The following is a 56,245-nucleotide window of genomic DNA, read 5'->3' on the forward strand; positions in this document are numbered from 1 at the left end:
GGCGGTGTTGATCGTGATACCGCGGGCCTTTTCTTCGGGCGCTGCGTCGATCTGGTCGTATGCCTTGGCTTCACCGCCGAACTTGGCGGACAGCACGGTAGCGATGGCTGCCGTCAGCGTCGTCTTGCCATGGTCCACGTGGCCGATTGTGCCCACGTTGACGTGAGGCTTGGTCCGTTCGAATTTACCTTTTGCCATTTTGAATCTCCAAAGAGCAATGCCTGTGTTGGGGTTTAACGTCTGCACCCGATTGCTGGTTCGTCCCGCACAGGGCAACAGGACGGCACCGGGTCGCAGATTGCAAGAATTTTGCTACTGTTTTAATAGCTGCTAGCGCTTTATAGAGAAGCGCTAACAGCCAATCTGACTTAAAAACAAAGAGGAAAGACCTGCCCAGGGCAGACCTTTCACTCGACGCGCTTACTTGGCGCGTGCAGCCATGATGGCTTCAGACACGTTGCGCGGTGCTTCGCTGTAGTGCTTGAATTCCATCGAGTACGTAGCGCGGCCTTGCGTCGCGGAGCGCAGCGAGGTCGAGTAGCCGAACATTTCGGACAGCGGCACTTCAGCGCGGATGGCCTTGCCACCGCCCGGGATGTCGTCCATGCCCTGGACCATGCCACGGCGAGAGGACAGGTCACCCATCACGGTACCAGCGTAGTCTTCCGGCGTTTCCACTTCCACAGCCATCATGGGTTCCAGAATGACCGGGCCGGCCTTGCGGCAGCCTTCCTTGAAGCCGAAGATGGCAGCCATCTTGAACGCCAGTTCGTTCGAGTCCACATCGTGGTACGAACCGAAGTGCAGCGTGACCTTGACGTCCACCACGGGGTAGCCAGCCAGCACGCCTTGCGTCACGGCTTCGTTGATACCCTTTTCCACGGCCGGGATGAATTCGCGAGGAACCACACCACCCTTGATCGCGTCGACGAACTCGATGCCCTTGCCGGCTTCGTTGGGTTCGATCTTGAGCACGACGTGGCCGTACTGGCCCTTACCGCCGGACTGGCGCACGAACTTGCCTTCGGCTTCTTCTACCGTCTTGCGGATGGTTTCACGGTAGGCCACCTGGGGCTTGCCCACGTTGGCTTCCACACCGAACTCACGCTTCATGCGGTCCACGATGATTTCCAGATGCAGCTCGCCCATACCGGCGATCAGCGTCTGACCCGATTCTTCGTCGGTCTTCACGCGGAAGGATGGATCTTCTGCAGCCAAGCGCTGCAGTGCGATGCCCATCTTTTCCTGGTCGGCCTTGGTCTTGGGTTCCACGGCCTGGGTGATCACAGGCTCAGGGAACACCATGCGCTCCAGAATGATCTGGGAGTCGATGTCGCTCAGCGTTTCACCGGTCGTCACGTCCTTCAGGCCCACGCAGGCAGCGATGTCGCCGGCACGGATTTCTTCGACTTCCTGGCGCTCGTTGGCGTGCATCTGCACGATACGGCCGATACGTTCCTTCTTGCCCTTGATGGGGTTGTAGACGGTATCGCCCTTGCTCAGAACGCCGGAGTACACACGCACGAAGGTCAGCTGGCCCACGAACGGGTCGGTCATCAGCTTGAATGCCAGGGCCGAGAACTTCTCGCTGTCGTCCGCCTTGCGGGTGACGGGGTTTTCGTCTTCATCGGTACCCGTCACGTCAGGGATGTCCGTCGGTGCTGGCAGGTAGTCGATCACGGCGTCCAGCATGCGCTGCACACCCTTGTTCTTGAACGCGGTGCCGCACAGCATCGGGTGGATTTCCGTGGCGATGGTGCGCGTACGCAGGCCGAACTTGATTTCAGCTTCGGAGAGGTCGCCCTCTTCCAGGTACTTGTTCATCAGCTCTTCGGAGGCTTCGGCAGCGGCTTCCACCATCTTCTCGCGCCATTCCTTGGCGGATGCGACCAGATCGGCTGGAATTTCTTCGTAGGTGAACTTCATGCCCTGCGAAGCTTCATCCCACAGAATGGCCTTCATCTTCAGCAGATCGACCACGCCGGTGAACTTGTCTTCGGCGCCGATTGGGATCACCACGGGCACAGGGTTGGCCTTCAGGCGCAGCTTCATCTGCTCGTAGACCTTGAAGAAGTTGGCACCGGTACGGTCCATCTTGTTCACGAAGGCCAGGCGAGGCACCTTGTACTTGTTGGCTTGGCGCCAGACGGTTTCCGACTGGGGCTGCACGCCACCCACGGCGCAGTACACCATGCAGGCGCCGTCAAGCACGCGCATCGAACGTTCCACTTCGATCGTGAAGTCCACGTGACCGGGGGTGTCGATGATGTTGAAGCGGTGCTCCTCGTAGGAGTTGTCCATGCCCTTCCAGAAGCAGGTCGTGGCAGCCGAGGTGATCGTGATGCCGCGCTCTTGTTCCTGCTCCATCCAGTCCATGGTGGCAGCGCCGTCGTGCACTTCGCCAATCTTGTGGCTCACGCCCGTGTAGAACAGGATACGTTCGGTGGTCGTGGTCTTGCCAGCGTCAATGTGGGCCGAGATACCGATATTGCGGTAGCGCTCGATGGGAGTCTTGCGAGCCATGGTGGATCCTTGGATGGGTCGTGTTATTCAGGGGAAGGGCCCAGCATTGTGGCGCTGCGACCCGTCAATTTTGTGACCACCTCAATCGCCACAAGGCTGCAGGCAAAATTGCCGGCAGCCTTGCGCTTGGCGACGAGGGCAGTTCGTCGATTTAGAAGCGGAAGTGGCTGAATGCCTTGTTGGCTTCGGCCATGCGGTGCACTTCGTCACGCTTCTTCATGGCGCCGCCACGGCCTTCGGTGGCTTCCAGCAGTTCGTTGGCCAGGCGTTGGGCCATCGACTTCTCACCGCGCTTGCGGGCGGCTTCCTTGATCCAGCGCATGGACAGAGCCAGACGACGGACAGGGCGCACTTCCACAGGCACCTGGTAGTTGGCACCGCCCACGCGGCGGGACTTCACTTCGACCATGGGCTTCACGTTGTTGATGGCAACAGTGAAGGCTTCCAGCGGGTCCTTGTCAGGGTGCTTCTTCTCGATCAGCTCCAGGGCGCCATAAATGATGCGCTCTGCAACCGCCTTTTTGCCGCCTTCCATGATCACGTTCATGAATTTGGACAGCTCTACATTGCCGAACTTGGGATCCGGCAGGATTTCACGTTTGGGGACTTCGCGACGACGTGGCATTTTTTACCTCTATCTTTGCTTCAGTTGGCATCTTTTCAGACACCGCGAGAGCCAATCAAGGACCCCCACTTACTCGACCCGCGCAGAACACCTGCGTTTGGGGCCACTACGCTGCTTCACCGCGCCACGCGGGAGACAGCACCGAAAATTCTTTTGTGCAAAAGCGCAGGGCTTACTTGGCCTTGGGCTTCTTGGCACCGTACTTGGAGCGCGACTGCTTGCGGTCTTTCACGCCTTGCAAGTCGAGCGAACCACGCACGATGTGGTAACGCACACCGGGCAAGTCCTTGACACGACCGCCACGAACCAGCACCACGCTGTGTTCTTGCAGGTTGTGGCCTTCACCGCCGATGTAGGAAATGACCTCAAAACCGTTGGTCAGGCGCACCTTGGCAACCTTACGCAGAGCGGAGTTAGGCTTCTTAGGCGTCGTGGTGTACACACGGGTGCACACGCCGCGGCGCTGGGGAGAGTTTTCCATCGCAGGGCTCTTGGACTTGATCTTTTCGACCTCGCGCCCCTGACGGACTAGTTGATTGATGGTTGGCATGAATACGTCCCTAAACGTAAAAAACGAAAACGTGAAACCCTTCGGAATTTCCGAAAAGCCTTCTAATGTAGCAGCAAGGCCTTGAACGGGCAAGCGCTACGCGGTTTTCCTCGGAAACCCAGGCTCAAGATGGAGACCAAAAGCCGCCGAAAGCGCGCGGCAAGCCAGAACCGCCGCGCTGGCGGCACCCCCTTCCCGAATGGCTGCGCTGTTCGGGAAGGGGTGAAGACGCGGCAGCGCCTGAGGGGGATGTTCCTGCTACTTTATCCAGAGCCGGATGGCATCCCACGCACGGCCCAGGATGCCCGCCTGTTCCACGCCTTCCAGCGCGACCAGCGGCACTTCCGCCACAGCCTGTTCGCCCAGGAGTACCTTCAGGGCGCCCACAGACTGCCCCTTGGTGAACGGAGCAACCAGCGGGTCGGGGCGCGCAATCTGGGTGGTGATCTTGCCTGCACTGCCTGCGGGCACAGTCACCACGATGGCCTCATCGCGGCCGATCTTGAGGGTGTTTTCCGTGCCCTTCCAGACAGCGGGCGTGGCGACGGGCTTGCCGGCGTCAAACAGCTTGACGGCTTCAAACGCGGTATAGCCCCAGTTCAGCAACTTCTGGCTTTCGTTGGCGCGCGCATTTTCGCTGGCGGCACCGAGCACGATAGACAGCAGGCGGCGCTGGCCCACGCCGGGGAATTCACGCTTGGACGTTGCCACGAGGCAGTAGCCTGCGGCTGCGGTGTGGCCGGTCTTGAGGCCGTCCACGGTCGGATCGCGGAACAGCAGGGAATTGCGATTGCTGCCGTTCGATGCAGGCGTGCCGGGGTAGCTGTACTGCTTGGTGGAGTAGTAGTGCATGTACTCCGGGAAATCCTTCATCAGGCGCGTGGCGAGAACGGACAGGTCGCGCGCCGTGGTGAGGTGGCCGGGCTCGGTCAGGCCTTCGGGGTTCTTGTAGCTGGTGCCGCTCATGCCCAGGGCCTTGGCCTGGTCGTTCATGAGCTTGACGAAGTTTTCGTACGTGCCGCCAACGCCCTCCGCCAGCGCTACCGTGGCATCGTTGCCGGACTGGACGATCATGCCCTTGATGAGGTCTTCCACCGGCACCTGCATCTTGGGGTCGATGAACATGCGCGAGCCAGGCATCTTCCAGGCACGCACGCTCACGGGCAACTTCTGGTCCAGCGTTATCTTCTTGGCGCGCAGCGCGTCAAACACCAGATAGCCCGTCATGAGTTTGGTGAGCGAAGCCTGCTCCACCGGCGCGTCAATGTCCTTGGCGGCCAGCACCTGGCTGGCCGTGACGTCCACCAGCATATAAGTGCGCGCGGCAATTTCAGGAGGCTGGGGCGCCTGGGCATAGGCGCCGAAAGCGGCAGGGGCCACGGCAGCAAAGACGGCCAGGGATCGCAGCGCGGACAGGATTCGTTTCATGGGCGATAAGGGGCTGGAAAGGCTCGGAAAAGAGGTAAAAGAAACAGCAGAAACTGCTGGGAGGCGACCAGGAGGGGCGGGTTGAAGCCAACCCAAAGTCAGACGCAGGCTTGAGTGGCTCAGCCTCGCGATTGCAGGTGGCGCACCACCAGATTTTTCAGAAGCGGCAATTGTCCGTGAAAGAAATGCCCCCCTGCGGGAATGACTGTGACAGGCAGTATCTGGGGCCGCGCCCAGTCCATCACAGCGGCCAGCGGCACAGTGTCGTCGTGCTCGCCGTGCACGACCAGGGTGCGCAGATGGGCATCGGGCGGCACCGGGGCAACGGCAAAACGGCTGGCTGCCGTGCCCACCAGCACCGCCTGGTCCACGCGACCCTGCGGCCAGAGGGCGGCCAGCGCATGGCTGGTGACAAATGCGCCAAACGAGAATCCCGCGAGCGCAATCCGCTGGCCAGCGGCAGCGGGCGCCACCTGCTCCACCACGGCCAGCAGGTCCTGCAGCTCGCCCTGGCCTTCGTCGTACACGCCTTCGGTGGCGCCCACGCCGCGAAAATTGAAACGCACGGCCGTCCAGCCACACTGCACAAAGGCGCGCGCCAGCGTCTGCACCACCTTGTTGTCCATGGTGCCGCCAAACAGCGGATGGGGGTGGGCAATGATGGCCACGCCACGGGGCACAGCAGCACCGTCGCCCAACGCGGCAGCGTCACGCACGGCCTCGATGGCGCCTGCGGGGCCGGACAGGGTCAGGCGTTCGGTCTGGGCATTCACGGGTTTACTACCAATTTAATAGCTATTTACGCTTGATGGATAAGCGCTAGCAGCCAAAATCATTCAAAAAAAACAACGAGACGGATGGAGGCGTATTCAGCGGCCAAGTTCCGCCGGTGTGACCAGACGCTCCACCACCTGGCCGTTCTTGAGGTGCGATTCGACGATCTCGTCGATATCGGCCGCGTCCACATAGGTGTACCAGGTGCCCTCGGGGTAGACCACCGCGACAGGGCCGCCCGCGCAGCGGTCCAGGCAGCCGGCCTTGTTCACGCGCACCTTGCCGGCCCCCGCCAGGCCTGCCGCCTTCACCTGGGCCTTGCAGCGGTCAAAACCCGCCTGGGCGTTGTGGTGGGCGCAGCTGTCCTCGCCGTTGGTGCGTTCGTTGAGGCAGAAGAAGATGTGGCGCTGGTAGTAGCCGGGCGCTGCGGCCGGTGCGGGGGTGGTGTCGCTCATGGCTGCATTTTACGAACCCACGCGTCCACGATGTCGGCGCGGCGCTGAATGCGACTCAGGAGGAGCCTTCCTTGCGCGACACCCGAAACACCACGTAGATCAGCGTGGCGTAGGGCCACAGCCACCCCAGCCACTGGCCCAGGCCGTAAAAGCGGATGAACCGGCCCTGCTCCCAGATCTGCAGCGTCTGCGCAAAGTAGGCGCTGGTGGGCGCCTGGTTGAGCAGCGCCAGGTGCCAGACCAGGGCCACCAGCAGCACGGCAGCGCAGGCACGCCGGGGCAGGGCCAGCAGGAGCAGCGCCAGCGCCAGCGCCCCCCACACGCCGACGCGCGTCGGCAAGCCCATCCATTCCCAGGCATGCACGGGGCCCCAGCTCAGGGCGGCTGACAGCGCGGTGAGCGTGACACCCACGGCCACCACCCCCAGGGCAAACAGCGCCCGCCGCCCCACATGACGGATCACGCAGTAGCCCAGCAGGCACGGGGCCAGCAGGCCCAGCGTCACACACAGCAGCTCCCCACTGGGCGACAGCGGGTCGAGCGCAGCCTCGCGCAGCGGCAGCCAGTCCAGAAACGGGGTGTCGGCCAGCACCTCGATGAGCGCCGCTTCCAGCCGCTCCAGCACCTGCCCCAGCCCGAACGGCACCGCCGCCGGGAACAGCAGCGCCAGCGGCCACAACGCCAGCAGGACGATGGCGCCGCTGGCGTCCTGCACAAACCAGCGGCCCTTGAAATCGCTCCAGCGGTCGATGGCGCCCAGGCGCTCCAGCAGCGCGGCGCTCAGCGCCCCCGCCAGGGTGCCCGCCGCGTTGAGCAGCAAGTCCAGATTGGAGGGCACACGCCGGGGCAGGTAGATCTGCAGGAACTCCATGACCAGTGACAGCAGCATGCCCACCAGCGTGGCCAGCAGCACCGCGCCCCGCCCCCAGCCCGAGCGCAGCATGGCCAGCACCAGCAGAAAACCCAGCGGGGCATACCCCACCACATTGGTGGCAATGTCAAAACCCGTCCAGTACGGCGGGGGCAGCGGCGCCAGCAGGAAGACCAGGGGGTCAATGCCCTGGGCGCGCCAGCCGTCAAACGGGAACAGGCTGGCAAAGACGATGAGCGCTGTATAGATCAGCGCAAGAGGCCAGGCGGAGGTCTTGGACACCTGCGTGCGGGCCTAGAACGGCTTGACCACTACCAGCACGACGGCGGCCACCAGCATCAGCACGGGAGCCTCGTTGAACCAGCGGAACCACACATGGCTCCTGCGGCTGGTGCCGTCGGCCAGCTTGCGCAGCACCACGCTGCAGGCGTGGTGGTAGCCGATCACCAGCAGCACCACCGCAAGCTTGGCGTGCATCCAGCCATTGCCGGGGCCCCAGCCGATGCCGTAACCCATCCACAGCCACAGGCCCAGCGCCAGCGCAGGCACGGCCAGCAGCGTGGTAAAGCGCAAAAGCTTGCGTGCCATGAGCAGCAGGCGGTCGCGCTCGGCGGCCGAGCCCGGCGCCACCATCGCCAGATTGACGAAGATGCGCGGCAGATAGAAAAGGCCAGCAAACCAGCTGGCCACGAAGACGATGTGAAAGGCTTTGACCCAGAGCATGGAGGCAGTTTAAGGGCCCGTGCGGGCCACACGAGGCCGCACCAAAAAAAAGCCCGGCAAATCCGCCGGGCCGGGAAAGCCTGTTTTGCATCGCTGCAACCCGAGGCCCCGCTCAGGGAGGGAAAGCGGGGGGCGGCAAGCCGCCCGGCGCCAATTTAGCACCGGGCATCGGGTGTTACAAGCGGCATTTCCAAGGTGAGAAGGCGTCGCAATGGTGTTTGAAACCGGCGCGCCCCATGCCAGTGCACCCGTGGATCCAGCTTCGCCGGTCCAGGGGGTGCGTCCCCCGAGGGAGCCGCGCAGCGGCTCAGGGAGATAATCTCGCGATGCACCTCCAAAGCCCCGCTCCCTTCCCCCAGAACCGCCCGCGCCGCCTGCGCCGCGATGCTTTTACCCGCAACCTGGTGCGCGAAAACGCTGTGACGCCGCACGACCTCATCTACCCAGTGTTTGTGCATGAAGGCAGCCAGCGCCGCGAGGCCGTGACCTCCATGCCCGGCGTGGACCGCCTGAGCCTGGACCTGCTGCTGCCCGTGGCCGAAGACTGCGTGAAGCTGGGCATTCCGGTGCTGGCGCTGTTCCCGGCGATCGACCCGTCGCTCAAGACGCCCGATGGCAAAGAGGCCCTGAACCCCGACGGCCTGATCCCGCGCGTGGTGCGGGCGCTGAAGAAAGAATTCCCCGGCCTGGGCGTGATGACCGACGTGGCACTGGACCCGTACACCAGCCACGGCCAGGACGGCGTGCTGGACGAGACCGGCTACATCATCAATGACGAGACGGTGGAGATCCTCACCGGCCAGGCGCTCACGCACGCCGAGGCGGGTGTGGACATCGTCGCGCCCAGCGACATGATGGACGGGCGCATCGGCGCCATCCGCGAGGCGCTGGAGGTGCAGGGCCATATCCACACCCGCATCATGGCCTACAGCGCCAAGTACGCCAGCGCCTTCTACGGCCCCTTTCGCGACGCCGTGGGCACGCGTGGCGCCCTGGGCAAGGCCGACAAGAATGTGTACCAGATGGACCCCGGCAACAGCGACGAAGCCCTGCGCGAGGTGGCCATCGACATCGCCGAAGGCGCGGACATGGTGATGGTCAAGCCCGGCATGCCGTACCTGGACATCGTGCGCCGCGTGAAGGACGAGTTCAAGGTGCCCACCTTCGCCTACCAGGTCAGCGGCGAGTACGCCATGATCAAGGCCGCTGCCGCCAATGGCTGGCTGGACCACGACGCCGTGATGATGGAAAGCCTGCTGGCCTTCAAGCGCGCCGGTGCCGATGGCGTGCTGACCTACTTTGCGCGCGACGCGGCTCGCTTGCTAACAAAATAATAGCTACTAGCGCTTTATGGACAAGCGCTAGAGGCACTTTTCATTCAAAACCGGGTTCATGCGCATCTTCCACATCCACAACGGCGGCGTGCAGGAGCTGACCGCGTTGCCCGCTCAGATGCCCGCCCAGGGTTTTGTCTGGATCGCCTGCGGGCGCCCCGCCTTCCAGGCGCGGCTGGCCGAGATCCAGGCACGCCTGCAAACCCTGGTGGGGCTGCAGCTGGTGGACCTGCACGTGTCCGACCTGCTCAACGCGCAGCTGCCCTCGCACTACGACTACACCTCGCAATATGACCTGTTGGTGTTTCGCCGCCTGGCCACCGCGCAGGGCGACACCGTCGACTCGCCCGTGGAAGGTGATAGCCCCGCCAGCCCACTCAAACGCAGCGGCCCACCGGTGCTGCGCCGCATCGACACCAGCCCGGTGGGGTTTGCGGTGTTCGACCAGCTGCTGCTGACCGTACACCCCGCAGACTGCGCAGTGCGCGACGCCTATGCGGCCCGTCTGCTGGCATCGCTACCCACCAGCAACGGCACCGAAGGCCGCAGCAGCCCCGCGCCCGGCGCCCGCGTGCCCGCCAGCCCGGCCGACCTGATGCTGCGCGTGGTGAACATGATGGTGGACCGCTATCTGGACCTGCGCCGCGAACTCACGCGCCAGCTCGACCACTGGCAAAACGAGCTGCTCAAGCCCCGGGCGCGGTATGTGAACTGGAGTTCGCTGCTGGAAGCACGGCTGGCCCTGCACAAGCTCGACGAGATCTGCGAAGACCAGCGCACCGCCGTGCAGGACTGGATCGATGCGCTGGAAACCTGGGCCTTGCCCGACACCCCGGCTGGCCTGCGCGAGCTGGACCTGCTCAAGGTGCGCAGCCGCGACGTGCTGGAGCACATCGAGCGCGTGGTGCACCACGTGCGGCGGCTGGAGCAGAGCACCGAAACCGCCGTGCAGATGCATTTCAGCGTGCAGAGCAACCGCACCAACGACATCATGCGCACGCTCACGGCGCTCACCGCCGTGTTCCTGCCGCTCAATCTGATAGCGGGCATCTTCGGCATGAACTTCGAGTTCTTGCCGCTCATCCACAAGGCCGATGGGTTCTGGTGGGCGTTGGGCTCGATGGTCTTCATCGCCCTGTCGCTGGTGATGCTGTTCTGGCGCAAGCGGTATCTGGCGAGGACGAGGTGACCATGCTCGCGAAGGCACTCAGCTGACGAAGCTCTCACAGCCAGACGTTCTTCGCACCAGAGTCCACGCAGCCGTCAACCCGCCAACGCCAGGGCCAGTGGTTGTCGTGCGCGAAAAGCCCATTTCGGCCCCAGACGGAAGGCCTCCAGCCTGCGCGAGGAAGCGGTAGCAAAAAAGAGGTCTTCGGACAAATGGAGGCGTTCAAATACCCGCCGCTGGCGCACCGAGCGGCGGCGCAGATCCCCCTCAAAGGCATTGCCGTCACCGCGCGATTGTTCGAACAATGCTGCCGCGCGCGCCAGGTTCTGCAGCGCCAGGGGTGTCAATGCCGGCACGGCACGCGGTGCGGACAAACGGGCCTGCGCGATAAACGGGTTTTGCCCCACCAGCAACCCCCATGGCCGACGGCCCTCGACAGGGTCGACACTCAAGGCTTCCAGCTTGGTCAAACCGAAGTCGCGCGCCAGCGTCAGCCGCACGGCCAGCCAGGGATCGGCTTGACGCACTTGCTCAATCGCCTCGCGCGCCACGGATTCACTCCCCTGCAGCGGAAGCACCAGTGAGCCCAACAGGCGCTGCGCGTGCGCATCGCCCTGGTTGGCAGCGACATGCAGCCACGCAATGGCCTGCTCCGACTCCACCACCGAGTTCGACGCGCGCAGTATCAAAGCCCCCAGCTTGCGCTGCGCCTCGGACTGCCCGGCCATTGCCGCTTTCTCCAGGAAGAAGCGGGCCATCTGCGGGTTGGATACCGACGAGCGGTGGTCTGCATGCGTCGCGTACAAGGCAAGCCATGCATCGTCCCGGCCCGCGTCCGCAGCGCGCAACAACAAGGCCACGCCTTTGCGCAGGTTCAGCGACGTGGCCAGCCGCGCTGGCGCCAGCGTGCCGCTGTCAATTCCGCAACGCGCACGGCCCAGCAGGCACGCAGCGTCCCGATCCCCGCGTACGACAGCCAGCTCCAGGCTGGCCTCAATCTGGTCAGGTGCCAGCCCGCGCAAGGAGTGTTTCTCGCGCTCGGCCCACAAGACCGCCGCCACGACCAGATCCGACAGGGCGTGTGTCAAGCGCGGCGCCACCATCAGCGCCACCCGCAGGCAATCGACCAGCTGGTCCAGTCCCCCTTCTTCACGCGCCTGGCGCGCAGCGATCACCGCGACCTGCACCACGTCCACTGCGGCGCTGGATTGGATCGATTCCACCATCGCCTCCAGGGCGCGGTCCGAGCGTGCACCTTCCACGGCCGCCATGACTTGGCAGGCCTCGACGTGCCCGGCTGCGGCGGCAGTCTCCAGCCACGACTGCCCCGCCGTGACGGAGCTGCGCGTCAACGCCATCCACACGCCCAGCTTGAACTGCGCCAAGGGGCTTCCCGCAGCGGCAGCCTTGTGCAATGCATCTTCCTGTTTCAGGTCCAGCAAATCCTGCAGCGGCAAACTCTCTGCAATGGCACACGCGGTTTCTGGCAGCTCACGGACGCTGGGGTGTGAGAGGTACTCGATCCCCGTGGCCACATGGCGCGGGAAGCCATCGCCCCCCACCAAATAACGTCGGCCCGCTTTGCTGCGGGCGGCGGGATCGCCCTGGCGGGCCAGGGTCAGCAATTGAATGTCTTGTCGGCGCATGCTTGGCTCTCTTCAACGTGTTGCGGGGGCGGCACACCAAAGCGGCTTTTGGCACGCAAACTGGCAAACACCCCCTGCTTTGGACAGGTTTGAAGAATAGAAACGCACGCCTGACAGCGGGATTGCGCGCACATGACATCTCTGTAATGAACCGCCTGGCCTGCCCGCGACCCATGCAAAAAAGCCCGCATCCCCTGGGGGATGCGGGCCAATCGTTTACCTTGGAGACAATTGCCCATCGCAATGGGCAAGAGGAAGACCGCCTGGGGTCTTAGAACGTGTGGCGCAGGCCGAAGTCCAGGCCCTTGGAGTTGTCACCTGCACTGGTCTTGGCACCGTTCAGTGCAAGCGCAGAACCGTTCTTGTTCTTCAGGTACGCAAAGGTGGTGTACAGGGCAGTGCGCTTGGACAGGTTGTGCACGTACCCCACGGCAAACTTGTTCGCCTGCACATTGGTGTCCTGAACGCTGACGCGGGACCACGAAGCGCGGACCAGGCCAACGCTGCCCACGGGAGCCGTCGCACCGATCATGTAGTGGCGAGCCTTCTCGTCGCGGGCCTTGGACTCATCCTGCCCAGCTTCAACCAGCAGCTTGGCCACACCGAAATCGTAAGAACCTCCGATGTTGGCATTCGTCACGTCGCCATACGCACCAAGGCTGGACACCGAGCCGTAGCTCACGCCCACATTGAGGGGGCCGTTTTCATAGCCAGCGCGCAACCCATAGCCATTGCCGTCATTGGAGCCATTGGCGGCCTCGCCACGGTAGTACTGCACCTGGCCAAAGAACCCACCCAGATTCCTGGGCGTGAAGTACGACACGGAATTGCTGGTACGCGTCTGCATGGCGTAGCCGTAGTTGCTGCCCAGCGAAGTCGTCTTCAGAAGAGCGCCGACGCCGTTGTCGCCGAATGCGTCATAGATGTTGTTGTAGGTCGCAGTGAAATCACGGCCCAGGCGAACTTCGCCCCAGAGGTCATCCATCAAGCTGATGGTCGAGCGACGGTTGAAGTTGAAGGTGTTGCCGACGCCTGTACCGTCGTCCAGGTTGTACCCGGCTTCCAGCCAGAAGCCAGCCTTCATGCCACCACCAAGATCTTCAATACCTCGGAAACCGAGGCGGTTGGAAGCCAGACCACCGCTGCCCACGCTGGTCCGGTTCGTCTCACTGCCGCGGCCCACCTGAACCGCCACGTCGGCCACGCCAAACAGCGTGACAGACGATTGTGCATAAGAGGTTGCGCTGATGGCTGCAAGCACAGCCAATGTGGCGAATTTTTTCATGGTCATCCTTGTTAAGTGGGTTCAATCGGAGTCATGTCCCACGCCTTGTTGGCAGGACATGGTGCAAGCGTAGGCATTGCACCCTCGTGCCCACAGACCGCAGAGCGCAACCACGGGGGACACGCATGCGCCCCCCCCTAGGTTTGGGACAACGCCGTTTCACAGGTGCCACATTCCCTCCGGACTGAAAGGCTGTTGGCGATCCCCGGGAGGCACACAGCGGTTTGGCGGGATGGGTACGCCAGACACGGTGTGCAATAGATAGATAGCCTGGACTTGCAAAACCGCTGCAAAAGCAGAGACCGGCTGCAAACACCACGGCCCGAAAGGTTGTCGCGAAAGCGGGTGAGGAGACACAACCGCTGATTGCGCAAGGGCTAGGGACCCTCTGCACAAATCACCGCGCCGTGTGCAGCTGCAGTCTCGGGCGGTCTGCGGCGTTGCAAATACTCGCAATAGCTGCGGCTATTGCTGCGTTTTGCGCCTTGCAGCCCATCCCGATCCGCAGCGCCCACTTGCCGCTCGATTCGTGCAGAGGATCCCTAGCGCAAACGGCGCACCCGAAGCATCCGCGAGGATCATGGTCGCGCTCCAGACCAATCCTCCCGCGAGACCGCAGACAAGCACTCACGACTGTTCGTGAATTCGCAACAGTGCATTTCGATCCAGCAAGCTTCTCAAATCCACACACACCTTCAACAATCCACCAAAGTCAATCCGCAGCTTCCCTCCATCCGTCTGCACTCCACCTTTTCTGTCCCTTGAGAAACCGCCGGGATCTCGTCACATGCGCTTGCTTTCCATTGAAGACGAACGATCAACCGCTGCTTACCTGTACAAGGGCTTGACCGAGCATGGCCATGTCGTAGACACGGCGTTCGACGGTGTGGAAGGCCTGCACCTGGCCACCTCAGGGCATTACGACCTCATACTGCTCGACGTGGGGCTGCCGGGCGCCAGCGGCTGGGATGTGCTGCAGGGCATTCGCACACAGCAACAGACACCGGTGTTTTTCATATCGGGCCGCGACGAGGTCGAAGACCGCGTCAAGGGGCTCCTGCTGGGTGCCGACGACTACATGGTCAAGCCCTTTGCATTTTCCGAACTGCTGGCACGCATCCAGGTGGTCGCGCGCCGCCGTGCACCCATGTCCGCACCAGAGGGCTTGCTGCGCGTGGGCGAGCTGGAAGTCGATACCGCGCGCCGGCGCGTCAAACGGGGCGCGCTGCGCATTGACCTCACCACCCAGGAGTTTGTTCTCCTGGACTATCTGGCCCGCCATGCCGGCCAGGTCGTATCGCGCACCCTGATCGCGCAGAACGTGTGGGACATGCACTTTGACAGCGACACCAATGTGGTTGATGTGGCGGTGCGCCGACTGCGGGCCAAGATCGACGAGCCCTTCGCGGAGAAGCTCATTCACACCGTCAGGGGCGTCGGCTATGTCCTCGAACTCCGAAACAGCGCCTAAGGCGCGGTCCGTTCTGCGTCGCTCTCTGCCCCTGAAGATCGCGCTGGCAATTTCTTTGATCACCCTGCTGTTGATCACGGCCAGCTTCTGGATGGTGATCTACCTGCTGGGCCAGGATTTCAACGACCTCCTGCCGCTGCTCGCCAGCAACGGAGGCATGGTCCATATCCCTGCAGAGGATTTGCACGCGCGGGGCCATGCCTTTGCCCTGCGCTCATGGCGTGTGTTTGCCATCACGCTGGGTGTCGGCGCGCTGGCCGCGAGCCTCTTCGCATGGTGCACCGCCAAGCTCATCCTGTCCTCGGCCCACCGCCTGGCCAACACGGCCAACCGCATCAGCGCCCAGGCCTTGCACGAACGGCTGGCACCCGAGAACAACATTGCCGAGCTGGAACCTGTGGCCCGGGCGTTCAACCACATGCTCGACCGGCTGGAGGATTCCTTCACCCGCCTGTCGGGTGTGTCGTCCGACATTGCGCACGATCTGCGCACTCCCATCCACCGTCTCCTGATGGTCGCGCAAGTCACGCTGGACCGTCCCCGCAGTGCGGACGAATACCGTGCGGTGATCGAGTCGGCCGTTCCAACGTATGAGCGCATGGGGCGGATGATCGAGAACATCCTCTTCCTCGCGCGCGCCGAGAGCCAGCAAAGCGCCGTTCATGCCACCTTCATCCCGCTGGAGCAACGGCTGGGGGCCATCGCAGCCTTCTTCGAACTGCTCGCCCAGGAGCGGGGTTTGGAGCTGGCGCTCCAGGTAGACCAGAGCGCCCACGTCTGGGCTGATGACACCCTGCTCACCCGCGCCACCGGCAACCTGCTGACCAATGCCATTCGCCACGCCCGCCCAGGCAGCACGGTTGTGCTCTCAGGATCGGTGGCATCAAATGGCGGCTGCCATATTTCGGTCTCTAACGAGGGCGAACCCATCGCCCTCAAGCACCAGGCCAGGATTTTTGAACGCGCATACCGGGTTGAAAGTCCGAGCAACGAACAAGCGCCCGGCGTTGGCCTGGGGCTGGCCATCGTAAAAAGCACCATGGAATTGCATGGAGGCTTGGTCTACTTGCGCAGCGCCCCAGGCCATCCGACGGTGTTCACCCTGTGGTTCCCGCCACCACCGCCGCGTGCACCGGAGGCTGGGCCATCACGCGGGCGCATCAGCCGGTAGCACGGGGTGCGATCGGGCTGGGACCTTGGGTCGCAAGATCAGCGCGGCGCCTGGACGCCGAACAACCCCGCCCCGTTGTCCCACGCCACCTTGCGCGCCACATCGGTAGGCAATCGACCCAGCCACTGGCGGTAGCCCTGCATCAGGCTTTCGTAGTGCTGCCAGCGCTGGTTGACCCAGGTGTCCGAGCCGATCACGAAGCGCGTGGGGTACTTGAGCAGCAGCGCACGCCAGGCGGGGCACAGCTGGTTGTCGTCGCAGACCAGGCCCGGGCGGTACGAGAGTTCGCCCACCAGGCCGGGGTAGCGCGCCATCAGCGCATCCACCCGCTCCACGGGCGTACCGCCGATGCCGGTGTGGGCCCAGATCAGGCGGAGCTTCTGGCCCTTGGTGGGCGTGTGGGCCATCAGCAGGTCGATGGCCACATCGTCCACATGGGCCAGCACCACCAGGTCGCGCTCTTCGGCCAGGACCATCAGCTTCTGGGCCACGGGGCCGTTGGCGTTGGCGCTGTCGTACAGGTGGAACTCGCCAATGCCCCGGTACGGCCCGGCCGCCGTGCCGCGCGCCAGTTCGGTCTGCACCATGGTGTAGATGCTCTCGTCGGCAAACCAGCCGGTGTAGTCCGCCCGGTTGCGATACAGCCGCACAAAGGGCACGACGGTGACACCCGCCTCGCGCGTCTGCGGCAGGCCCGCCAGCGTGAGCGAACCCGCGTTGGGCCGCGAATTGGCAACGATGGCGCGCACGCCGCTGGCCTTCATGCGCGCGAGCACATCAGCGGGCGGGTGGGGGCCGGTTTTGCCGTCCCACGCTTCCTCGTTGTAGTGCAGGTGCGCATCGAACAGGGGGCCGGTGTAGTCGGCCGCGTGGGCCTGAAATCCAAATGCTATTAAAACAATAGCTGCTATCGATTTACAGGCAAGCGGTAGCGGCCAAATTTGCCTCAAAACCTGGATATACGTCGAACTCGCCATGGCGGTCTCCAAACATTGAGCAGTTCATCGCTGCGCCCTGGCGCCTGCAATGGGCGCGCCCCCGCCAGAGACGCCAAGCAAGGGCCGCCCCGCAGCGAGGGCGTCGTCCCCCCTGGGGGAAGGCGCGCAGCGACTCAGGGGGGATTCCAATTCATGCGAGGTGCTTGTCGAAGAACGCCAGGGTGCGGTCGCGTGCCGTCATGGCCGCAGGCTCGTCGTAGCTGCCGCGCTGGTCGCAGTTGAAGCCATGGTCGGCGGCGTAGATGTGCACCTCGGCTCCCGGCTGCGCGCGGGCAAAGGCCTGCACGCTGTCCACGGGGATCCAGTGATCGCGCTCGCCAAAGTGAGCCAGCACAGGCACGCGCGGCTGACGCGCGGCTTCGTCGGGGCTGGTCATGCCACCACCGTAATAGGGCACGGCGGCCGACAGGCCGGTGAGCGTACAGGCCGCGCGCCAAGTGAGAAGCCCACCCCAGCAAAAGCCCACGATGCCCACCTTGCGGCCGCTTTGCGCGGCGGCGTAGTCGATGGCGGCCTGGATGTCGGGCATCACGCCAGGTGCGGGCAGCGCCTCCACCGCCGCTTTCAGGCCCATGCCAGCCTGCATGTCGTCGCCGGTGTAGCCCAGGTCCACGCCGGGTTTCACGCGGTGGAAGGTCGAAGGCGCCACCGCCAGGTAGCCACGCGCCGCAAAGCGGTCGGCCACGGCGCGAATGTGGGAGTTCACGCCAAAAATTTCCTGCAGCACCACCACGGCGCCACGCGGTGCGGCATCGGGCTGGGCCACCCAGGCCGGAAATACAAAACCGTCACCCGAAGTCAGATCGACAAACTGTCCCATGCTGCAATCTCCTTGATAAAAATGCGCCGGAGTGGAGGTGTGCCTGCTGCAAACCGCTGCCCGCAGCACCCAGAACCTGTTCCAATGCGCCATTCTTGCAGGAGACCCTGATTTCATGGACAAGATCGTCTTAATCACCGGCGCCAGCCGAGGCATTGGCGCCGCCACCGCCCAACTGGCCGCGCGCCAGGGCTGGGCGGTGGCGGTGAACTACCAAGGCAACCAGGCCGCCGCCGATGCAGTGGTGCAGCAGATCCGCGCCGCAGGCGGCACCGCGCTGGCCGTGCAGGCCGATGTCGCCGACGAGGCCCAGGTGCTGGCCATGTTTGCCACCGTGGATACACAACTCGGGCGCATCACCGCCCTGGTGAACAACGCGGGCGTGGTGGACACCACCCAGCGGGTGGACGAAATGAGCGTGGCGCGCCTGCGCCGCATGTTCGATATCAACGTGATCGGCAGCTTTGTCTGCGCCCGCGAGGCTGTGCGCCGCATGAGCACGCGCCATGGCGGCGCTGGCGGGGCCATCGTCAACGTCTCCAGCGCCGCGTCACGCCTGGGTTCGGCCCACCAGTATGTGGACTACGCGGCGGCCAAGGGCGCCATCGACACCTTCACCATGGGCTTGGCGCGCGAGGTGGCCGCCGAAGGCATCCGCGTGAACGCCGTGCGCCCGGGCCTGATCGAGACCGACATCCACGCCAGCGGCGGCCTGCCCGACCGCGTGCGCGACCTGGCCCACCAGGTGCCCATGCAACGCGGCGGCACGGCCGAAGAAGTGGCCGAGGCCATCGTATGGCTGATGTCGGATGCGTCGCCCTACACCACCATGTCATTGCTTGAAGTCTCTGGAGGACGCTGATGGACCTGAAACCTCTTATCACCCTGCTGGCCATCGTGAACCCGCTGGCCATCGTGCCGTTTTTCATCCACTACACGCAGGGCTTTTCGTACCCGCAGCGGCGACGCACCATACAGGTGGCCAGCTTCAGCGTGTTCTGCGTGATTGCAGCCTGTGCGCTGCTGGGCCTGCAGATCCTCGACTTCTTCAACATCTCGCTGCAGAGCTTCCAGGTGGGCGGCGGCATGCTGCTGCTCATCAGCGCGATGAACATGCTCAACGCCCAGCCCGCCGAGGCAAAGCCCAGCACCAACGAATACGAAGAAGGCGCCGAAAAGGCCGCCGCCGGCAGCAGCATTGCCGTGGTGCCGCTCACCATTCCGCTGCTCACCGGCCCGGCCAGCATGTCCACCGTGGTGATTTATGCCGACCGCGCCCAGACCTTCTGGCAGCACGCCGCGCTGGTGGGCTACGGCGTGGTCATCGCGCTGGCCACGGCCGTCTGCTTTGCGCTGGCCGACCCCATTGCGCGCGTGCTGGGCAAAACCGGCATCAATGTGATGACCCGCCTGATGGGCCTCATTCTGGCTGCGCTGGCCGTGGAAGTGATGGCCGACGGGCTGGGCAAGCTGTTCCCCATCCTCGTCGCACGCTGACCCTCCATGTCCGCCCGCCTGCTGCTGCTCGAAGACGATCCCGCCATCGCCCGCACCGTGGCCTATGCGCTGGAGCGCGATGGCCTGACCGTCACGCACAGCCTGCTGGTGCACGACGCGCGCCAGCAGCTGCAGAGCGCACGGTTTGACCTGCTGGTGCTGGACGTGGGCCTGCCCGACGGCAGCGGGCTGGACCTGCTGCGCGACGTGCGCAACGCGGCGTCCACGGCCGTCCTGCCCGTGCTGATGCTCAGCGCCCACGGCGAAGAAATCGACCGCGTGCTGGGCCTGGAGCTGGGCGCCGATGACTACCTGACCAAGCCCTTCAGCCCGCGCGAGTTGGCGGCACGCGTGAAGGCGCTGCTGCGCCGCGCGGGCAACGGGAACGGCAACGGCCACCCGGCAATGCCCGCCGCCACGGCCGCCGCGCTGTTCCACGACGACGAGACGGGCCAGCGCATCAGCCTGCGCGGCCAGGCCCTGCCGCTGACCCGGCGCGAATACCGCCTGCTGTCCCACCTGTTGCGAGGCGCAGGCCGCATTCATTCGCGCGACGCGCTGCTGGCCGCTGCCTGGGGCGACGACAGCGAGAGCACCGACCGCACGGTGGACACCCATATCAAGACCCTGCGCGCCAAGCTGCGCGAGGTGGACCCGGGGCGCGAGTACATCAGCACACACCGGGGCATGGGGTACTGTGTTGACATCTGAAGCAAAATTGCCGCCAGTGCTTATCCATCAAGAGCTGACAGCTATCATTTTTAAATGAAATTCCTGCGCCGCTGCTTGAAAGGACTGGGCTGGCTGATGCTGGCCCTGGGGGGATTTGCCGCTGTGGGCTTGGCCGCACTGATCGCTGCAAACTGGAACGATGACGCCTTGAGTGAGGCGGCCCAACAGGCGGCGCACTACACTCCGCCCACCGAGCAGTCCCTGCAGGGCAACGGCTATCTGATCCTCATGGGGCTGGACGCACCTGTCGGGAGCGATGCCGTCGAAGACGCCATGGCACTGGGCCGCCAGCGTCTGGAGCGCGAGATCGAGCGCAGGCGTTGGGTGGAGGTCCACGGCGACCAACAGGACGGGATGCCGCCCGCCATCGCTGCAGAGAGCGCCAGCGAGGATGTGCTGCCAACTTGGCTGCGCTGCCCGATCGGCGAACCGGATTGTTTTGCCTGGTTCGCGAAGCGTGGCGATGAAGTGCTGGCCTTAAGGAAGACCCACCACGCTCTGTTGCAACGGGTGACGGCAGCGGCCATTGCACCGCAGTTCAGCAACCCCGCCCCTTTTTTCCTGCTGGCTGAATTCCCTCCGTATGCGCGATTGGTGCGTGCCCATGAACTCTGGCTGGCCCAGGCATCGCTGGAATGGATGCGTGGGCAACCACGGCAGGCCATGGACATCGTCCGCCAAGCCGTTCAGGTGCGCAGTCGCCTGGCAAGCAGTTCCAACAGCCTGATTGCTTCCATGATCGCGCTGGCCATGCAGCACCGTGAACTGCGATGGTTCAGCGATGCGATCACACACGGGAAGCTGCAGACACCTCCATCCGTACTCAAGGAGGTCGAACTTCTGCTCGCCACCCCGCCGAGCTCTTTGCACCAGGCTCTGCAAGGCGAAATGCATTTCGTCGCCAGCGTCCTTTACTCCCTCAAAGACCCGGGCTTGTTCACTGGGCCCTGGGGTGAGCCCTCCGCATGGTTCCAGCGCCCTTTGAACAGGGCGAGCAATTGGGCCTTTCTGCCCAAGCAAACGCTCAATCTGTCTATCGGCTACCTGCAACAGATTCAAGCCATCAGCAGCCTGCCAGCGCACCACGTGGAGGCTGCGTTCTCCAATGCCATGCACCAGTGGGACGAAGACAAGGCATGTTCACCCTGGAAGCATTTGCGCAACGCTGCAGGCCTGTGCATGGCAGCAACCGGAATGCCCAGCTATCTAGGCTACATGCAGCGGATTGCAGACATGGACGGCTATCGCCGTCTTGTGCTCTTGAAACGCCGCGCAGCTGCACAGCAGATCTCCTTGGCGGACATGCCCGCCTGGCTGGCGCAGTCGCCGCAGGAACTGCGCAACCCCTACACCCTGCAGCCGATGCAATGGGACGCGGCTGACAGCAGCCTGGTCTTTGAAGGCCGCGAAAAGCAGACCCAGAACCCAGGCCGGTCCCCGACCTACCGCGTTCGCCTGCGCGACTGAGTGCATAGCCGAATTGCCTGATTCGCGACATGCCTCAAACCAACCCCATACGCCCTGAACCTGTCGAAAGGCTGTTTGCGAGCAGCGCTTTGGCTTCGACTGGATCAGCCCGAACGGAGGGAGAGACAGCGGGGGAGACATCTGCGACAGGTCACTAATCAAGTCAAATTGGGCTCTTCTAGCGAATGCTAGTGATGCACTCGATAAATGTCGTACGTCGAAATCGCCGTCTACAGACGTGCGGCGAGTTCCATCACTACCACTCGCTAGAAGAGCCTCAAATTCGCCTCCAGAGCTTATCCAACATGCGCTGACAGCTATCGTTGTTGATAAATACCCAATGACCTATACGCCTCGGCATTTGCCTGCTCTTCGCCTTCTTCCTCATCAACGGCATCGCCGCGTTTTTTGTGCTTCGCGTGTTCATGGCCGAGATCAAGCCCAGCGTGCGCGAGGTGATGGAGGACATGATGGTGGACACGGCCAACATCCTGGCCGAGCTGGCCGGCGACGACCTGGCGGCCGTGCTGCTCGCACTGGGGCCTCTGCTCCGCAAGCCCTCAGAAACGATGGCGAATCGACAGTGCCAGGCTATTGACGTCTTTTCCGGGCGCTGCCGCAACGCCACCCAGAAATCCGTTGCCGCCCAACATGTCTTGCGACGTGTTTTTGTTGTTCAGGTGTGTGAGTACGGCATTCAGGTCGGTGCGCTTGGACAGTGCATAGGTGTAAGCCACCCCATACGACGCGCGATCCGCATTGAACGGGCGTTTGTCGTTCATGTTGTTGTAGGCCACGGTCACGGCGTGCACGCCGCTGGTGATGCGGTAGCCAACCTGGAACAGGCGTGCGTCTTGCCGGAAACCCTGAATGAAGGCGTTTTGCACCAGACCGGCCACTGGTGCCGTGGCAGGGTTGGCAGACAGGACTGCGGAAATGCCGGACAGGTTGGTGGGATGGTCGTCCTTGATGACGCTGAATTGGCCCGACAGGGTGCCCGGCCCGACATCCAGCGTCGCGCCGAGGACAGCGGTCGTCAGCGACTTTTCACCCAGTTCGTTGTTGCGTGTGTTGTAACCGCCGCCGAACGAATAGCCGTTGCCGTTGTACATGGCCATGGCACCCCACAGCCGCCCCGCGCTCGACCGACCTGCGACTTCCCCGGCTGCGTACATCGCGGTGGCGGTGAATCCGTTCCATTGCAGACCGTACTGGAGTGAGTTGCTCACGCGGATATCGAACGAAGCCGGAATCGCCACCAACTGTCCCAGTGACAGGCTGGACTCGGTCTTCATCGCGTCAAAGTTGGCGTTGGCCAAGTAGCCCGGTGTGTACTGTCGCCCGAATGTGAAGGCACCGAACGGGGTGATCAGGCCGGTGAATACTTGCCGATCAAAGAAGTTGTTGCCCAAGTTGACGCCCACGGAATTACCGATCTGGGCGGCCACTGCGGACACAGCAGGCTGAAGCGCAGCGGGCAGGCCCAACAATCCAGCGTTGCTGAGTCGGTCCGGCAGCCGCCCTTGGGAAATGGGGCGGTTGCCCAGTGCGCCGGTGTCAGCTTCGAGCCGCGATTCGAGCGTGAAGACGGCGCGGTATCCACCTCCCAGGTCTTCATTTCCCTTGAATCCGAGGCGCGAACCTTGCATGTTCCCACTGGTAAGGCTGGTCTTAGAGCCGCCGGGTGCTCCGGTGACATGGTGGATGCCAACGTCGACGATGCCGTACATCGTCACACTGCTCCCGTCAGCCGCGCTTTGCGCCATGCCAAACGACGAAAAGCACCCAAGCACGGCCGCTGATAGGGTACGCATTTTGTTCATAACTTGTCTCCTGTTGCTGCATGAAATTGGCAGAAGCCCGCGCCACACCGTGGGCAGCTCCGGGTTCAGCCTAGGTGACATGTCTCAAGCGGTAACAGCGGGTAGCACGGGATCGCTGGAGCAGCCCGGTCGCAACGATCTGTTTTCGAGCGAAAACGTTGCGCGTTTGCAACTTTTGTGGGCCGCGCAACAGGCTTTGCGTCCCCACGGTGCATCCCGTGCCAGATGGCAAGGACTGGGTCGCAGCATCACGCACAGGGAGCCCGCATCGCGCTTCCTGGCCAAATTCACCTTGCGATTCAACCGCCTGTACGATCTGACCAGCATGTCCGCCAGGCGTGCTACGCACTGCCCGTCCCCCACATCGTCTTGCTCCATACCGATACTCAGCGCTTCTGAGACGCTTTGCCGGTCAAGATTTTTTAAGAGAACTGCCCCATGCGCCTGGGCATCCGCCTGCTGTTCGCCTTCTTCCTGATCAACGGCATCGCCGCGTTTTTTGTGCTGCGCGTGTTCATGGCCGAGATCAAGCCCAGCGTGCGCGAGGTGATGGAGGACATGATGGTGGACACGGCCAACATCCTGGCCGAGCTGGCCAGCGAAGACCTGGCCGCCGGGCGGTTGGCGGCGGGGGCTGACAACAGCAGCACCAGCCCGTTTGCGCAGCATGTGCGACGCTATGCCACGCGGCCCATCGATGCGGCGATCTGGGGCTTCTCCAAGCAGTCACTGGACTACCGCATCTATGTGACCGACACCACGGGGCGTGTGTTGTTCGACTCGGAGAACCGCGCCATCGGCGCCGACTACTCGCAGTGGCGCGACGTGGCCCGCACGCTGCGGGGCGAGTACGGCGCACGCTCCACGCGCGATGTGGAAGACGACGACACCAGCGGCGTGATGCATGTGGCGGCGCCCATCTACGTGAAAGAACAGATTGCAGGCGTGCTGACGGTGGCCAAACCCACCCGCACCGTGCAGCGCTTCATCGACCGCGCCGAGCGCAAGGTGTTCATGGGCGGCCTTTTGCTACTGGCGCTCTCGGCCGCCGTCGGCGTGGCCGTGACGCTGTGGATGGTATGGAACGTGCGCCGTCTGCGCGACTACGCCTTGAGCGTGCAGGGCCCGGCCGATGGCGAGCGCCATGACCCCGGCGCCCCGCCCACCACGGCCCTGGCCGTGCCCGAGGTACCGGGCGAGCTGGGCGACCTGGCCCGCGCCATGGACCGCATGCGTGCCCGGCTGGAGGGGCGCGATTACATCGAGGGCTACGTGCGCGCGCTGACGCACGAACTCAAAAGCCCTGTGGCGGCCATCCGGGGCGCGGGCGAGCTGCTGCAGGACGAGCTGCCCGCCGCCGACCGTGCCGAATTTGCGACCCAGGTGGTGCAGCAAAGCGAACGCCTGCAGCGCATCATCGACCGACTGCTGGAGCTGTCCAAACTGGAGCAGCGCCACCACGCCGAGGGCCGCGCGCCTGTGGCCCTGCAGGCCTGCGCCGAGGCCGCCATCGGCCAGACACGCGCCCGTGCTGCGCAACGCGGCATCATGCTGGCCCTGTCCGGTACGGGCAGCAACGGCCCCTGGGAGGCCGAGCTCGTGACCATGGCACTGACCAATCTGCTGGACAACGCCATCGACTTTGCGCCAGCAGGCAGCACGGTGCAGGTGGAGCTGGACGGCGCCACCGTGGCCGTGCGGGACAGCGGCCCCGGCGTGCCCGACTACGCCCTGCCCCGCCTGGGCGAACGCTTCTTCACCACCGCGCGGCCAGGCGGCGAGCGCAGTGGATCGGGCCTGGGGCTGGCCATCGTCAAGCGCGTGATGGCGCTGCACGGGGGGCAGATGGTGGTGCGCAATACCGGGCCTGGGTTGCAAGTGGCGCTGGAGTTTCCCGCCAGTTAATGCGAGCGGCGCAGGTGTAGAGCGAGCCCCATCACCAGCAAGGCCAGTGCAACCCCATCCACCCGCACGACCGTCACCAGCGGGGCGCTGAGCGCGCTGCCCCGCTGCAGCCACGACAGCAGCAGAAACGACACCACGCTCACCAGCCCCGCCACCAGGCCCAGCCGATGCAGATCGGGGCGCAGGGCTGCATAGCCCATGAAGGCGGCCAGCAGCCCGAAAAGCACGGCCCGGTGCCGCAACAGCAGCTCCACGCCTGCATCCTGCACCGGGGTGCCGTACAGCTGCGCCAGCTTGCCCGCCCCGAGCACGCCCACCAGCGGCAGGGCATGGACCACTGCCACCAAGACCAGAATCACCGGAACCCCATAGCGCATGCCGCCCCCCTAAACGTGTTTCTTTTAGCCATGTGCCGTTTGTAGGTGCAAGGAGTTCGGCCGTCGATGACCTGACAGGTCATGCCGACACAACGCCCGACTTCACACTGGCCTCACAAACTTCATAGCGCCCTCACACCGGGCCACAACACTGCCTCCACAACATCATTTGTGGAGGATCTCTTGCTCAAACACCCCTTGTTCACCAAACTGGCCGCGCTGGCCGCCATCACCGTGCTGCTGCTCTTTGGCCTCGGCATGATCGAAGACGTGGTGCGCGACCGGTTGCGCTACCGCAGCATCACCGCCCAGAGCGTGGCCGAAAGCCTGGCCGGACCGCAGACGCTGATGGGCCCGATGATCCACAGCGCCTGTGTGGAGAGCTGGGAGGTAGAGACCGGCAAGGGCGATGAGCGCCGCATGGTGGAGCAGCGCCGCGAGTTCCTGCTGACCGCCATGCCCGAGCAGCTCAAGCTCAGCACCGGCGCCGCGATGGAAGAACGTGCGCGCGGCCTGCACAAGGTGAACACCTTCAACCTCAAGGCCCACGTGACGGCCCAGTGGGGTTCGCTGGCGAGCCTGGTGCCGCAAAGCAGCATGAAAAACTCGCGCATGCACTGCGGTGCACCCATCGTCATGATGGCCGTGGGCGACGCGCGTGGCATCCGCACCGCGCAGTTCACCCTGGATTCGCAGACCCTGGCCCTCAAGCCCGGCACCTTCCACCCCACCTACAGCCGGGGCCTGCATGCGGCACTGCCAGAATCGGTGCGCGGCAAGGCCGACGGACTGACCGCCACGCTGGACCTGGAACTGGTGGGCACCGAACGCCTGGCCTTCGTGCCGCTGGGTGGCAACACCGAGGTGCAGATGACCAGCAGCTGGCCCCACCCGTCGTTTGGGGGCCGCTTTCTGCCGTCGGAGCGCGAGGTCAAGAAGACCGGTTTCGCGGCACAGTGGCGCCTGTCGTCTCTGGCCACCACGGCGCAGGCCGACATTGCCAACGGCAAACGCATCTGCCTGGGCGGCACAGACGACGGCAGCCACAGCGACTACGTGCCCGGTGGCACCACCCCCGGCGACTGCGCCGACAGCTTCAGCGTGGCTTTCATCGACCCGGTGAACCCCTATTCCCTGTCGGACCGCGCCACCAAATATGGCGTGCTGTTCATTGCCCTCACCTTCGTGGCCGTGGGCCTGTTCGAGCTGATGAAGAAGCTGCGCGTGCACCCGGTGCAGTACCTGTTGGTGGGCAGCGCGCTGTGCAGCTTCTTCCTGCTGCTGGTGAGCCTGTCGGAGCACCTGCCGTTTGGCATCTCGTACGCCGTGGCCGCCAGCGCCTGTGTGCTGCTGCTCGCCTACTACGCCAGCCACATGCTGGGTGGCCTGGCACGGGGCATCCCGCTGGGCGGGGGCATCGCGGTGCTGTATGGCCTGCTGTACGTGCTGCTGCAGCTGGAGCAGACGGCCCTGGTGGTGGGTGCCATTGCGCTGTTCCTGGTACTGACCGCTGTGATGGTGCTGACGCGCAAGGTGAACTGGTACGGCCTGTCGCAGGGCAACACGCCGCCCCGCCGCCCGATGGCGCCACCGGAGGTGCGCCCTCCCGCCCCACCGGCTGCGCGCCCCGCCACGCCCCCTACACCGCCGGTGAGCGCTGTATGACAACGCGCACCACGCCCCTGTCCTGGGCACAGCACCTGACCGGCCCGGCCGCAGGCGCTGCCGCGCCCCCACCCACCCTGACGCTGGCCGAGGCGCAGCGCGTGCAGCGCCACCGCGACCAGCTGATGGCGGCCCTGCGGGCGCAAGACCGGGTGGCGCTGGTCTGCGCCAAGCAGCACGTCCTGGAGGCTGCGTTCTGCCCGCGCAACGATGCCAACCCCGTGGGTGCGCAGGATTCGCCCGCCGTGCGCCGGGCCCTGCGGGATCTTTCATGGCGCATGGCTGCGCTGATACTGCCCCGCACCGCAGGGCACTGAAGCAGCGTCGAAATATTGAAAGAATATGGCCCTAGCGCTTTACTGACAAGCGCTAGCAGCTATCAAAATTAAAGCAAATTCGCTGCACTTACACCACCACGGTGCGGTTGCGGCCTTCGCGCTTGGCTGCGTAGAGCGCTGAATCCAGCGCGCGAAGGGTGATGTCGAGAGGGCGCAGGGGATCGAAGTTGGACAGCCCCATGCTCACGGTCAGCGCCAAGGGCGGCATCACCCCCGGCACCGGGTGGGTGGTCAGCGCGTCATGCACACGCTGCGCCACCGCCTGGGCCTGCTCCACCCGGGTAGCAGGCAACAGGGCCAGAAACTCCTCGCCGCCCCAGCGGCTCACCATGTCGGCCGCGCGGAACACATCGCGGCAGAGCGTGGCAAAAAGCTGCAGGGCCTGGTCGCCCACATGGTGGCCATGCACGTCGTTGACGCGCTTGAAGTGGTCGATGTCCATCATCAGCAGGCAGGCGGGTTCGCCGTCGCGCCGCAAAAGGGCCTGCTCCTGCAAAAGGCGCGCGGTGAACGAGCGCCGGTTGGCCAGGCCGGTCAACACATCGGTATGGGCCAGCACGGCCATCTGGCGGCGCGCTTCTTCCAGCTCCACCAGCATCTGGCCCTGGCGGTCGTTGGCGCGCTTGAGCTCCAGCAGGCGGATCACCTGGCGCGCCAGCGCACACAACATGTCCTGGGCCTTTTGGGACAGATGGCGCGGCCGGTGGTCCAGCACGCAGAGCGTGCCCAGGGCATAACCATCGGGCGTGACCAGCGGCGCCCCGGCATAGAAGCGGAGCGGATTTTCTTGGGTCACGATGCTGAAGTGCGCAAAACGCGCATCCTTCGCCAGGTCGGGCACGATGAAAACGCCGGGCTGCCGCACGGCGTAGCGGCACACGGACTGGTCCAGCGGGGTTTCCCGCAGCGGGAGCCCCACTGAGGCCTTGAACCACTGGCGGTGGCTGTCGAGCAGGCTGATCAGGGCGACTGGGGCTTCACACACATGGGCCGCAATCCCTGCCAGGTCGTCGTAGGCGGGCTCCATCGGCGTGTCGAGAATGCCATAGCGCTGCAGGGCTTGGAGACTTGCGGCCTCGTCGTACAGAGCCACTGGGGAAGAGGTTTCGGCCATGAAACACAGCGGTCATGCCGCCCACTTGCCTAGAGACTTGGCAGCATGCCACACCGGCGCGGCCTGCGCACGGGGGTAAGAGCCTGTTGACGCTCTCAGGCCATTGCCGCTGGCTCGGTGGCGGCAACACCGGCCGAGGTGTCGGAGCAGGTCGATCCACCACAACCCTGGATCAGTTCGCCCGGCAACGCGTGCGGCGCGTGCACCACGCCCGAGACCGGGTCAAAGCCCACACGGCGCAAGTGCAGGGCCAGCGCAGCGTCCATGCTCTGGGCGTGCTGCGGAAACCACAGCGCCAGTTCGCTGGCCATCACACGCAGCACTTGCAGGTCGCCTTGCTGGGCCCTCACCACCCCTTCGCGCATGACCTGCAGCACCACCCGGTGCTGCATGCTGTGGCAGTTGCCCGAGGCAAAACGGGTGGACTCCATCCAGGCGTCCTCCTGCGCAAAATGGTGATCGGTGTGCTCCACGAGCGCATGCCAGGTCGAGAGCAGCTGCGCATCGTCGGCCCGGTCCACGGCGGCCAGCAGGTCCACGAATTCGCGGTGGGTGTCGTCCATCAGGGGCAGGTCCAGGGCCAGCGCGTCCGACCATTCGAGTTGTGCCATGGGAATCCCTTTGCAGCGAGACAAAAACAGGGAACGAGCTTAGGCCGCCAGCCACCAGGGCGTGTTGATGCAGGTCAGTTCGGCATCAACCGCTCAGCACCATCCGGACCCCACAACAAAAAATGCCCCGCACGGGGCGGGGCATTGTGAAGACTGCCAGCGGCTGGGAGTACCGGCCACTGAGAGGTCCCCAGCGGATCAGCTCTTGCCGTACATGCGCTTCATGTCGTCTACACACTTGGACTTGGCATCACCCGACAGCGCATCGCAGCGCTCCTTGGCGGCCTTGTAGTTGGCGTCGTTCTTTTCAGCGTTGGCATCCTTGCGGGCCTCTGCCACGGCGGCGCCCTTTTCGGCGGCGTTGTCAGCAGGCTTGGCCTGCGCTGCGGCAACCTTGGCATCTTCCTTGGCCTTCACCTGGGCAGCCTTGGCGTCCTTTTCACAGACATCCTTTTCATTGCCCTTCAGGTCATCGCATTTTTCCTTGGCGACAGAGTAGGCAGCGTCAGCGCGGGCTTCTGCCACCTTCTGGGTGGCCTTGGGGCTCGGCTTGTACTGGGCTTCCAGTTCTGCCTTGGCCACATCTTCCTTGCCCTTGGCTTCCTTCACACAGACGTCCTTGGCGTTCGCCTTCAGGGCATCACACTTTTGTTTGTCGGCCTTGTAGTCGGCCGAGATGCGCTCCTTGGCGGCCTTGTGCTCGGGTTCGGTCATGGCGAAGGCAGAGGTTGCCAGCAGGCCGGCAGCCACGGATGCGATCAGAGTACGTGCGAATTTCATGGGTTTCTCCTCGGGATTGGGTGATTCAGGGGTGTCCAGCTGTCTGCACCAGGGTGCGGGAGCCGTCGTTTCCCGTGTTGCTGCAGGGCAGGGGCCGGGCCCCTGCGCCGGGCAACCGGTCAGTCGTTGAAGCGGAAGTCCGGGTGGCGTTCTTGCCATTCCTTGAGCTGCTTTTCGGCTGCGTCGCGGGCAATGCCCTGGCGCTCCTGCAGCTTGCCCAGGAACTGTTCACGCTTGCCATCAATGACGTCAAAGTCATCGTTCGTGAGCTTGCCCCACTGTTCAATCATCTTGCCTTTGAACTGCTTCCAGTTGCCCTTGAGGGTGTCTTCGTTCATGGTCTTCTTCCTTGCGGTTGTTTCGCTGCGGCCATGCCACCGATATGGCGGTAAACGGTGCCGGTCAGCGATGAGCCCACTGTAGAAACCCCGCGGCGCGCCACACGTAGGCTGTCAGAGGCAGAGAACGTCGGCCTGTGGACTACACCGATGCCAGACAAGCCGCTCTGGATCGCCGCTCAGAAAACCATGGGTGAATACGCAATAGTCGAAACCAGCCTCATTGGGTAAAAAGTTGCATTTGGTGACTTTTGTAGTCATTCATAACGATTTAGCCCGAGTGCCTCCCAGTTGCAAATCCATACACTTGATTCACCGGCCTTGGCACCCAGGGCAGAGCTACCAACGCAGACGGCCCGTACACGCGATGCGTTGGAAGGCTCTACGCAGGGTGTTGCTCGCGTGACAAACAACTAGCAGAACCACCATGACATTGTTGAAAGAGGAGCCTTGCGCAGCAGCGCCTGCCGAGGTTGCAGAGGGAATCGACACCACAAAGCCGGCTCCGCGCCCGGCCCCGTTGCCCAAGGAGGCCACGCTCGCCGCCCTGATGGCCAGCGTGGCGTTGGCGGCCTGTGGTGGTGGTGATGCGGCTGATGAAACCGTGAGCCCACCCACGACGCCAACACCGGGCTCTGCGCCCCCCCCTGGCCCGGCACCTGCGCCTGGCCCGGCCCCCGCACCGGGTCCCGCCACGCCGCCCGCCCCAGGGCCTGCGCCAGCACCCGGCCCCACACCCGCTCCAGGGCCTGCGACGCCGCCGCCCCCACCGCCAGCCCCGGGAGCTGGAAGCTACACCTACACACGGGCCGACACCGACCAGGAAGCGGCGCGGTTTCTCCTGCAAGCGCAGTTCTCGGCATCCACCGGCGAAATCGCCACCCTGCGCGCCAGCACCTACGACAGCTGGATCAACAACCAGTTCAGCCTGCCCGTCGGCACCAAGGGGTGGGACTGGCTGAACCAGCGCGGGTACAACACGGTGGACAACGCCACGTCGTACTACGACAACACCTACCCGGGCGACTACATGATCTGGCAACAGCTCATGACATCCAGCGACGGCTTGCGCAAACGCGTGGCACTCGCGTTGTCCGAGATCTGCGTGGTATCGCTCTCGGGCCTGGACTTCAGCTGGCGCAGCCATGCCATCGCCCACTACTGGGACCAGCTGGTTGCCAATGCCTTCGGCAACTTCCGCAAGCTGTTGGAGGACGTGACCCTCAATCCAGCGATGGGCTACTACCTCAACACGCGCGGCAACCAGAAGGAAAACCCCTCCACCGGCCGCCAGCCCGATGAGAACTATGCCCGTGAGATCCTGCAGCTGATGTCCATCGGGCTCGTGGAGCTGAACCAGGATGGCACGGCCAAGCGCAATGGCTCGGGCCAGGTGGTCGATAGCTATACGCAGAGCGACATCACCAACCTGGCACGCGTGTTCACAGGCTACGACTACGACCAGTCGCAAAATGCCCCGACCACTGTGCCTGGCACCACGCGCACCGTGCCCAGCACCCATTTCACGCGGCTGCCCATGGCACTCAACGAGTCGCGGCACTCCACGCTGGCCGCCACCTTCCTGGGCACCACGGTTGCCGCTGGCACACCCGGTGCGGCGGCGCTCACAACGGCGCTGGACACCATCTTCAACCACCCCAACGTGGGGCCATTCATCGGCAAGCAGCTGATCCAGCGCCTGGTCACCAGCAACCCGTCACCCGGCTACATCAGCCGTGTGGCGGCCGCATTCAACAACAACGGCCTCGGCGTGCGGGGCGACCTGCGGGCCGTGGTCAAGGCTGTGTTGCTCGACGACGAAGCCCGTGCGCCCGCCGGGCTCACGGACCCCATGTTCGGCCGCCTGCGCGAGCCCATGCTGCGCTTTGTGCAGTGGGGCCGCACCTTTGGCATCGCGTCGCAATACGGCAGCTGGAAGATCGGCGACCTCAGCTCGGCCGGCTCGCGCCTGGCGCAGAGCCCGCTGCGCTCACCGTCGGTGTTCAACTTCTTCCGGCCAGGCTATGTGCCGCCTTCAACGGCATTGGCCACGGCCGGTGCCGTGGCGCCCGAGTTCCAGCTGGTCAACGAGAGCAGCGTGGGCGGTTACCTCAACTACATGCAGGGCGTGATCCGCAACGGCATCTTCGTGAACGCGCCAGACCTGCCCAACAACGGCAGCAACGGCAACAACGGCTTCGACATCAAGGCGGCCTACACCAACGAACTGGCCATCGTGGCCGATGCCGATGCGCTGGTAGACCGGATCAACCTGCTCATGACGGCTGGCCAGCTGTCTGCAGCCACCGTCAAGCTCATCGCAGACGCCCTCAAGACGACCCCCGTCACGGCGGCAAGCACGGACAACGCCAAACGTGACCGCGTGGCGGCCGCGATTTTCCTCGTCATGGCCTCGGCCGAATACCTGATCCAGAAATAAGGCGCGCCGCCATGCATCTCCTCCAACCCGACCTCCATTCCCGCCGCGCTTTCCTGCGCCGCTCCGCTCAGCTGGGCATGGCAGGCACCGCCCTGCCTTTTGCGCTCAATCTCGCCGCCGTGGGCGAAGCCGCAGCTTTCACGGCCACCGACTACAAGGCGCTGGTCTGCGTCTTCCTGTACGGCGGCAACGACTACGCCAACACCGTCATTACCTATGACGACGACAGCTACAACAAATACAGCGCCGCGCGCGGAGGCGGTGCCGGACAGACGGCGGGGGGCATTGCCCTGGCCAAGTCCGCCCTGACCCCCACCCTGCTCGCGCCCACCACGCCACTGGCCGGTGGGCGCCAGTACGCGCTGCACCCTGCCATGACCGGGCTGACCAACCTGTTCAACACCGGCAAGGCAGCCGTGCAGCTGAACGTGGGCCCCCTGGTGGTTCCACTCACGCGTGCGCAGTACAGCGGCAGCAACCGTGCGCTGTACCCGCTGCCCCCCAAGCTGTTCTCGCACAACGACCAGCAATCGGTCTGGCAGTCGTCCTCGCCCGAAGGCTCCACCGTGGGCTGGGGCGGCAACATCGGCGACCTGGCGCTGTCCTCCAACGGCAGTTCGCTGTTCACCTGCATCTCCGTCACGGGCAATGCGGTGTTCCTCTCGGGCGACTCCGCGCTGCAGTACCAGGTCAGCACCAACGGTGCGATCCCGATCAACGGTGTCAAAAGCAATGTCTACGGCTCCACGGCCGTGCGCGCAGCGCTGACCTCGCTGATCCAGCAAACCAGCGGCCAGACGCTGGAGAACGAATACAACCGCGTCACCGCGCGGGCTGTGGGCGCCGAGGCTTCCATCACCTCCGGGCTGGCCGGTGTCACGCTGGCCACGGCCTTCCCCACCAGCAATTCGCTGGCCGACCAGCTCAAGATGGTCGCCCGCCTTATTGGTGCACGCACCGCATTGGGCAGCAAACGGCAGGTGTTCATGGTGTCGCTGGGCGGGTTCGACCTGCATGACAACCTGATCTCGCAGCAGCCCACGCTCATGCAGCGCGTGAGCGAAGCCATGACCGCGTTCTACAACGCCACGGTCGAACTGGGCGTGGCCGACAAGGTGACGGCGTTCACAGCCTCGGACTTCGGCCGCACGCTCAGCTCCAACGGCGACGGCTCGGACCACGGCTGGGGCAGCCACCATCTCATGGTGGGTGGCGCAGTCAAGGGCAAGGCCTTCTATGGCAAGGCGCCGCCGGTCAGCATCACCAACACTGCCGATGCCAACGACCAGTGGCATGTGGGCCAGGGCCGCCTGCTGCCCAGCACCTCGGTGGACCAGTACGCGGCCACGCTGGCCAGCTGGTTTGGCGTGAGCAACAGCGAACTGGCGGGCGTGCTGCCCAACCTGAGCCACTTTGGCGGGGCCGACTACCCGACCAACCTGGGTTTCATGGCGTAATGTGAGCCCCCCTGAGCGGCTGCGCTGCGGGGCGGCCCTTGCTTGGCTGCCCGTGTCCGGGAGGGCGCCCGTTTCACAGGCTGCCCGGAAGCTGCGAGCCCCAATAATGGGGGCATGACCACTTCCTCCGCTCCCTCGCCCCGCCCCCGTGTTGTCATCATCGGCTGCGGCTTTGGCGGCCTCGAAGCCGCCCGAGCGCTGCGCGGCGCCGCGCTGGACGTGACGCTCATCGACAAGACCAACCACCACCTCTTCCAGCCCCTGCTTTACCAGGTGGCCACGGCCGGGCTGTCGGCGCCGGCCATCGCTGCGCCCATCCGGCACCTGTTTCGGCAGCAGCCCAACGTCACGACCTTGCTCGGCGAAGTCACGCACATCGACGTGGCAGCGCGCACGGTGCATTTGAAGGACGGGCCCCACCCGTCTGCCCCCTTGCCCTACGACCACCTGATCGTCGCTGCAGGCGCCACCCACAGCTACTTCGGCCGCGACGACTGGGCACCCCATGCCCCGGGCCTCAAGACGCTGGACGATGCCTTCGAGATCCGCCGCCGCATCCTGCTGGCCTTCGAGGCGGCAGAAAAGGAAGCGGACCCCACCCGCCGCGCCGACTGGCTCAACTTTGTGGTCGTGGGCGCAGGCCCCACGGGCGTGGAGATGGCGGGCACGCTGGCCGAGATCGCACGCCACACACTGCCCGGCGAGTTCCGGCACATCGACCCGGCCAGCGCAAAAATCATCCTGCTTGAAGGCGGCCCCCGCGTGCTCCAGTCCATGCCCGAATCACTGAGCCAGCGCGCCAGGGAGCAGCTCGAAAAGCTGGGCGTGGAAGTGCGCCTGAACGCCCGCGTCACCGCCATCGACAGCGACGGATTGATGGTCGAATCGCCATCCAGCGCTCAACCAACAAGTGCAAATAGCTATCAGATTAAGAGCAAATGCATTGTCTGGGCGGCCGGTGTGGCGGCCTCGGCGCTGGGCCGCCAGCTGGCCGGGGCCACGGGTTGCGCCACCGACCGGGCGGGCCGCGTGGTGGTAGCGCCGGATCTCAGCCTGCCCGGCCACCCCGAGATCAGCGTCATCGGCGACCTGGCTGCTGCCAAGAGCCACGCGCCCGGCCAGGAGCCCACCCCCGTTCCCGGTGTATCACCCGGCGCCAAGCAGATGGGGCGCGCCACGGCCGCCAACATCCTGCGCCGCCTGGCCGGCCAGGCCACGCAGCCGTTTCGCTACCGCGACTACGGCAACCTGGCCACGATCGGCCGCAACTCCGCCGTGGTGGACCTCACCTCGCCCGCTGGTCCGGTGCGGTTTTCGGGCTACTTTGCGTGGCTGTTCTGGCTGTTCGCGCACGTCTACTTCCTGATCGGCTTTCGCAACCGCTTGGTCGTGCTGCTGGACTGGGCCTGGGCGTACTGGAGCTTTGCGCGCTATGCGCGGGTGGTGACGGGGATTGAGGGCAAAACAAACACGGAAACCGGCTAATCTTTGCGGCGCGACAACAACGTGCCACTCACTACAGAAATCATCACCAGCAGGGACCATCCAATGAAGGCATTCAAAACCAGGCTTTTAGTTGCAGTGACCGCGCTCTCCATCGCGCAGACGACCGGTGCGACATCGGCGAGTTGCGTCATTCCTCTGTTCTCGGAAAGCGCCATGCTCAACGTCTCTTCCGCAGGTTGGAGTAGCCAAGCCGAGCCACTCATCGCATGCACAGTCATCAATCCGGACATGGGCGCACAAGGGTTCGCCTTTCTATCTGAAACGACCACTGAGGACGCCGTGCTTGAAATCAAGTACGTGGACAAGCCCTTCCCCCAACGGATTGCGGACAACTGGAAAACCGATCTGTCTGCTGCTCAGCAACAGAAGCTGCCCAACAACCTGAGGGTGCCCGCAAGAGATACCGATGCGGCACTGGTACTGCACATCGACCCGACCTACTACGATCCCCCCTTGTTCAACCATGCCAACTCCGCAAGCCGGAGATACGGTGTTTGCGCCTATGGCTACCCAAAATCGGGCCGTGCGTGGACTTCGGTGTCCATCAGCACGCTCAGGATGGTGACATGCGCTGGCGACTGGAATCTGGCGCCCGCGCTTTACTTTGAAAGGTAGCAGCAAGCTGCACCCAGCCCATGCGCTGGATTAGCGCCCCACCTGCTCCACCCACTCCGCCACTTCCTGCGCCACCTGAGTCGATGCATCGGCCAATGCAGCCACGCCGCCTGCTGCATCCGCACTGCGCGCCGGGGTGCGCACGGTGAACACGCGCTGCCCGCGCAGCGCTTCACCGCCCAGGGTCAGGTCCACCACCGTGGCACGCAGTCGCACCACGCCCGCGCTATCCGAGGCGCTGGCAAACAGGTGGCTGAACTCTTCCAGCTCCACGCGCAGCACGGCTGGCAAGCGGCCGCCCTGGGCGGCGTCGCGCGCCTGGGCCGCGCCGTCGTCGGCCTTCAGGATGGCGCGGCGCTGGCCGAGCTGCTCGCGCAGGCGCTGCTGCAGCAACTGGGCGGGTGGCTGGCTCCAGCGGGCCTGGCTGTAGGGGCGCAGCTGCTGGGCGTCGGCGTAGGCCAGGCGGTAAAGCACGGCGTTGCTGCCCTCGGGCAGGCCCGGGGCCTCTACATCGGCCAGCGCCAACGGGGGCAAAGGCGCGCGGCGGTCGCTGGGGGCCGTGGCGACCGGGCCGGGGCCAAAGTCGTAGAGCACGGGGCGCGAGGGCGGGCTGGGCAGCGCCGAGCAGCCGGCGATACCCAGCAGTCCCACAGCAAGAACTGAAACAAATAGACCTCTAGCGCTTGATGGGAAATCGCTAGCAGCTATGTTTTTAATAGTATTTTTCATCAACGCTTCTCCTCAGAAGGTGTGAATGAATCCGGCGTGCCCGAGCAGGCCGCCGAAACGCGGCCGGTCCAGGCGCAAAGCGCAGCCATAGCGCGGGCTATGGCGAGCATTTGCAACGACGAGCGGGTGTGTTTTGGGGGAATGAGCGGGCATGGTGGGTTCGTTCACACCTTCTCAGGGCGCGAAACCAGGTTCGCCCGGGCCGGGCGGAATGCGGCCCGAGCCGTAGATGAACAGCTGGGGGTTGTCCGCCACGCCACCCGCCGTGCGGCTGAGCGTGCGTGCCGCGCGCGAGGTGTCGTCGGCCGCGCGGTTCAGGCGCGGCAGCGTGGTGGTGCTGAACTGGTCGGCCGCGCGGGCGAGGGACTGCGTGCCGATGGTGATCTGGTCGATGGGCCCGCCCTCGGCCCCCAGGCGCTGCGTGGTCTTGCTGACGTCGGCCGCCAGCACCGACACGCTGGCGCCGGCCTGCTGCAGGGACTGAAGGGTCTTTCGCGCATCGCTGGCCAGCGGGGGCAGCGCGGCCAGGGCCGGGTCCAGGCGCTGGGCCACGGTGGCATCGAGCCGCTGGGTCAGCGTGTTCACGCTGCCTGCGGCCTGGGCAACGTTGCCCAGGGCTTCGGTGAGTTTTTGCTGGTTGGTGTCGCCCAGCAGTTGGTTGATGCGCCGCGTGGCTTCTTCCACCTGGGTGAGGATGGCGGGGGCCTGCTCCGCGAGTTTGCCAAACGGCGACGGCTTGATGGGCAGGCGCGGCAGGCCGCTGGGGCCCGGGGGCAGCTCGGGGTAAGGTTGGTCGGCATCGTCCAGCAGAACGTGGGCCAGGCCCGTCACGCCCTGGTAGCCCAGCACGGCGAAGGTGGTGGGGCTGATGGGGGCCTGCTCGTTGACGGCAATGCGGATGAGCACGTTGCCCGTCACCTGCGGGTCGAAGCCGATGCGCGTGACCTTGCCCACGGCCACCCCCTTGTAGCGCACGGCGGCCTGAGGCTGCAGGCCGCTCACGCCGTCCTTGGTGGACAGCTCGTACTGCTCGTAGTTGGCGCTGTCGCGCGTGAGCCAGATGGCCAGGCCCGCCAGCATGGCGGCCACCACCAGCACGAAGATGCCTGCGGCGAGGGCGTGGGATTTGTTTTCCATCAGCTGGGTTCCTTGTCGGGCGTGGGCACGGCGGCGGCAGTCTGTGCTGCCAGGGCGTGCTCCACGGATTGCACCGGGGCCATGGCGCGCTGGCCACGTTCACCCAGGAAGAAATGTTCGATGAACGGGTGCTTGAAATGCGCCACCTCGTGCGGCGGACCGGTGACGATGACCTTCTTATCAGCCAGCACGGCCACGCGGGTGCTCAGCGCAAACAGCGTATCGAGATCGTGCGTGACCATGACCACCGTGAGCCCCAGCGCGGCCCGCAGCTCGCGCAGCAGCGCACAGAAGTCGTCGGAGCTGCTGGGGTCCAGCCCCGCCGTGGGTTCGTCGAGCAGCAGCAGCGGCGGGTCCATGATGAGCGCACGCGCCAGCGCCACGCGCTTGACCATGCCACCCGACAGATCCGCCGGCATGCGCGTGGCGTGCTCGGGCTGAAGGCCCACCATCTGCAGCTTGACCAGCGCGGCATCGCGCACCAGGTCGTCGGGCAGCGTGCCCTGCTCGCGCAGCGCAAAGGCCACGTTGTCGAGCACATTGAAGGCCGAGAACAGCGCGCCGTGCTGGAACAGCATGCCCACGCGGCTGGCCGCGCCCTCGCGCCCCATCTCGGACGCCGGGCGCCCCAGCACTGTGACCTGCCCCCGCGCAGGCCGGGCCAGGCCCAGGATCTGGCGCAGCAGCACCGTCTTGCCCGTGCCCGAGCCCCCCACCAGCGACAGCATCTCGCCGCGCTGCACGGTGAAGTTCAGGTCCTGGTGCACGGTGAAGGTTTCATCGCCCTTGCCAAACTGCGTCCACAGGCCCTGAACGTCCACGATGGGCGGCTCGCCGGGCGCGACGGCGATGTGCTCGGGCAATGATGTGCGTGCGTGGCTGCTCATATGCCTATGTTTTTAAATGCCACAGCGAACAACGCATCCACGATGATCACCATGGTGATGGACGTGACCACCGAAGCGGTGGTGCCCTCGCCCAGGCTCTGGGTGTTGGGTTTCACGCGCAGGCCCCAGTGGCAGCCGATGAGCGCGATGAACGCGCCAAACACCACCGACTTGGCCATGGCCAGGCCCAGGTTGCCGATCTTGACGGCGGCGGGCAGGGCCTGCACGAAGTAGCCGGGCGAGATGTCCATGGCCACGTCGGCCGCCAGCATGCCGCCCGCCAGCGCTGCCAGCGTGGTCCACACGCTGATGAGCGGCATGGCCAGTGCCAGCGCAATGGTGCGCGGCATCACCAGCCGAAAGCCGTGAGGAATGCCCATGACGCGCATGGCATCGAGTTCCTCGGTCACGCGCATCACGCCGATCTGCGCCGTGATCGACGAGCCGGAGCGCCCCGCCACCAGGATGGCGGCCAGCATCGGCCCCAGCTCGCGGATGAGCGAGATACCCAGGATGTTGACGATGAACGACTCGGCCCCGAACTGCCGCAGCTGCAGGCTCATCAGGTAGGCCAGCACCACACCGATGAGAAAACCCACGAGCGCCGTGATGGGCAGGGCCGTGGCCCCCATGCGGTACAGGTGGCCCGATACGTCGCGCCACGGCCCCTTGCGCGGCGCGCGCGCCAGGCGGCCCAGGTCCAGCACCAGTCGGCCCACCATTTCGAGCATGTGGCGGGCATGGTCCACGCCGTGCAGCACCAGCACCCCCAGGTGGTCCACCTGCTCACCCAGCCGCCAGGGCTCGGGCGGCGGCGCGGTGCAGGTGAACTGCGCCACGCGCGCCAGCATGTCGCGCTGGGCGTCGGTGCAAGCCAGGCGCTCGGGCCAGGCATGCTGCCAGTGGTTCCACAGCAACTGTGCGCCCACGTGGTCCAGCCACTGCAGCTGCATCAGGTCCCAGCCCAGCGTGGGCGCGGCCGGGTGGCTGCGTAGCTGACCCGACACGGCCTGCCACTGCGTCCCGGTTCCCAGCTCCGCCGCGCCCCAGCGCCCGTGCAGCTGCGCACAAGGCCCCTGGGGCGTGTCGGCGCGAACAATGCGAGGAGCGGGGTCGGTCATGAACTGGGCAGCGCGGGCTGCCAAGAATGAAAGGGAGCGTGCATGGTAGCGGAGCCGGACGCAGGCGGCACGTAGGATTGATGCCCGCCAGGGATCCTCTGCACGAATCGAGCGGAAAGTGTGCGCTGCGGATCGGGATGGGCTGCAAGGCGCAAACGCAGCAATAGCCGCAGCTATTGCGAGGTTTTGCAACGCCGCAGACCGCCCCAGACCGCAGATGCACACGGCGCGGCGATTCGTGCAGAGGAACCCCAGGGCCGTGCGCCAAGCACAGGCGGGCCAGGAATGCGTGAAATTAATATCAAACAAGCCGCCAGCGCTTTACCATCGAGCGCTGATAGCTATATATTTAATAGCAATAGGCACTGACCCTCTCGACACACCCGGCGCCGTCCGCACAATGGCCCTCCGTCTCCTTCCACACATTGCCACCGCCCCTGCCCATGAGCGACCACACCACGTTTGACACCATCATCATCGGCGGCGGCACCGCCGGCGCCCTGCTGAGCAACCGCCTGAGCGCCGACGGCCGCCACCGCGTGCTCCTCATCGAGGCCGGCCGCAAGGACGACTACCACTGGATCCACATCCCCGTGGGCTACCTGTACTGCATCGGCAACCCGCGCACCGACTGGCTCTACAACACCGAACCCGATGCGGGCCTGAACGGCCGCACCCTGCGCTACCCGCGCGGCAAGACGCTGGGCGGCTGCAGCAGCATCAACGGCATGATCTACATGCGCGGCCAGGCGCGCGACTACGACCAGTGGGCCGAACTGACGGGCGACGCCAGCTGGCGCTGGGACAACGCCCTGCCCTACTTCCGCCGCCACGAGGACCACTGGCGCCTGGACCAGCCCGGCGGCGTGAATGAAAACTTCAAGCGCCTGCATGGCAACAAGGCTACCGGCAGCACCGGCGAGTGGCGCGTGGAAAAGCAGCGCCTGCGATGGGATGTCCTCGATGCCTTTGCCCAGGCCGCACAGCAGGCGGGCATCCCGGCCACCGACGACTTCAACGGCGGCAGCAACGAAGGCGTGGGCTACTTTGAGGTCAACCAGAAAAACGGCTGGCGCTGGAACACCGCCAAGGCATTCCTGCGGCCCACCTGCTACGGCCGCCCCAACTTCGAGATGTGGACCAGCGCGCAGGCCGCCAAGCTCATCGTCGAGACGCAGCCCGACGGCAGCAAGCGCTGCACCGGCGTACAGGTGTGGGACGGCCAGGAGATGGTCACGGCCCGCGCAACGGGCGAGATCATCCTGAGCGCAGGCGCGGTCAACTCACCGCAGCTGCTGCAGCTCTCGGGCATCGGCCCGGCCGCGCTGCTGCGCCAGCACGGCATCGACGTGGTGCACGACCTGCCCGGCGTGGGCGCCAATTTGCAGGACCATCTGCAGATCCGCGCGGTGTTCAAGGTCAACGGCGTGGCCACGCTCAACACCATGGCCAGCTCGCTCTGGGGCAAGGCCAAGATCGGGCTCGAATACGCGACCAAACGCAGTGGCCCCATGAGCATGGCGCCCTCGCAGCTGGGGGCCTTCACGCGCAGCAGCGCCGACCAGCCCTACCCGAACATCGAGTACCACGTGCAGCCGCTGTCGCTCGACGCTTTTGGCGAGCCGCTGCACAGCTTTCCGGCCTTCACGGCCAGCGTGTGCAACCTCAACCCCACAAGCCGGGGCACGGTGAACATCAAAAACGCCGACTTCAAGGCCGCACCGGCCATCGCCCCCAACTACCTCAGCACCACCGAAGACCGCCAGGTGGCCGCCGACAGCCTGCGTGTCACGCGCCGCATCGTGGCCCAGCCCGCGCTGGCCAGGTACCAGCCCGAGGAGTGGAAGCCCGGCGTGCAGTTTGAAAGCGACGAGGACCTGGCGCGCCTGGCCGGTGACATTGCCACCACGATCTTCCACCCTGTGGGCACGACGAAGATGGGGCGGGATGACGACCCGATGGCGGTGCTGGACTCCCAACTGCGCGTGCGCGGCATTGCAGGCCTGCGCGTGGTGGATGCGGGGGCCATGCCCACCATCACCAGCGGCAACACCAACTCGCCCACACTGATGCTGGCCGAGAAGGCGGCGGAGTGGATCATCCAGGCGCGGCGCGCGGCATGAGCGCGGATACCATCGCGCCCATGTACTCCTCCACCTTCATCTTTGCCACCAAACAATTCGACGACGCCTTCCACCGCCTGGACGAGGCGATTGCGACCGCCGCCCGCTCCATCGACGGCTACCTGGGCGAGGAATCGTGGGAGGACACGGGCAAGGGCCTCGTGTCCAACGTCTACTACTGGCAGTCGCTCGAAGCGCTGCAGGCATTGATGCAGCACCCCGCCCACCTGAAGGCCAAGGCGGCGCAAGCGCAGTGGCTCAACGGCTACCAGGTCGTGATTGCGCAGGTGCTGCGCACCTATGGCGATGACAAGCTGGCCGGGCTGCTGCCCACGGCGGGCCTGTTCGTGCAAGGCACGGCAGCGCACTGACACCGCCCGCGCAACGGCCACCCGGCCGCAGCGTGGTCAGCGAATCCCTCCCACATAACGGGGGACCTCCGGCGCAGGCTCTGGTGGCGGCGGCGCCATGCGCTGGCGCACCGCCTGCGTGGCCACATCCAGCAAGGGTCGCCGCGGCGCAGCAGGTGGGGCGGCATGGATGGCGAGATCGAGGCGGTCGGCCCACTCGACCAGCTCCGGAACGTTGTCCTCCTGGGCACGTTGGCGTGCGAACCGCACGATCTCCAGCGCATATTCAACGTTGGAAGCCATCCATTCAGTGTCGGTCACGCGCCCCGTCTTGCGGCGCAGCAGCACATGCAAATGGGCGGCAATGGCAAGCTTGTCGGAATCGGGCATGGTCGGCTCCTTATGGCATTTCAGTCATCCATGGCGCTGCGCACCACCCGCAGCGTATGAAACCGGCGCGGCCCAAGCGCGGGTAGCCGCGCAAGGGCCGCCCCGCCGTGCTGGCTGCGTCCCCCTGCCCGCATTGCGCAGCAATGCGGGCAGGGGGAAGGCCCGTAGGGCCTCAGGGAGGTGGAATTCATTAACTCCCCAGGCGCTCACGGTGCTGGGCAATGTCGAGCCCGGTCTGCTCGCTCTGCTCATCCACCCGCAGGCCCACAGCCAGGTTGGTGATCCACAACAACACGGCGGTTGCGACGAGGCTGTAGGCCATCACAGCGCCCACGCCAATGGCCTGGGTGAGCAAGCTGCCTGGCACACCCCCCACGGTGCGGCTGGCCAGCATGCCTGTGAGCAGCGAGCCCACGATGCCGCCGATGCCATGCACCCCAAACACATCCAGGGAATCGTCGGCGCGCAGCAGGCGCTTGAGCCCCGTGGCGCCCCAGTAGCAGGCCAAACCCGCCACCACGCCAATCACCACTGCCGAGCGCAGCGTGACAAAACCCGCAGCAGGCGTGATGGCCACCAGCCCCGCCACCAGGCCAGAGCAAAGCCCCAGCAGGGATGGCCGCCCGCGCACCACCCACTCGCCCAGCATCCACGACAAGGCACCCGCCGCTGCGGCCAGGTGCGTCACCGCCATCGCCAGCCCCGCACGGCCGTCGGCGGCCACGGCAGAGCCTGCGTTGAAGCCGAACCAGCCCACCCACAACAAGCCCGCGCCCGCCATGGTCAGCCCCAGGTTGTAGGGCTCGAACGCCTCGCGCCCATAGCCCGTGCGCCGCCCCAGGAACCACGCGCACACCAGCCCGGCCACACCCGCATTCACGTGCACCACCGAGCCCCCGGCAAAGTCCAGCGCACCCATCTGGGCCAGCCAGCCCCCTGGCTCCCACACCCAGTGCGCCACCGGGGCGTAGACCAGCAGGGTCCAAAGGCTGATGAAGATCAGCATGGCGGAAAACCGCATGCGCTCGACAAACGCCCCCACCAGCAGCGCGGCGGTGATGATGGCAAACGTGAGCTGGAACATGGCGTACACCGACTCGGGGATGTGCGGCGCCACATGGCTTACGGCCAGCTTGCCGCCAGCGAGCTGAAAGTCCAGGCCCGCAAAGCCGATGCGGTCCCATCCCCCCAGCCAGGGGCTGCCCGGGGTGAAGGCCAGCGAGTAACCCGCCCCAAACCACAGCAGGCTGACCAGCGCGGCAATGGCCACCACGCTGGCCATGGTGTTGAGCACGTTCTTCTTGCGCACCATGCCTGCGTAGAACAGGGCAATGCCCGGCAGCGTCATCAGCAGCACCAGCGCTGTGGAGGTCATCATCCACGCGGTATCTGCCGCGCTGATCGTGGACTGCGCCACCAGCCCGGGACGTGTAAGGGACAAGGAAGGCACCGCTCCCGCCGCCACCTCTGGCGCCGTCTGCGCCAGCGCACTCGCGCACAGACCCAGACACAGCGCCCCTACCCCAACGAACCGGTGGTTGACTCCCCGCATGGCGGCTCCCTTTCGCAAATTGTTACAAGCGCGATTGCACGAGCCGTGCCAACCCCAACACCCCGATTCCGCCCCTGGAAACCCGATCACTGCCCCACAACGGGGGCGGGAAACCCCCAATGCACCAGCGGAGTGCAGTCGCTACAGTTGCGGCACTCGAAAGCGCGCTTCGGTGTGCCAAGCGAGGGGCCCGAGGAGACACTCTTTCTACCAATAAACAAATTTCAAGCACCCAACGAGGTGCGTTTTTTTCCAGGCGCTGGCGATCCCAGCGCCTTTTTCTTGCCTGTTCCACGCTGGCCTCCCTTTCGCCAGTGCCCCGAGGAGTCCTGAATCCATAGCAGGCAAGCTGCGAAAATCCTGCGATGGAATGGATTTTTATTACCTTTGCCTCGCTGCTCGCAGGCTTCGTGGATGCCATCGTGGGGGGTGGCGGGCTGGTGATGGTGCCGGCCCTGTTTGCGGCTTTCCCCGGGGCGCCCCCTGCCACGCTGCTGGGCACCAACAAGGCGGCCTCGGTGTGGGGCACGGCCATGGCCACCTGGCAGTACAGCCGCAAAGTGCAGGTTCGCTGGTCGGCCATGCTGCCCGCGGCAGCGGCCGGTTTTGCGGGGTCGTTTGCAGGCGCCTGGGCCGTGACAGTGATGTCGGCCGACTTCCTGCGCAAGCTGCTGCCCCTGGTGCTGCTGGGGGTGCTGGTCTACACGCTGGCCAAGAAAGAGTTGGGGCGGCACCACACACCCCGCTTTGCGGGCAGGGCCGAAGTGCTGGCGGCCTGCCTGATCGGCGTGGTCATTGGCTTTTATGACGGCTTCTTCGGCCCGGGCACCGGCAGTTTCTTCGTTTTTCTGTTTGTGCGGCTGCTGGGCTATGACTTCCTGAACGCCTCGGCCTCGGCCAAGCTGCTCAATTGCGCCACCAACATCGCCGCCATCGCGCTATTTGCCGCCAAGGGCCATGTGTGGTGGCACTTTGCGGTGACGCTGGCCATCGCCAATGTGGTGGGCAGCCTGCTGGGCACGCACCTGGCGCTCAAGCACGGCACGGGTTTTGTGCGTGGCATCTTCATCGTGGTGGTGAGCACGCTGATCCTCAAGACGGGTTACGACGCGTTCCTGCGCTAGCCGAGGCCCGAAGGGGCTCGTGCCCCCGGATGGCATCATGCTTGCTAAGCTGAGCTGGCCTACCACCAGGGCGCCCCGAGGTCATCGGGGTTGCCCTGCATGGCCCGAATGTGAACGCCCGTCCTATAATTTCTGCGCATTTCCGTTTGATGACGAGGCCCATCGCTGTTGGCGATGCCTGCATTCACCCGCTCCGGCTTGCCTACCCGCATGCCGGATTTTTTGTACCTGAACCACCCCCACAGGAACCTGCCATGAAGTTTTTCAAGTCTGCCGTTGTCACCGCCGTGGCGCTGTGCGCTGCCCTCGCCGTCCAGGCCCGCACGCTGGACGAAATCAAGAAGGACGGCAAGATCATCGTGGCCACCGAAGGCCAGTTTGCCCCGTTCAACTTCTTCGAAGGCACCAAGCTGACGGGTTTCGAGGTGGAAGTGGCAGAGCTGGTGGTCAAGAAGATGGGCCTGAAGCTCGAATGGAAGACGCTGGGCTTTGACGCGCTGCTGACCGGCCTGGGCCAAAGCCGCTGGGACGCTGTCATCGCCTCGCACGGCGTGACCGAAGAACGCTCCAAGGCCGTCACGTTTGCCAACCCCCACTACTGCTCGGGCGGCATCATCGTGGCCATGGACGCAAAAATCCGCAACGCCAAGGACCTGACCGGCAAGGTGGTGGCAGTGCAGACCGGCACCAGCTACCTGGAAAACGTGCAGAAGCTCACCGGGGTGAAGGAGGTGAAGAACTTCCCGCAGGACACCGACGCCCAGCGCGCCCTGATCTCCAAACGCGTCGACGCCTGGGTGAGCGACAAGTTCGTGGCCAAGGAAGCCGCCGCCAAGAACGCCAAGGCCGGGTTCAAGCTCGGCGACATGCTGTTCATCGAACGCATCGCCCCCGCCATGGCCAAGGGCAACACCGGCCTGGCCGATGCCTGGAACAAGGCGTTTGCCGAAGTGCTGGCCGATGGCAGCTACGCCGCCGTCTCCAAGAAGTATTTCAACGAAGACGTGCGCTGCAACTGATATAAAAACACGCTACGGGGTGCGCTGGGCCTGGCCCGTTGCGCACCCTTTGCTGTTTTTGACGGCGTCACCATGGTCCTGCCGCCGGCCCGATTTCCAACCAAGACCTTCCGGTCGTCCGATCCATGCTTCTCGCTCTTTGGCCACAAGGCTGGTCCCGACAGCAGCGCAGCAATGCCACGCTGGTCGCTGCACTGGTGCTGATGGTTCTGGCCCTCTCGTTGCTGGGCCAGCTGCTTTCGTTCTTTCCCGACCCCATCGGCCCCAACGCCCAGGCGTTTTCCGAAGGCGCGCGCACCACGCTGTGGCTCACGCTGGTCAGTGGTGCCGTGGGCCTGGTGCTGGGCACGGCGGCTGCGCTGGCCCGCACCGCCCGCTGGACGGCCGTGCGCTGGATTGCCGGCGTGTACATCTGGGCTATTCGCGGCACGCCGCTCTTGGTACAGATCCTGTTTGTGTACTTTGCCCTGCCCGTGCTGGTGCCGGGGCTGAACCTGCCCGACTTTGCCGCCGCAGTCGTGGCCCTGGGGCTGAACGTGGGCGCCTACAACGCCGAAGCCCTGCGCGCCGGCCTGCTGGCCGTGCCCCGCGGTCAGACCGAGGCCGCCAAGGCGCTGGGCCTGGGCCGCATGCACGTGTTCCTGGACGTGGTGTTTCCGCAGGCGTTCAAGATCTCGCTGCCGCCGCTGGTGAGCAACTTTGTGGCACTGCTCAAGGACTCGTCACTGGCCTACGCCATCGGCGTGGTGGAGCTGACCAATGTGGGCAACCGCATCCAGTCGGCCACGTTCCAGCCCATTGCCACGCTGACCACGGTGGCCATCACCTACCTGCTGCTGACCACGCTGGTCACGCAAGTCTCCAACGCCGTCGAATACCGCTTTGACGTGGAAGGGCGCAACCGATGACCGCAACGACCAACCAGCCCAAGCCCTACATCGTGGCCGAGCGGGTGTGCAAGTCGTTTGGTGCACACCAGGTGCTCAAGGACGTCTCCACCGTGTTCCACACCGGCGAGGTAACGGTGATCATCGGCGCCTCGGGCTCGGGCAAGAGCACGCTGCTGCGCGCCATCAACCGGCTGGAACCCCACGACAGCGGGCGCATCACCATCGATGGCGTGGACGTCTGCGACGACCTCGCCACCCTGCAGCGCCAGCGCTGCGAGGTGGGCATGGTCTTCCAGCAGTTCAACCTGTTCGGCCACATGAGCGTGCTGGACAACGTGACGCTGGCGCCCCGCCGCATTCGCCGCACCCCGCGCGCCCAGGCCAACGACGAAGCCATGCAGCTGCTGCGCCGCGTGGGCATGCAGGACCACGCACACAAGTACCCGTGGCAGCTGTCGGGCGGGCAGCAGCAGCGGGTGGCCATTGCACGGGCGCTGGCCATGCAACCCAAAGTGATGCTGTTTGACGAGCCCACATCGGCACTCGACCCCGAGATGGTCAAGGAAGTGCTGGACGTGATGCGAGGCCTCGCGCGTGGTGGCATGACCATGATTGTGGTCACCCACGAAATGGGCTTTGCGCGCGAGGTGGCCGACCGCGTGATGTTCTTCGATCAAGGCCGCATTGCGCACGATGCGCCGCCGCAGGAGTTCTTCAGCAACCCGGCCAATGACCGCATCCGCGCGTTTCTGGGGCAGGTCAGCCACTGATCAACTCCGCGCCGCACTGCAAAGGCCGCCCGGGCAACCGGCGGCCCTTTTTTCTTTTGGGTATTTAGGAATTTGTCGATGCGTACTGAACGCTGGGGCCTGATGGCCCTGTTGGCTGTGACCGTGGTGTGGGGCACCACCTTTCCGGCGATGAAACTGCTCTCGGCGCACCTGGATGCGCTGCAGATCATCTGGCTGCGGTTCGTGATCGCGCTGCTGGTGCTGGCGCCGTTGTGGCGCGGCATGCTGCGCCACGAGCGGCGCTGGGGCTGCGCGCTGGGGTTGCTGCTGTTCCTGGCGTTCTGGCTGCAGATCGAGGGCCTCGCGCGCACCAGCAGCAACCGCAATGCGTTTGTCACCGGCCTGAACGTGCTGGTGGTGCCGCTGATCGCCATGGCCTTCCTGGGACGGCGCTATGGCTGGCGACTCTGGGGTGCCTGCGCGATGGCGCTGGCGGGCATGGCGCTGATGTTCCACGAAAACGAGCCCTGGAACCTGGGCGATACGCTGACGCTGGCCAGCACCGTGTTCTACGCGCTGTACATCCTGGCGCTGGAAGAGTGCGCACGCCGCACGGCCGCGCAGCCGCTGCGGGCCACCCGCATGGCCGCCGCGCAGGCCACGGTGATGGCGCTGGCGTCCACCGCGCTGCTGCTTGCGCAGGGCGAGGGCATGGGCTGGCTACGGTCCGTGGCCGACCTGCCTCTGGATGCGTTGCTGGCGCTGCTGTACCTGGGCCTGCTGGCCAGCGTAGTGGTGGTGACGCTGCAGGCCTGGGGCCAGCAGCGCGTGGACGCCATGCGCAGCGCCATCGTGTTCGGGCTGGAGCCGGTGTTCGCGGCCCTTACAGCCTGGGTGCTGCTCGGGGAAAGGCTGGGCTGGGCGGGGCTCGGTGGCGCCGCGCTCATCGTGGCAGCGCTGGTGTTCAGCCAGATCCAGCCTGCTGCGCGCGCGGGCCGGACGCAACGGGCCTGAGAGGCGCGGTACGCCCTCCGAGCCGCTCCGCGCCTTCCTCTCAGGGGAACGCCACCCATGGTCTGGCGGAGCCTGTTCCACAGGTGGCACGGGCACCACGGGCGCGGCCATTTCAAGCCAAAACGGGCTCCAGCGCTTATCCACAAAGCGCAAACAGCTATCATTTATATAGCAAACTAGGGCGCAATCAGCGGCACATCAACCGCTTTGCGGGGCTTGCCGATCGGGGCAGAGGCCAGGCCTTTTTGCACAGCCGCCATGTCTTCCTCGTTGGGATAGTCGCCCAGCAGCCAGTAGTCAAACACCCGGCGCGCGATGGGGGCGGCGTGCGCAGCGCCGAAACCGGCGTTTTCCACGATGGCCGCAATCACGATGGTGGGGTTTTCGGCAGGAGCAAAGGCGGCAAACAGCGAGTGGTCACGCTGGTGTTCTTCCAGCGCCTTGGCGTTGTATTTGACGTTCTGGCCCATCGTCACCGCCTGGGCTGTGCCGGTCTTGCCGCCCGAGGTGTAGGGCGCCCCGGCAAACACGCGCGTGCCGGTGCCGCCCTTGTTCACCGCCACCATCGCGTTGCGCACGATGTCCACGTTCTTCGGCAAAAAACCCAGATCCACTCCCGGCGGCTGGCTGATCTCGGTGACGGCGCCCGTGACCGCGTTTTTCACCGCCTTGGCCATGTGCGGCCGGTAGCGAATACCGCCATTGGCCAGCGTGGCCTGCGCCAGCGCCAGCTGCAGCATCGTGAAGTTGTTGTAGCCCTGGCCAATGCCCAGCGACACGGTTTCGCCGGGGAACCAGCGCTTCATCTCCGGGCGCTTGTAGGCATTGCGCTTCCACTCGGTGCTGGGCAAGGTGCCGCGCACTTCGCCATTGAGGTCGATGCCCGTGGACTGTCCAAAGCCCAGCGGCTTCATGAAGTCGTGGATCGCATCGACACCCATCTCCACCGCCAGCGAATAGAAATACGTGTTGCTCGACTGCTGGATGGCGCGGTGCATGTCCACCCCGCCCAGCCCGCCCTCGTGGCTGCGGAAGGTGTGGCCGCCGAAGGTATAAAAGCCCGGGTCGTTGACCACCATGCTGGGCGAGCGCTTGCCCAGCTGCAGCGCGGCCAGCGCCATGAAAGGCTTGTAGGTGGAGCCCGGCGGGTAGGTGCCGCGCATGGCGCGGTTGAGCAGGGGCTTGTCGATGGATTCGTTGAGCGCGGTCCAGTTCTCCACGTCGATGCCTTCGACGAACAGATTGGGATCGAACGTGGGCTTGCTCACCAGCGCCAGGATCTCGCCGTTGCGCGGGTCGATGGCCACCAACGCGCCCCGGCGGTTGCCGTACATGTCTTCAATGAGCTTTTGCAGCTTGATGTCGATCGACAGCATCACGCTGTCGCCGGGCGTGGCCGCGTGGCTGGAGAGCTTGCGCACCGCCCGCCCCCCGGCCGAAGTTTCCATCTGCTCGACCCCGGTGGCGCCGTGCAGGGCCGACTCGAAGCTCTGCTCGATGCCCAGCTTGCCGATGTATTCCGTGCCCCGGTAGTTGGCCTCGTCTTCGGAGTCCTGGATGCGCGCCTTCTCCGTCTGGTTGATGCGGCCGATGTAGCCGATGGCATGGCTGGCCACGTCACCCAGCGGGTAGTTGCGAAACAGCCGCGCCTTGATGTCCACGCCCGGAAAGCGGTAGCGCTGCGCAGTGAACCGCGCCACTTCCTGGTCGGTCAGCCGCGTGCGGATGGGGAGGGACTCGAAGTTGCGCGACTCTTCCATGAGCCGCTTGAAGCGGCGCCGGTCACGGCTCTGGATTTCCACCACCTTGGACAGCTCGTCGATGGTCTCGTCCAGCACCCCGACGCGCGAGGGCGTGATCTCCAGTGTGTAGGCCGAATAGTTGGTGGCCAGCACCACGCCGTTGCGGTCCAGGATGAGCCCCCGGTTGGGCACGATGGGCACCACCGCCGTGCGGTTGCTCTCGGCCTGCGCCGCCAGGTCTTCGTGCCGGACCACCTGCAGATACACCAGCCGGGCAGCAATGAGGCAGAACGCAAAAAACACCAGGGCCCCGATGACCAGGGCCCGCACCCGAAAGCGCGAAGCATCGGCTTCGCTGCTGCGCACCTCAGTCACGCCCACCCTCCCATTCGGGCGCGCGCAAGCCCAGGCTCAACCCCCAGGGGCCAAGGCGGAACGCTGGCGAAATGCGCGGGCATCAAGAAAGGCATGGGCTACAGAGGCCGGTTCTGGTCGCGGTCGGGCGGGCGGCGCTGCGGAGCCAGAAGCACCCAGCTGGCCAGGGGCCACAGCAAGGCCTCCAGCACCGGTGCGAGAAAACTCCACAGCCCCGGGAATATGCCCCCGGACGCCATCCGCAGCAAGAGCTCGATCGCGTGGGCGAGGGCAAACAGGGGCAACACCTGTAAGGCCTGCGACGGCACGCTGAACCACAGCAGGCGGCGGTGGATGGCAATCGCGCCAAACGACAGCACGGTATAGGACAGCGCATGCTGGCCCAGCAGCGCCGACTGGCTCACGTCCATGCACAGGCCCAGCAGGAACGCCACCCCCATGCCGATGCGCAGCGGCTGGTGCACGCCCCAGAAGACCAGCAGCACCATGAGCACATCGGGCGTCCAGACGATGCGGCCCAGCGGCAGCATGTTGATGGCCAGGCCCACAGCCAAGCTGGCCCAGATGAAGACCGGGTTCACCGGCATCAGCAGGGGCTCACCACGCGGCATGATCATCGTGGGCCTCCTTGTGGGGTCAAGCGGTGGCTCACTTGCGGCCTCCGCGCTTGTTGGCGGGGACAGCCGGGGCGGGTTCGGGACGCGCCAGTTCATTGTCGGCCAGCGGCTTGAGTACCACCACATGGCGCGCGCCCTGCACCTGGGCGAGCGGTATGCAATAGATGCGCGCAAACGCAGAGTCGGCACGGCGCTCCACCCGCACCACGCGCGCCACAGGCAGGCCGGGCGGGTACAGACCGTCCACACCGCTGGTGGTCAGCAGGTCGTCCTCGCGAATGTCTGCATTGGCGGGCATGAAGCGCAGCTCCATGCCACCGCCATGGCCCGCCACCGGGTCGCCATAGGCCACGCCGCGCACACCGGTACGGATGTTCAGCACCGGAATCGCCTGATCGCGGTCTACCAGCAAGGTGACTTCGCTGACCAGCGGGAACACGCGGGTGACCTGACCCAGCACACCGGCTTCATCCATCACGGGGGCGCCCAGTTCCACGCCACCCATCTGCCCCCGGTCCAGCACCACGCGGCGCGTGTAGGGGTCGGCCGTGTCGTAGATCACCTCGGCCGCCTGGGCGGGTGTCTGCAGCCGGTCGCGCAGCTCCAGCAGTTTGCGCAGCCGCTGGTTTTCCATCGCCAGCTGATCTGCCTGGTTGGCCCGCTGGCCCATCACGGTCATTTTCTTGCGGGCGGCATCCAGGTCATCCTGCGCGGTTTGCAGCGACTGGAAATAGCTGCGCCCGTGGCTGGCGAATTCCACGGGCTGCAGCATGAGCCACTGCACGGGGTACAGCACCGTGGCCACGGCCTGACGGAAGGGGCCGGTGATCTGAAAGCGTGCATCGGCCACCATGAGGAAAAGCGCCAGCGCGCTGAACACAGCCAAACGCGACAGGGCCGAAGGGCCCTGTTTGAAGAAAGGGGGAGCGCTGCGCTCCAGAGTACCCAGGGGCATGGTGCGCAGCGGTCAGGGTCGGCACCGTGGAGACACATCCACGGGCGGGTGCTCAGAAACAAGCATTGGAGCAGGTGCAGTCATGCAATTCAGAGCGAAAAAAGTGCCTGCAGCATACAGGCCCGCTGGCTTACTCGCTCGTGAAAATGCTGCCCAGACGGTCCATGCGCTCCAGGGCGATGCCGCAGCCGCGCACCACGCAGGTCAGCGGGTCTTCGGCCACCAGCACGGGCAGGCCGGTTTCCTCGGCCAGCAGGCGGTCCAGGTCGCGCAGCAGAGCGCCGCCGCCGGTCAGCATCATGCCCCGGTCGGCAATGTCGGCGCCCAGCTCAGGGGGGGTTTGTTCCAGCGCGTTCTTCACGGCCGAGACGATCTGGTTGAGCGGGTCGGTCAGGGCTTCCAGCACTTCGTTGGACGAAATGGTGAAGCTGCGTGGCACGCCCTCGCTGAGGTTGCGGCCCTTGACTTCCATCTCGCGCACTTCGGAGCCCGGGAAAGCCGAGCCGATGTTCTTCTTGATGGCTTCGGCGGTGGGCTCGCCAATCAACATGCCGTAGTTGCGGCGGATGTAGCTGATGATGGCCTCGTCAAACTTGTCACCGCCCACGCGGACGCTGCCCTTGTAGACCATGCCGCCCAGCGAGATCACGCCCACTTCGGTGGTGCCGCCACCGATGTCCACGACCATGGAGCCCGAGGCTTCCGAGACGGGCAGACCAGCGCCGATGCCAGCAGCCATGGGTTCTTCGATCAGGTACACCGCCGTGGCGCCCGCAGCCTCGGCCGCGTCCTTGATGGCGCGGCGCTCGACCTGGGTGGAGCCGCAGGGCACACAGATGATGATGCGCGGGCTGGGGGTGAACAGCGTGCGCGGGTGCACCATCTTGATGAACTGCTTGATCATCTGCTCGGTGATCACGAAGTCGGCGATCACGCCATCCTTCATGGGCCGGATGGCTTCGATGTTGCCGGGCACCTTGCCCAACATGGCCTTGGCTTCACGACCTACGGCCTGGATGACTTTCTTGCCGTGGGGGCCACCTTCGTGGCGGATGGCGACGACGGAAGGTTCATCAAGAACGATACCTTTGTCGCGGGCGAAGATGAGGGTGTTGGCTGTGCCAAGGTCAATGGCAAGGTCGGTGGAGAAGTACCGACGGAAAGCTCCGAACATTCAAAAGTCCTCTCGGGCACGGCATGCGCGTCGGCCTGCCATCGCCAGGTATTTCAGGGGTGTTTATTGGCTTTTTTCACGCAATTGACTCCCATTCCGGGAGCTTTGCGGCAAAGCCGGGATAATACCCCATCCCCTGTGAATAACTCCCTCCGGCGAGCACCGGATCACAGCTTTACTTCTGGTTTCTCTAGATTCTCCTCCCTATGGCACTGACCCCCCAGGACATCGGCCGCATTGCCAACTTGGCGCGGCTTGAGCTGACACCTTCCGAAAGTGAGCGCATGCTCACGCAGCTCAATGGTTTCTTTGACATCGTGGAACAGATGCGGGCTGTGGATACCTCGGGCGTCACGCCCCTGGCCCACCCCGTGGCCGCCATCCAGGACGTGCAGCTGCGCCTGCGCGAAGACCTGGCCAGCGAGCCCAACCAGCGCGAAGCCAACCAGCAAAGCGCCCCCGCTGTCGAACGAGGCCTGTTCCTCGTGCCCAAAGTGATCGAGTAAGAGCACCGCCGCATGACTTCCACCGCATTGCATGACCTGGGCGTGGCCCAGCTGGCCACCGAGCTGCGCGAGCGCCGCGTCTCGGCCGTCGAGGCCGCCCAGCATTTCCTAGCCCGCGCACAGGCCCACCAGAACCTGGGCGCCTACGTGGCCGTGAACCCGGACATCACCCTGGCCCAGGCCCGCGCGCAAGACGCCGCCATCGCCGCAGGCACCGCCGGCCCGCTGGCGGGCGTGCCGATTGCGCACAAGGACATCTTTGTCACCAAGGATTTCCCCAGCACCGCCGGCTCCAAGATGCTCGCGGGCTACCAGTCGCCCTTTGACGCCACCGTGGTCACCAAGCTGGCCGATGCTGGCGCTGTGACGCTGGGCAAGCTCAACTGCGACGAGTTCGCCATGGGCTCGGCCAACGAAAACTCGGCCGTCGCCCCCGTGGGCTTTGATGCCCCCGCCCCCGTGCGCAACCCCTGGGCCACCGACCGCATCCCGGGCGGCTCGTCCGGCGGCAGCGCCGTGGCCGTGGCCGCACGCCTGGCCCCGGCCGTCACCGGCACCGACACCGGCGGCTCCATCCGCCAGCCCGCCTCGTTCTGCGGCATTACCGGCATCAAGCCCACCTATGGGCGCGCCAGCCGCTACGGCATGATCGCGTTTGCATCCAGCCTCGACCAGGCCGGCCCCATGGCCCGCTCGGCCGAAGACTGCGCGCTGCTGCTGTCCGCCATGTGCGGCCCCGACCCGGACCGCGACTCCACGTCGCTCGATGTGCCTGCCGAAAACTTCAGCGCCAAGCTCAACGACAGCATCGATGGCCTGCGCATCGGCATCCCCGCCGAGTTCTTTGGAGAAGGCCTGGCGCCCGATGTGCGCGCCGCCGTAGATGGTGCCCTGAAGGAATACGAGAAGCTCGGCGCCAAGCTCGTGCCCATCAGCCTGCCGCGCACGCAGCTGTCCATTCCGGTCTACTACATCATTGCTCCGGCCGAAGCATCGTCCAACCTCTCCCGCTTTGACGGCGTGAAGTTCGGCCATCGCGCCAAGGACTACACCGATCTGGTGGACATGTACAAGAAGACCCGCGCCGAAGGTTTTGGCGACGAGGTCAAGCGCCGCATCATGATCGGCGCCTATGTGCTCTCGCACGGCTACTACGACGCCTATTACCTGCAGGCACAGAAGATCCGCCGCATGATCGCCGACGACTTCCAGAATGCCTTCAAGAGCTGCGACGTGATCGCCGGCCCCGTGGCCCCCACGGTGGCTTGGAAGCTGGGCGACCATGGCAACGACCCGCTGGCC

53 protein-coding genes and 1 pseudogene (1 of these 54 cut by a window edge) are annotated in these 56,245 nt (G+C 65.1%); 25 read left to right on the forward strand and 29 right to left on the reverse strand.

All coding sequences use genetic code 11. The features are described 5' to 3' along the window. The 9 genes from ACSQ22_RS21640 to ACSQ22_RS21680 form a co-directional block, all read right to left on the reverse strand. Positions 1-198 (reverse strand): GTP-binding protein (locus ACSQ22_RS21640; protein WP_421561726.1); only part of this gene is annotated, 198 nt, incomplete at its 3' end. A gap of 222 nt (positions 199-420) precedes the next feature. Further along, on the reverse strand, positions 421-2,523 hold the full coding sequence (gene fusA / locus ACSQ22_RS21645) for an elongation factor G (protein ID WP_055401687.1): 2,103 nt from the start codon (positions 2,521-2,523) through the stop codon (positions 421-423). Positions 2,524-2,674: 151 nt separating this feature from the next. Further along, positions 2,675-3,148: a 30S ribosomal protein S7 gene (gene rpsG / locus ACSQ22_RS21650; protein WP_005798541.1), complete on the reverse strand. Its 474-nt coding sequence runs from the start codon at positions 3,146-3,148 to the stop codon at positions 2,675-2,677. Positions 3,149-3,320: 172 nt separating this feature from the next. After that, positions 3,321-3,698 carry a 30S ribosomal protein S12 gene (gene rpsL / locus ACSQ22_RS21655; protein WP_007851137.1) on the reverse strand — a complete coding sequence of 126 codons (378 nt, stop codon included), beginning with the start codon at positions 3,696-3,698 and terminating at the stop codon, positions 3,321-3,323. A gap of 258 nt (positions 3,699-3,956) precedes the next feature. Further along, complete coding sequence (locus ACSQ22_RS21660; RefSeq protein WP_228897628.1) at positions 3,957-5,126, reverse strand: D-alanyl-D-alanine carboxypeptidase family protein; 1,170 nt, start codon at positions 5,124-5,126, stop codon at positions 3,957-3,959. 119 nt (positions 5,127-5,245) lie between these two features. Beyond that, the gene (locus ACSQ22_RS21665) at positions 5,246-5,899 is read right to left on the reverse strand and encodes an alpha/beta hydrolase (protein ID WP_436131501.1); all 654 of its coding nucleotides are present in this window, start codon (positions 5,897-5,899) and stop codon (positions 5,246-5,248) included. A 96-nt stretch (positions 5,900-5,995) separates the two neighbouring features. Then, positions 5,996-6,355, reverse strand: a complete 360-nt coding sequence (locus ACSQ22_RS21670; RefSeq protein ID WP_121421997.1) for a (2Fe-2S) ferredoxin domain-containing protein — start codon at positions 6,353-6,355, stop codon at positions 5,996-5,998. A gap of 55 nt (positions 6,356-6,410) precedes the next feature. After that, positions 6,411-7,508: a VanZ family protein gene (locus ACSQ22_RS21675; protein WP_436131502.1), complete on the reverse strand. Its 1,098-nt coding sequence runs from the start codon at positions 7,506-7,508 to the stop codon at positions 6,411-6,413. A 12-nt stretch (positions 7,509-7,520) separates the two neighbouring features. Next, a complete protein-coding gene (locus ACSQ22_RS21680) occupies positions 7,521-7,949 on the reverse strand; it encodes a CopD family protein (protein ID WP_121507830.1) in 429 nt (142 codons plus the stop codon). A 326-nt stretch (positions 7,950-8,275) separates the two neighbouring features. Between ACSQ22_RS21680 and hemB the strand changes: the two genes are divergently transcribed. Both hemB and ACSQ22_RS21690 read left to right on the forward strand, forming a co-directional pair. Further along, positions 8,276-9,283, forward strand: a complete 1,008-nt coding sequence (hemB, locus tag ACSQ22_RS21685) for a porphobilinogen synthase (RefSeq protein ID WP_121421995.1) — start codon at positions 8,276-8,278, stop codon at positions 9,281-9,283. Between the two features lie 58 nt (positions 9,284-9,341). After that, entirely contained in the window at positions 9,342-10,472 is a 1,131-nt protein-coding gene (locus tag ACSQ22_RS21690) for a magnesium transporter CorA family protein (RefSeq protein ID WP_436131503.1), read from the forward strand. 74 nt (positions 10,473-10,546) lie between these two features. On the opposite strand, the gene ACSQ22_RS21695 is transcribed toward ACSQ22_RS21690, so the two are convergent. Further along, a complete protein-coding gene (locus ACSQ22_RS21695; RefSeq protein WP_436131504.1) occupies positions 10,547-12,097 on the reverse strand; it encodes a tetratricopeptide repeat protein in 1,551 nt (516 codons plus the stop codon). 271 nt (positions 12,098-12,368) lie between these two features. After that, positions 12,369-13,382 (reverse strand): porin, encoded by a 1,014-nt coding sequence (locus tag ACSQ22_RS21700; protein WP_057228604.1) that lies wholly within the window; start codon positions 13,380-13,382, stop codon positions 12,369-12,371. A 787-nt stretch (positions 13,383-14,169) separates the two neighbouring features. Between ACSQ22_RS21700 and ACSQ22_RS21705 the strand changes: the two genes are divergently transcribed. Both ACSQ22_RS21705 and ACSQ22_RS21710 read left to right on the forward strand, forming a co-directional pair. Continuing rightward, the gene (locus tag ACSQ22_RS21705; RefSeq protein WP_436131505.1) at positions 14,170-14,853 is read left to right on the forward strand and encodes a heavy metal response regulator transcription factor; all 684 of its coding nucleotides are present in this window, start codon (positions 14,170-14,172) and stop codon (positions 14,851-14,853) included. Between the two features lie 55 nt (positions 14,854-14,908). After that, positions 14,909-16,024, forward strand: coding sequence for a heavy metal sensor histidine kinase (locus tag ACSQ22_RS21710; protein ID WP_436131506.1), 1,116 nt, complete (start codon positions 14,909-14,911; stop codon positions 16,022-16,024). Positions 16,025-16,062: 38 nt separating this feature from the next. On the opposite strand, the gene ACSQ22_RS21715 is transcribed toward ACSQ22_RS21710, so the two are convergent. Beyond that, a complete protein-coding gene (locus tag ACSQ22_RS21715) occupies positions 16,063-17,001 on the reverse strand; it encodes an amidohydrolase (protein ID WP_436131507.1) in 939 nt (312 codons plus the stop codon). 151 nt (positions 17,002-17,152) lie between these two features. Then, positions 17,153-17,842, reverse strand: coding sequence for a dienelactone hydrolase family protein (locus ACSQ22_RS21720; RefSeq protein WP_055402028.1), 690 nt, complete (start codon positions 17,840-17,842; stop codon positions 17,153-17,155). A 115-nt stretch (positions 17,843-17,957) separates the two neighbouring features. Here ACSQ22_RS21720 and ACSQ22_RS21725 point away from each other — a divergent pair, with 115 nt between their 5' ends. The 5 genes and pseudogenes from ACSQ22_RS21725 to ACSQ22_RS21745 form a co-directional block, all read left to right on the forward strand. After that, entirely contained in the window at positions 17,958-18,704 is a 747-nt protein-coding gene (locus ACSQ22_RS21725) for an SDR family oxidoreductase (RefSeq protein ID WP_436131508.1), read from the forward strand. Next, the gene (locus ACSQ22_RS21730) at positions 18,704-19,339 is read left to right on the forward strand and encodes a MarC family protein (RefSeq protein ID WP_055402029.1); all 636 of its coding nucleotides are present in this window, start codon (positions 18,704-18,706) and stop codon (positions 19,337-19,339) included. Before ACSQ22_RS21725 ends, ACSQ22_RS21730 begins: the two co-directional genes overlap by 1 nt. Positions 19,340-19,345: 6 nt before the next feature. Beyond that, entirely contained in the window at positions 19,346-20,050 is a 705-nt protein-coding gene (locus tag ACSQ22_RS21735) for a response regulator (RefSeq protein WP_436131509.1), read from the forward strand. 54 nt (positions 20,051-20,104) lie between these two features. Then, positions 20,105-21,538 carry a hypothetical protein gene (locus ACSQ22_RS21740; protein WP_436131510.1) on the forward strand — a complete coding sequence of 478 codons (1,434 nt, stop codon included), beginning with the start codon at positions 20,105-20,107 and terminating at the stop codon, positions 21,536-21,538. Between the two features lie 347 nt (positions 21,539-21,885). Further along, positions 21,886-22,080, forward strand: a pseudogene (locus ACSQ22_RS21745) (two-component system sensor histidine kinase CreC); the annotation flags it as partial. An 18-nt stretch (positions 22,081-22,098) separates the two neighbouring features. Here the strand turns inward: ACSQ22_RS21745 and ACSQ22_RS21750 are convergent. Then, the gene (locus ACSQ22_RS21750; RefSeq protein ID WP_436131511.1) at positions 22,099-23,361 is read right to left on the reverse strand and encodes a porin; all 1,263 of its coding nucleotides are present in this window, start codon (positions 23,359-23,361) and stop codon (positions 22,099-22,101) included. Between the two features lie 438 nt (positions 23,362-23,799). Here ACSQ22_RS21750 and creC point away from each other — a divergent pair, with 438 nt between their 5' ends. Further along, a complete protein-coding gene (creC, locus tag ACSQ22_RS21755; RefSeq protein WP_218301226.1) occupies positions 23,800-25,266 on the forward strand; it encodes a two-component system sensor histidine kinase CreC in 1,467 nt (488 codons plus the stop codon). Here creC and ACSQ22_RS21760 read toward each other — a convergent pair. Continuing rightward, positions 25,263-25,643 carry a phosphopantetheine adenylyltransferase gene (locus ACSQ22_RS21760; protein WP_436131512.1) on the reverse strand — a complete coding sequence of 127 codons (381 nt, stop codon included), beginning with the start codon at positions 25,641-25,643 and terminating at the stop codon, positions 25,263-25,265. The genes creC and ACSQ22_RS21760 overlap by 4 nt on opposite strands. Before the next feature lie 183 nt (positions 25,644-25,826). Between ACSQ22_RS21760 and creD the strand changes: the two genes are divergently transcribed. After that, on the forward strand, positions 25,827-27,308 hold the full coding sequence (creD, locus tag ACSQ22_RS21765) for a cell envelope integrity protein CreD (protein ID WP_218301227.1): 1,482 nt from the start codon (positions 25,827-25,829) through the stop codon (positions 27,306-27,308). Next, the gene (locus ACSQ22_RS21770) at positions 27,305-27,625 is read left to right on the forward strand and encodes a hypothetical protein (protein ID WP_255577879.1); all 321 of its coding nucleotides are present in this window, start codon (positions 27,305-27,307) and stop codon (positions 27,623-27,625) included. The genes creD and ACSQ22_RS21770 overlap by 4 nt, the downstream gene beginning before the upstream one ends. 88 nt (positions 27,626-27,713) lie before the next feature. Here the strand turns inward: ACSQ22_RS21770 and ACSQ22_RS21775 are convergent, their stop codons facing one another. The 4 genes from ACSQ22_RS21775 to ACSQ22_RS21790 form a co-directional block, all read right to left on the reverse strand. After that, entirely contained in the window at positions 27,714-28,760 is a 1,047-nt protein-coding gene (locus tag ACSQ22_RS21775) for a sensor domain-containing diguanylate cyclase (RefSeq protein WP_121421985.1), read from the reverse strand. 95 nt (positions 28,761-28,855) lie between these two features. Then, positions 28,856-29,371 carry a hemerythrin domain-containing protein gene (locus tag ACSQ22_RS21780; protein WP_121507840.1) on the reverse strand — a complete coding sequence of 172 codons (516 nt, stop codon included), beginning with the start codon at positions 29,369-29,371 and terminating at the stop codon, positions 28,856-28,858. Between the two features lie 198 nt (positions 29,372-29,569). After that, complete coding sequence (locus ACSQ22_RS21785; RefSeq protein ID WP_121421983.1) at positions 29,570-30,151, reverse strand: hypothetical protein; 582 nt, start codon at positions 30,149-30,151, stop codon at positions 29,570-29,572. Positions 30,152-30,270: 119 nt separating this feature from the next. After that, the gene (locus tag ACSQ22_RS21790) at positions 30,271-30,489 is read right to left on the reverse strand and encodes a CsbD family protein (protein WP_055398709.1); all 219 of its coding nucleotides are present in this window, start codon (positions 30,487-30,489) and stop codon (positions 30,271-30,273) included. A 427-nt stretch (positions 30,490-30,916) separates the two neighbouring features. Between ACSQ22_RS21790 and ACSQ22_RS21795 the strand changes: the two genes are divergently transcribed. The 4 genes from ACSQ22_RS21795 (at position 30,917) to ACSQ22_RS21810 (ending at position 36,507) form a co-directional block, all read left to right on the forward strand. Then, positions 30,917-32,929, forward strand: coding sequence for a DUF1800 domain-containing protein (locus ACSQ22_RS21795; RefSeq protein ID WP_436131513.1), 2,013 nt, complete (start codon positions 30,917-30,919; stop codon positions 32,927-32,929). Positions 32,930-32,940: 11 nt separating this feature from the next. Beyond that, on the forward strand, positions 32,941-34,386 hold the full coding sequence (locus tag ACSQ22_RS21800; protein ID WP_121421982.1) for a DUF1501 domain-containing protein: 1,446 nt from the start codon (positions 32,941-32,943) through the stop codon (positions 34,384-34,386). A 114-nt stretch (positions 34,387-34,500) separates the two neighbouring features. Then, a complete protein-coding gene (locus ACSQ22_RS21805; protein ID WP_436131514.1) occupies positions 34,501-35,871 on the forward strand; it encodes an NAD(P)/FAD-dependent oxidoreductase in 1,371 nt (456 codons plus the stop codon). Positions 35,872-35,934: 63 nt separating this feature from the next. After that, the gene (locus ACSQ22_RS21810; RefSeq protein WP_436131515.1) at positions 35,935-36,507 is read left to right on the forward strand and encodes a hypothetical protein; all 573 of its coding nucleotides are present in this window, start codon (positions 35,935-35,937) and stop codon (positions 36,505-36,507) included. A gap of 30 nt (positions 36,508-36,537) precedes the next feature. Here ACSQ22_RS21810 and ACSQ22_RS21815 read toward each other — a convergent pair whose 3' ends face one another. The 4 genes from ACSQ22_RS21815 to ACSQ22_RS21830 form a co-directional block, all read right to left on the reverse strand. Beyond that, entirely contained in the window at positions 36,538-37,236 is a 699-nt protein-coding gene (locus ACSQ22_RS21815; RefSeq protein WP_436131516.1) for an ABC-type transport auxiliary lipoprotein family protein, read from the reverse strand. 174 nt (positions 37,237-37,410) lie between these two features. Beyond that, positions 37,411-38,373: an MlaD family protein gene (locus ACSQ22_RS21820; protein WP_436131517.1), complete on the reverse strand. Its 963-nt coding sequence runs from the start codon at positions 38,371-38,373 to the stop codon at positions 37,411-37,413. Further along, on the reverse strand, positions 38,373-39,260 hold the full coding sequence (locus ACSQ22_RS21825) for an ABC transporter ATP-binding protein (RefSeq protein ID WP_121421978.1): 888 nt from the start codon (positions 39,258-39,260) through the stop codon (positions 38,373-38,375). The genes ACSQ22_RS21820 and ACSQ22_RS21825 overlap by 1 nt, the downstream gene beginning before the upstream one ends. Next, the gene (locus tag ACSQ22_RS21830) at positions 39,257-40,381 is read right to left on the reverse strand and encodes an MlaE family ABC transporter permease (protein ID WP_436131518.1); all 1,125 of its coding nucleotides are present in this window, start codon (positions 40,379-40,381) and stop codon (positions 39,257-39,259) included. The genes ACSQ22_RS21825 and ACSQ22_RS21830 overlap by 4 nt, the downstream gene beginning before the upstream one ends. 443 nt (positions 40,382-40,824) lie before the next feature. Between ACSQ22_RS21830 and ACSQ22_RS21835 the strand changes: the two genes are divergently transcribed. Together ACSQ22_RS21835 and ACSQ22_RS21840 are read left to right on the forward strand one after the other, a co-directional pair. Further along, on the forward strand, positions 40,825-42,504 hold the full coding sequence (locus ACSQ22_RS21835) for a GMC family oxidoreductase (protein ID WP_436131519.1): 1,680 nt from the start codon (positions 40,825-40,827) through the stop codon (positions 42,502-42,504). A gap of 20 nt (positions 42,505-42,524) precedes the next feature. Further along, the gene (locus ACSQ22_RS21840; protein ID WP_121508865.1) at positions 42,525-42,875 is read left to right on the forward strand and encodes an antibiotic biosynthesis monooxygenase family protein; all 351 of its coding nucleotides are present in this window, start codon (positions 42,525-42,527) and stop codon (positions 42,873-42,875) included. Between the two features lie 36 nt (positions 42,876-42,911). On the opposite strand, the gene ACSQ22_RS21845 is transcribed toward ACSQ22_RS21840, so the two are convergent. Together ACSQ22_RS21845 and ACSQ22_RS21850 are read right to left on the reverse strand one after the other, a co-directional pair. Further along, positions 42,912-43,244, reverse strand: coding sequence for a hypothetical protein (locus ACSQ22_RS21845; RefSeq protein ID WP_121421975.1), 333 nt, complete (start codon positions 43,242-43,244; stop codon positions 42,912-42,914). A gap of 190 nt (positions 43,245-43,434) precedes the next feature. Next, a complete protein-coding gene (locus ACSQ22_RS21850; RefSeq protein ID WP_436131520.1) occupies positions 43,435-44,796 on the reverse strand; it encodes an ammonium transporter in 1,362 nt (453 codons plus the stop codon). A 365-nt stretch (positions 44,797-45,161) separates the two neighbouring features. Between ACSQ22_RS21850 and ACSQ22_RS21855 the strand changes: the two genes are divergently transcribed. From ACSQ22_RS21855 to ACSQ22_RS21875, 5 genes are all read left to right on the forward strand, one after another. After that, positions 45,162-45,920, forward strand: coding sequence for a sulfite exporter TauE/SafE family protein (locus tag ACSQ22_RS21855; RefSeq protein ID WP_055394375.1), 759 nt, complete (start codon positions 45,162-45,164; stop codon positions 45,918-45,920). A 254-nt stretch (positions 45,921-46,174) separates the two neighbouring features. Further along, entirely contained in the window at positions 46,175-46,939 is a 765-nt protein-coding gene (locus tag ACSQ22_RS21860; RefSeq protein ID WP_121421973.1) for a transporter substrate-binding domain-containing protein, read from the forward strand. Between the two features lie 125 nt (positions 46,940-47,064). Further along, positions 47,065-47,847: an amino acid ABC transporter permease gene (locus ACSQ22_RS21865; protein WP_121421972.1), complete on the forward strand. Its 783-nt coding sequence runs from the start codon at positions 47,065-47,067 to the stop codon at positions 47,845-47,847. Next, positions 47,844-48,599, forward strand: coding sequence for an amino acid ABC transporter ATP-binding protein (locus ACSQ22_RS21870; RefSeq protein ID WP_436131521.1), 756 nt, complete (start codon positions 47,844-47,846; stop codon positions 48,597-48,599). Before ACSQ22_RS21865 ends, ACSQ22_RS21870 begins: the two co-directional genes overlap by 4 nt. Before the next feature lie 78 nt (positions 48,600-48,677). Next, positions 48,678-49,574: a DMT family transporter gene (locus ACSQ22_RS21875; protein WP_436131522.1), complete on the forward strand. Its 897-nt coding sequence runs from the start codon at positions 48,678-48,680 to the stop codon at positions 49,572-49,574. 176 nt (positions 49,575-49,750) lie between these two features. Here ACSQ22_RS21875 and mrdA read toward each other — a convergent pair whose 3' ends face one another. The 4 genes from mrdA to ACSQ22_RS21895 all read right to left on the reverse strand — a co-directional run bounded on the left by mrdA (position 49,751) and on the right by ACSQ22_RS21895 (position 54,437). Beyond that, positions 49,751-51,691: a penicillin-binding protein 2 gene (mrdA, locus tag ACSQ22_RS21880; protein WP_228897653.1), complete on the reverse strand. Its 1,941-nt coding sequence runs from the start codon at positions 51,689-51,691 to the stop codon at positions 49,751-49,753. A 98-nt stretch (positions 51,692-51,789) separates the two neighbouring features. Next, the gene (mreD, locus tag ACSQ22_RS21885) at positions 51,790-52,308 is read right to left on the reverse strand and encodes a rod shape-determining protein MreD (protein ID WP_055394387.1); all 519 of its coding nucleotides are present in this window, start codon (positions 52,306-52,308) and stop codon (positions 51,790-51,792) included. A 31-nt stretch (positions 52,309-52,339) separates the two neighbouring features. Then, complete coding sequence (gene mreC / locus ACSQ22_RS21890) at positions 52,340-53,263, reverse strand: rod shape-determining protein MreC (RefSeq protein ID WP_055394389.1); 924 nt, start codon at positions 53,261-53,263, stop codon at positions 52,340-52,342. Positions 53,264-53,393: 130 nt separating this feature from the next. Then, entirely contained in the window at positions 53,394-54,437 is a 1,044-nt protein-coding gene (locus ACSQ22_RS21895) for a rod shape-determining protein (protein ID WP_005798130.1), read from the reverse strand. Between the two features lie 206 nt (positions 54,438-54,643). On the opposite strand from ACSQ22_RS21895, the gene gatC reads away from it, so the two are divergent. Continuing rightward, a complete protein-coding gene (gatC, locus tag ACSQ22_RS21900; protein WP_055394393.1) occupies positions 54,644-54,943 on the forward strand; it encodes an Asp-tRNA(Asn)/Glu-tRNA(Gln) amidotransferase subunit GatC in 300 nt (99 codons plus the stop codon). 12 nt (positions 54,944-54,955) lie between these two features. Further along, positions 54,956-56,245, forward strand: partial view of an Asp-tRNA(Asn)/Glu-tRNA(Gln) amidotransferase subunit GatA gene (gene gatA, locus ACSQ22_RS21905; RefSeq protein WP_228897654.1) — the 5' portion only. It continues 204 nt past the right edge of the window; 1,290 of the gene's 1,494 nt are visible here — the first part of the coding sequence; it begins with the start codon at positions 54,956-54,958; its stop codon lies beyond the right edge, outside the window.

It is taken from the genome of Acidovorax sp. LjRoot38 (assembly GCF_964252975.1).
Lineage (GTDB): Bacteria > Pseudomonadota > Gammaproteobacteria > Burkholderiales > Burkholderiaceae_C > Acidovorax > Acidovorax facilis.

Excerpts from the sequence above, each read along its gene's own strand:
- ACSQ22_RS21895 (WP_005798130.1), bottom strand. The coding sequence starts at position 54,437 with ATGTTCGGAGCTTTCCGTCGGTACTTCTCCACCGACCTTGCCATTGAC.
- ACSQ22_RS21780 (WP_121507840.1), bottom strand. The coding sequence starts at position 29,371 with ATGGCACAACTCGAATGGTCGGACGCGCTGGCCCTGGACCTGCCCCTG.
- ACSQ22_RS21735 (WP_436131509.1), top strand. The coding sequence starts at position 19,346 with ATGTCCGCCCGCCTGCTGCTGCTCGAAGACGATCCCGCCATCGCCCGC.
- ACSQ22_RS21670 (WP_121421997.1), bottom strand. The coding sequence starts at position 6,355 with ATGAGCGACACCACCCCCGCACCGGCCGCAGCGCCCGGCTACTACCAG.
- creC (WP_218301226.1), top strand. The coding sequence starts at position 23,800 with ATGCGCCTGGGCATCCGCCTGCTGTTCGCCTTCTTCCTGATCAACGGC.
- ACSQ22_RS21820 (WP_436131517.1), bottom strand. The coding sequence starts at position 38,373 with ATGGAAAACAAATCCCACGCCCTCGCCGCAGGCATCTTCGTGCTGGTG.
- ACSQ22_RS21845 (WP_121421975.1), bottom strand. The coding sequence starts at position 43,244 with ATGCCCGATTCCGACAAGCTTGCCATTGCCGCCCATTTGCATGTGCTG.
- fusA (WP_055401687.1), bottom strand. The coding sequence starts at position 2,523 with ATGGCTCGCAAGACTCCCATCGAGCGCTACCGCAATATCGGTATCTCG.
- ACSQ22_RS21810 (WP_436131515.1), top strand. The coding sequence starts at position 35,935 with ATGAAGGCATTCAAAACCAGGCTTTTAGTTGCAGTGACCGCGCTCTCC.
- ACSQ22_RS21700 (WP_057228604.1), bottom strand. The coding sequence starts at position 13,382 with ATGAAAAAATTCGCCACATTGGCTGTGCTTGCAGCCATCAGCGCAACC.
- ACSQ22_RS21835 (WP_436131519.1), top strand. The coding sequence starts at position 40,825 with ATGAGCGACCACACCACGTTTGACACCATCATCATCGGCGGCGGCACC.
- ACSQ22_RS21660 (WP_228897628.1), bottom strand. The coding sequence starts at position 5,126 with ATGAAACGAATCCTGTCCGCGCTGCGATCCCTGGCCGTCTTTGCTGCC.
- ACSQ22_RS21815 (WP_436131516.1), bottom strand. The coding sequence starts at position 37,236 with ATGAAAAATACTATTAAAAACATAGCTGCTAGCGATTTCCCATCAAGC.
- ACSQ22_RS21775 (WP_121421985.1), bottom strand. The coding sequence starts at position 28,760 with ATGGCCGAAACCTCTTCCCCAGTGGCTCTGTACGACGAGGCCGCAAGT.
- ACSQ22_RS21715 (WP_436131507.1), bottom strand. The coding sequence starts at position 17,001 with ATGGCGAGTTCGACGTATATCCAGGTTTTGAGGCAAATTTGGCCGCTA.
- ACSQ22_RS21770 (WP_255577879.1), top strand. The coding sequence starts at position 27,305 with ATGACAACGCGCACCACGCCCCTGTCCTGGGCACAGCACCTGACCGGC.
- ACSQ22_RS21840 (WP_121508865.1), top strand. The coding sequence starts at position 42,525 with ATGTACTCCTCCACCTTCATCTTTGCCACCAAACAATTCGACGACGCC.
- ACSQ22_RS21805 (WP_436131514.1), top strand. The coding sequence starts at position 34,501 with ATGACCACTTCCTCCGCTCCCTCGCCCCGCCCCCGTGTTGTCATCATC.
- ACSQ22_RS21800 (WP_121421982.1), top strand. The coding sequence starts at position 32,941 with ATGCATCTCCTCCAACCCGACCTCCATTCCCGCCGCGCTTTCCTGCGC.
- ACSQ22_RS21695 (WP_436131504.1), bottom strand. The coding sequence starts at position 12,097 with ATGCGCCGACAAGACATTCAATTGCTGACCCTGGCCCGCCAGGGCGAT.
- ACSQ22_RS21875 (WP_436131522.1), top strand. The coding sequence starts at position 48,678 with ATGCGTACTGAACGCTGGGGCCTGATGGCCCTGTTGGCTGTGACCGTG.
- ACSQ22_RS21790 (WP_055398709.1), bottom strand. The coding sequence starts at position 30,489 with ATGAACGAAGACACCCTCAAGGGCAACTGGAAGCAGTTCAAAGGCAAG.
- ACSQ22_RS21860 (WP_121421973.1), top strand. The coding sequence starts at position 46,175 with ATGAAGTTTTTCAAGTCTGCCGTTGTCACCGCCGTGGCGCTGTGCGCT.
- rpsL (WP_007851137.1), bottom strand. The coding sequence starts at position 3,698 with ATGCCAACCATCAATCAACTAGTCCGTCAGGGGCGCGAGGTCGAAAAG.
- ACSQ22_RS21785 (WP_121421983.1), bottom strand. The coding sequence starts at position 30,151 with ATGAAATTCGCACGTACTCTGATCGCATCCGTGGCTGCCGGCCTGCTG.
- ACSQ22_RS21725 (WP_436131508.1), top strand. The coding sequence starts at position 17,958 with ATGGACAAGATCGTCTTAATCACCGGCGCCAGCCGAGGCATTGGCGCC.
- ACSQ22_RS21740 (WP_436131510.1), top strand. The coding sequence starts at position 20,105 with ATGAAATTCCTGCGCCGCTGCTTGAAAGGACTGGGCTGGCTGATGCTG.
- ACSQ22_RS21855 (WP_055394375.1), top strand. The coding sequence starts at position 45,162 with ATGGAATGGATTTTTATTACCTTTGCCTCGCTGCTCGCAGGCTTCGTG.
- ACSQ22_RS21705 (WP_436131505.1), top strand. The coding sequence starts at position 14,170 with ATGCGCTTGCTTTCCATTGAAGACGAACGATCAACCGCTGCTTACCTG.
- ACSQ22_RS21690 (WP_436131503.1), top strand. The coding sequence starts at position 9,342 with ATGCGCATCTTCCACATCCACAACGGCGGCGTGCAGGAGCTGACCGCG.
- ACSQ22_RS21750 (WP_436131511.1), bottom strand. The coding sequence starts at position 23,361 with ATGAACAAAATGCGTACCCTATCAGCGGCCGTGCTTGGGTGCTTTTCG.
- gatC (WP_055394393.1), top strand. The coding sequence starts at position 54,644 with ATGGCACTGACCCCCCAGGACATCGGCCGCATTGCCAACTTGGCGCGG.
- ACSQ22_RS21680 (WP_121507830.1), bottom strand. The coding sequence starts at position 7,949 with ATGCTCTGGGTCAAAGCCTTTCACATCGTCTTCGTGGCCAGCTGGTTT.
- ACSQ22_RS21825 (WP_121421978.1), bottom strand. The coding sequence starts at position 39,260 with ATGAGCAGCCACGCACGCACATCATTGCCCGAGCACATCGCCGTCGCG.
- mreC (WP_055394389.1), bottom strand. The coding sequence starts at position 53,263 with ATGCCCCTGGGTACTCTGGAGCGCAGCGCTCCCCCTTTCTTCAAACAG.
- ACSQ22_RS21760 (WP_436131512.1), bottom strand. The coding sequence starts at position 25,643 with ATGCGCTATGGGGTTCCGGTGATTCTGGTCTTGGTGGCAGTGGTCCAT.
- ACSQ22_RS21720 (WP_055402028.1), bottom strand. The coding sequence starts at position 17,842 with ATGGGACAGTTTGTCGATCTGACTTCGGGTGACGGTTTTGTATTTCCG.
- rpsG (WP_005798541.1), bottom strand. The coding sequence starts at position 3,148 with ATGCCACGTCGTCGCGAAGTCCCCAAACGTGAAATCCTGCCGGATCCC.
- mreD (WP_055394387.1), bottom strand. The coding sequence starts at position 52,308 with ATGATCATGCCGCGTGGTGAGCCCCTGCTGATGCCGGTGAACCCGGTC.
- ACSQ22_RS21795 (WP_436131513.1), top strand. The coding sequence starts at position 30,917 with ATGACATTGTTGAAAGAGGAGCCTTGCGCAGCAGCGCCTGCCGAGGTT.
- ACSQ22_RS21830 (WP_436131518.1), bottom strand. The coding sequence starts at position 40,381 with ATGACCGACCCCGCTCCTCGCATTGTTCGCGCCGACACGCCCCAGGGG.
- ACSQ22_RS21870 (WP_436131521.1), top strand. The coding sequence starts at position 47,844 with ATGACCGCAACGACCAACCAGCCCAAGCCCTACATCGTGGCCGAGCGG.
- ACSQ22_RS21850 (WP_436131520.1), bottom strand. The coding sequence starts at position 44,796 with ATGCGGGGAGTCAACCACCGGTTCGTTGGGGTAGGGGCGCTGTGTCTG.
- ACSQ22_RS21865 (WP_121421972.1), top strand. The coding sequence starts at position 47,065 with ATGCTTCTCGCTCTTTGGCCACAAGGCTGGTCCCGACAGCAGCGCAGC.
- hemB (WP_121421995.1), top strand. The coding sequence starts at position 8,276 with ATGCACCTCCAAAGCCCCGCTCCCTTCCCCCAGAACCGCCCGCGCCGC.
- ACSQ22_RS21730 (WP_055402029.1), top strand. The coding sequence starts at position 18,704 with ATGGACCTGAAACCTCTTATCACCCTGCTGGCCATCGTGAACCCGCTG.